This window comes from Scytonema sp. PCC 10023 (assembly GCF_963920835.1).
Taxonomy (GTDB): domain Bacteria; phylum Cyanobacteriota; class Cyanobacteriia; order Cyanobacteriales; family Nostocaceae; genus Kalymmatonema.
The window spans coordinates 1-49,558 of record NZ_CAWUDP010000073.1; the positions used below are offsets into that span (position 1 = coordinate 1).

The 49,558-nt window shown below is 43.1% G+C and carries 41 protein-coding genes and 3 pseudogenes; 30 read left to right on the forward strand and 14 right to left on the reverse strand.

Annotation, left to right across the window (positions count from 1 at the left end; all coding sequences use genetic code 11):
• Nucleotides 1-225: 225 nt before the first annotated feature.
• Entirely contained in the window at nucleotides 226-399 is a 174-nt protein-coding gene (locus ACM0OZ_RS33645) for a hypothetical protein (RefSeq protein ID WP_414587183.1), read from the reverse strand.
• Nucleotides 389-511: a hypothetical protein gene (locus tag ACM0OZ_RS33650; RefSeq protein ID WP_414587184.1), complete on the reverse strand. Its 123-nt coding sequence runs from the start codon at nucleotides 509-511 to the stop codon at nucleotides 389-391. The genes ACM0OZ_RS33645 and ACM0OZ_RS33650 overlap by 11 nt, the downstream gene beginning before the upstream one ends.
• Nucleotides 512-613: 102 nt before the next feature.
• Between ACM0OZ_RS33650 and ACM0OZ_RS33655 the strand changes: the two genes are divergently transcribed.
• The 12 genes from ACM0OZ_RS33655 to ggt all read left to right on the forward strand — a co-directional run bounded on the left by ACM0OZ_RS33655 (nucleotide 614) and on the right by ggt (nucleotide 12,737).
• Complete coding sequence (locus tag ACM0OZ_RS33655; RefSeq protein WP_414587185.1) at nucleotides 614-2,170, forward strand: glycoside hydrolase family 10 protein; 1,557 nt, start codon at nucleotides 614-616, stop codon at nucleotides 2,168-2,170.
• A gap of 229 nt (nucleotides 2,171-2,399) precedes the next feature.
• Nucleotides 2,400-3,149, forward strand: a complete 750-nt coding sequence (locus ACM0OZ_RS33660) for an ATP-binding cassette domain-containing protein (protein ID WP_414587186.1) — start codon at nucleotides 2,400-2,402, stop codon at nucleotides 3,147-3,149.
• On the forward strand, nucleotides 3,146-3,787 hold the full coding sequence (locus tag ACM0OZ_RS33665) for an ABC transporter permease (RefSeq protein ID WP_414587222.1): 642 nt from the start codon (nucleotides 3,146-3,148) through the stop codon (nucleotides 3,785-3,787). Before ACM0OZ_RS33660 ends, ACM0OZ_RS33665 begins: the two co-directional genes overlap by 4 nt.
• 190 nt (nucleotides 3,788-3,977) lie before the next feature.
• On the forward strand, nucleotides 3,978-4,880 hold the full coding sequence (locus ACM0OZ_RS33670; RefSeq protein ID WP_414587187.1) for a glycine betaine ABC transporter substrate-binding protein: 903 nt from the start codon (nucleotides 3,978-3,980) through the stop codon (nucleotides 4,878-4,880).
• A gap of 176 nt (nucleotides 4,881-5,056) precedes the next feature.
• Nucleotides 5,057-5,794 (forward strand): phytochelatin synthase family protein, encoded by a 738-nt coding sequence (locus ACM0OZ_RS33675; RefSeq protein WP_414587188.1) that lies wholly within the window; start codon nucleotides 5,057-5,059, stop codon nucleotides 5,792-5,794.
• Nucleotides 5,795-6,007: 213 nt separating this feature from the next.
• Entirely contained in the window at nucleotides 6,008-7,222 is a 1,215-nt protein-coding gene (locus ACM0OZ_RS33680; RefSeq protein WP_414587189.1) for an HlyD family efflux transporter periplasmic adaptor subunit, read from the forward strand.
• 60 nt (nucleotides 7,223-7,282) lie between these two features.
• The gene (gene devC / locus ACM0OZ_RS33685) at nucleotides 7,283-8,527 is read left to right on the forward strand and encodes an ABC transporter permease DevC (protein ID WP_414587190.1); all 1,245 of its coding nucleotides are present in this window, start codon (nucleotides 7,283-7,285) and stop codon (nucleotides 8,525-8,527) included.
• 24 nt (nucleotides 8,528-8,551) lie between these two features.
• Entirely contained in the window at nucleotides 8,552-9,229 is a 678-nt protein-coding gene (locus ACM0OZ_RS33690; protein WP_414587191.1) for a DevA family ABC transporter ATP-binding protein, read from the forward strand.
• A gap of 320 nt (nucleotides 9,230-9,549) precedes the next feature.
• Nucleotides 9,550-9,837 (forward strand): hypothetical protein, encoded by a 288-nt coding sequence (locus ACM0OZ_RS33695; RefSeq protein ID WP_414587192.1) that lies wholly within the window; start codon nucleotides 9,550-9,552, stop codon nucleotides 9,835-9,837.
• Nucleotides 9,834-10,046, forward strand: a complete 213-nt coding sequence (locus ACM0OZ_RS33700; protein ID WP_414587193.1) for a hypothetical protein — start codon at nucleotides 9,834-9,836, stop codon at nucleotides 10,044-10,046. The genes ACM0OZ_RS33695 and ACM0OZ_RS33700 overlap by 4 nt, the downstream gene beginning before the upstream one ends.
• 404 nt (nucleotides 10,047-10,450) lie before the next feature.
• Nucleotides 10,451-10,630 carry a hypothetical protein gene (locus tag ACM0OZ_RS33705; protein WP_073631461.1) on the forward strand — a complete coding sequence of 60 codons (180 nt, stop codon included), beginning with the start codon at nucleotides 10,451-10,453 and terminating at the stop codon, nucleotides 10,628-10,630.
• A 106-nt stretch (nucleotides 10,631-10,736) separates the two neighbouring features.
• A complete protein-coding gene (gene ggt / locus ACM0OZ_RS33710; protein ID WP_414587194.1) occupies nucleotides 10,737-12,737 on the forward strand; it encodes a gamma-glutamyltransferase in 2,001 nt (666 codons plus the stop codon).
• 99 nt (nucleotides 12,738-12,836) lie between these two features.
• Here ggt and ACM0OZ_RS33715 read toward each other — a convergent pair whose 3' ends face one another.
• Nucleotides 12,837-13,097: a hypothetical protein gene (locus ACM0OZ_RS33715; protein ID WP_414587195.1), complete on the reverse strand. Its 261-nt coding sequence runs from the start codon at nucleotides 13,095-13,097 to the stop codon at nucleotides 12,837-12,839.
• A gap of 239 nt (nucleotides 13,098-13,336) precedes the next feature.
• Nucleotides 13,337-13,933 carry a DUF1802 family protein gene (locus ACM0OZ_RS33720; RefSeq protein WP_414587196.1) on the reverse strand — a complete coding sequence of 199 codons (597 nt, stop codon included), beginning with the start codon at nucleotides 13,931-13,933 and terminating at the stop codon, nucleotides 13,337-13,339.
• A 96-nt stretch (nucleotides 13,934-14,029) separates the two neighbouring features.
• Between ACM0OZ_RS33720 and ACM0OZ_RS33725 the strand changes: the two are divergent.
• The 4 genes and pseudogenes from ACM0OZ_RS33725 to ACM0OZ_RS33740 form a co-directional block, all read left to right on the forward strand.
• Nucleotides 14,030-14,288: pseudogene (locus ACM0OZ_RS33725) on the forward strand (aldo/keto reductase); the annotation flags it as partial.
• Nucleotides 14,289-14,793: 505 nt separating this feature from the next.
• Nucleotides 14,794-15,366, forward strand: a complete 573-nt coding sequence (locus ACM0OZ_RS33730) for a hypothetical protein (RefSeq protein ID WP_414587197.1) — start codon at nucleotides 14,794-14,796, stop codon at nucleotides 15,364-15,366.
• A 325-nt stretch (nucleotides 15,367-15,691) separates the two neighbouring features.
• Nucleotides 15,692-16,252, forward strand: coding sequence for a L,D-transpeptidase (locus ACM0OZ_RS33735; RefSeq protein ID WP_414587198.1), 561 nt, complete (start codon nucleotides 15,692-15,694; stop codon nucleotides 16,250-16,252).
• 46 nt (nucleotides 16,253-16,298) lie between these two features.
• Nucleotides 16,299-16,796: pseudogene (locus ACM0OZ_RS33740) on the forward strand (aldo/keto reductase); the annotation flags it as partial.
• Between the two features lie 30 nt (nucleotides 16,797-16,826).
• Here ACM0OZ_RS33740 and ACM0OZ_RS33745 read toward each other — a convergent pair.
• Nucleotides 16,827-17,000 (reverse strand): hypothetical protein, encoded by a 174-nt coding sequence (locus ACM0OZ_RS33745; protein ID WP_414587199.1) that lies wholly within the window; start codon nucleotides 16,998-17,000, stop codon nucleotides 16,827-16,829.
• Between the two features lie 61 nt (nucleotides 17,001-17,061).
• Between ACM0OZ_RS33745 and ACM0OZ_RS33750 the strand changes: the two genes are divergently transcribed.
• The 4 genes and pseudogenes from ACM0OZ_RS33750 (at nucleotide 17,062) to ACM0OZ_RS33765 (ending at nucleotide 23,171) form a co-directional block, all read left to right on the forward strand.
• Nucleotides 17,062-18,333, forward strand: coding sequence for an RNA-guided endonuclease InsQ/TnpB family protein (locus ACM0OZ_RS33750; protein ID WP_414587200.1), 1,272 nt, complete (start codon nucleotides 17,062-17,064; stop codon nucleotides 18,331-18,333).
• A gap of 26 nt (nucleotides 18,334-18,359) precedes the next feature.
• Nucleotides 18,360-18,827 (forward strand): annotated as a pseudogene (locus ACM0OZ_RS33755) (aldo/keto reductase); the annotation flags it as partial.
• Between the two features lie 715 nt (nucleotides 18,828-19,542).
• Nucleotides 19,543-20,004, forward strand: coding sequence for a DUF4383 domain-containing protein (locus tag ACM0OZ_RS33760; RefSeq protein ID WP_414587201.1), 462 nt, complete (start codon nucleotides 19,543-19,545; stop codon nucleotides 20,002-20,004).
• Nucleotides 20,005-20,450: 446 nt separating this feature from the next.
• Entirely contained in the window at nucleotides 20,451-23,171 is a 2,721-nt protein-coding gene (locus ACM0OZ_RS33765) for a filamentous hemagglutinin N-terminal domain-containing protein (RefSeq protein ID WP_414587202.1), read from the forward strand.
• A 53-nt stretch (nucleotides 23,172-23,224) separates the two neighbouring features.
• Here the strand turns inward: ACM0OZ_RS33765 and ACM0OZ_RS33770 are convergent, their stop codons facing one another.
• Nucleotides 23,225-24,175 carry an alpha/beta fold hydrolase gene (locus ACM0OZ_RS33770; RefSeq protein WP_414587203.1) on the reverse strand — a complete coding sequence of 317 codons (951 nt, stop codon included), beginning with the start codon at nucleotides 24,173-24,175 and terminating at the stop codon, nucleotides 23,225-23,227.
• A gap of 231 nt (nucleotides 24,176-24,406) precedes the next feature.
• On the opposite strand from ACM0OZ_RS33770, the gene ACM0OZ_RS33775 reads away from it, so the two are divergent.
• Complete coding sequence (locus ACM0OZ_RS33775; protein WP_414587204.1) at nucleotides 24,407-25,279, forward strand: shikimate dehydrogenase; 873 nt, start codon at nucleotides 24,407-24,409, stop codon at nucleotides 25,277-25,279.
• Between the two features lie 145 nt (nucleotides 25,280-25,424).
• On the opposite strand, the gene ACM0OZ_RS33780 is transcribed toward ACM0OZ_RS33775, so the two are convergent.
• Complete coding sequence (locus ACM0OZ_RS33780) at nucleotides 25,425-26,027, reverse strand: hypothetical protein (protein WP_414587205.1); 603 nt, start codon at nucleotides 26,025-26,027, stop codon at nucleotides 25,425-25,427.
• A gap of 190 nt (nucleotides 26,028-26,217) precedes the next feature.
• Between ACM0OZ_RS33780 and ACM0OZ_RS33785 the strand changes: the two genes are divergently transcribed.
• A complete protein-coding gene (locus ACM0OZ_RS33785; protein ID WP_414587206.1) occupies nucleotides 26,218-26,730 on the forward strand; it encodes a biotin carboxylase in 513 nt (170 codons plus the stop codon).
• Between the two features lie 73 nt (nucleotides 26,731-26,803).
• Here ACM0OZ_RS33785 and ACM0OZ_RS33790 read toward each other — a convergent pair whose 3' ends face one another.
• The 4 genes from ACM0OZ_RS33790 to ACM0OZ_RS33805 all read right to left on the reverse strand — a co-directional run bounded on the left by ACM0OZ_RS33790 (nucleotide 26,804) and on the right by ACM0OZ_RS33805 (nucleotide 29,288).
• A complete protein-coding gene (locus tag ACM0OZ_RS33790) occupies nucleotides 26,804-27,076 on the reverse strand; it encodes a YggT family protein (RefSeq protein ID WP_414587207.1) in 273 nt (90 codons plus the stop codon).
• Nucleotides 27,077-27,244: 168 nt separating this feature from the next.
• Nucleotides 27,245-27,589, reverse strand: coding sequence for a hypothetical protein (locus ACM0OZ_RS33795; RefSeq protein WP_414587208.1), 345 nt, complete (start codon nucleotides 27,587-27,589; stop codon nucleotides 27,245-27,247).
• A gap of 77 nt (nucleotides 27,590-27,666) precedes the next feature.
• Nucleotides 27,667-28,317 (reverse strand): uracil phosphoribosyltransferase, encoded by a 651-nt coding sequence (gene upp, locus ACM0OZ_RS33800; protein WP_414587209.1) that lies wholly within the window; start codon nucleotides 28,315-28,317, stop codon nucleotides 27,667-27,669.
• An 803-nt stretch (nucleotides 28,318-29,120) separates the two neighbouring features.
• Nucleotides 29,121-29,288, reverse strand: coding sequence for a hypothetical protein (locus ACM0OZ_RS33805; RefSeq protein ID WP_414587210.1), 168 nt, complete (start codon nucleotides 29,286-29,288; stop codon nucleotides 29,121-29,123).
• 60 nt (nucleotides 29,289-29,348) lie between these two features.
• On the opposite strand from ACM0OZ_RS33805, the gene ACM0OZ_RS33810 reads away from it, so the two are divergent.
• Both ACM0OZ_RS33810 and crtH read left to right on the forward strand, forming a co-directional pair.
• The gene (locus ACM0OZ_RS33810; protein ID WP_414587211.1) at nucleotides 29,349-30,560 is read left to right on the forward strand and encodes an RNA-guided endonuclease InsQ/TnpB family protein; all 1,212 of its coding nucleotides are present in this window, start codon (nucleotides 29,349-29,351) and stop codon (nucleotides 30,558-30,560) included.
• An 85-nt stretch (nucleotides 30,561-30,645) separates the two neighbouring features.
• On the forward strand, nucleotides 30,646-32,154 hold the full coding sequence (gene crtH / locus ACM0OZ_RS33815) for a carotenoid isomerase (RefSeq protein ID WP_414587212.1): 1,509 nt from the start codon (nucleotides 30,646-30,648) through the stop codon (nucleotides 32,152-32,154).
• 71 nt (nucleotides 32,155-32,225) lie between these two features.
• On the opposite strand, the gene ACM0OZ_RS33820 is transcribed toward crtH, so the two are convergent.
• Nucleotides 32,226-32,960 (reverse strand): glycoside hydrolase family 75 protein, encoded by a 735-nt coding sequence (locus tag ACM0OZ_RS33820; protein ID WP_414587213.1) that lies wholly within the window; start codon nucleotides 32,958-32,960, stop codon nucleotides 32,226-32,228.
• A 236-nt stretch (nucleotides 32,961-33,196) separates the two neighbouring features.
• Between ACM0OZ_RS33820 and ACM0OZ_RS33825 the strand changes: the two genes are divergently transcribed.
• The 3 genes from ACM0OZ_RS33825 to ACM0OZ_RS33835 all read left to right on the forward strand — a co-directional run bounded on the left by ACM0OZ_RS33825 (nucleotide 33,197) and on the right by ACM0OZ_RS33835 (nucleotide 38,570).
• Nucleotides 33,197-34,666 carry a hypothetical protein gene (locus tag ACM0OZ_RS33825; protein ID WP_414587214.1) on the forward strand — a complete coding sequence of 490 codons (1,470 nt, stop codon included), beginning with the start codon at nucleotides 33,197-33,199 and terminating at the stop codon, nucleotides 34,664-34,666.
• A gap of 49 nt (nucleotides 34,667-34,715) precedes the next feature.
• Nucleotides 34,716-35,768: a DUF1822 family protein gene (locus ACM0OZ_RS33830; protein ID WP_414587215.1), complete on the forward strand. Its 1,053-nt coding sequence runs from the start codon at nucleotides 34,716-34,718 to the stop codon at nucleotides 35,766-35,768.
• 114 nt (nucleotides 35,769-35,882) lie between these two features.
• Nucleotides 35,883-38,570: a CHAT domain-containing protein gene (locus ACM0OZ_RS33835; RefSeq protein ID WP_414587216.1), complete on the forward strand. Its 2,688-nt coding sequence runs from the start codon at nucleotides 35,883-35,885 to the stop codon at nucleotides 38,568-38,570.
• A 223-nt stretch (nucleotides 38,571-38,793) separates the two neighbouring features.
• Here ACM0OZ_RS33835 and ACM0OZ_RS33840 read toward each other — a convergent pair whose 3' ends face one another.
• Both ACM0OZ_RS33840 and ACM0OZ_RS33845 read right to left on the reverse strand, forming a co-directional pair.
• The gene (locus ACM0OZ_RS33840) at nucleotides 38,794-39,597 is read right to left on the reverse strand and encodes a DUF928 domain-containing protein (RefSeq protein ID WP_414587217.1); all 804 of its coding nucleotides are present in this window, start codon (nucleotides 39,595-39,597) and stop codon (nucleotides 38,794-38,796) included.
• The gene (locus ACM0OZ_RS33845) at nucleotides 39,590-42,112 is read right to left on the reverse strand and encodes a CHASE2 domain-containing protein (RefSeq protein WP_414587218.1); all 2,523 of its coding nucleotides are present in this window, start codon (nucleotides 42,110-42,112) and stop codon (nucleotides 39,590-39,592) included. The genes ACM0OZ_RS33840 and ACM0OZ_RS33845 overlap by 8 nt, the downstream gene beginning before the upstream one ends.
• A 1,080-nt stretch (nucleotides 42,113-43,192) precedes the next feature.
• Here ACM0OZ_RS33845 and ACM0OZ_RS33850 point away from each other — a divergent pair.
• From ACM0OZ_RS33850 to ACM0OZ_RS33860, 3 genes are all read left to right on the forward strand, one after another.
• Nucleotides 43,193-43,789 carry an IS607 family transposase gene (locus ACM0OZ_RS33850; RefSeq protein ID WP_414587219.1) on the forward strand — a complete coding sequence of 199 codons (597 nt, stop codon included), beginning with the start codon at nucleotides 43,193-43,195 and terminating at the stop codon, nucleotides 43,787-43,789.
• Nucleotides 43,790-43,908: 119 nt separating this feature from the next.
• The gene (locus tag ACM0OZ_RS33855; RefSeq protein WP_414587220.1) at nucleotides 43,909-45,195 is read left to right on the forward strand and encodes an RNA-guided endonuclease InsQ/TnpB family protein; all 1,287 of its coding nucleotides are present in this window, start codon (nucleotides 43,909-43,911) and stop codon (nucleotides 45,193-45,195) included.
• 474 nt (nucleotides 45,196-45,669) lie between these two features.
• Nucleotides 45,670-49,558, forward strand: a 3,889-nt coding sequence (locus tag ACM0OZ_RS33860) for an eIF2A-related protein (RefSeq protein ID WP_414587221.1), incomplete at its 3' end; no start/stop codon positions are given.

A 49,558-nucleotide genomic window follows, 5' to 3' on the forward strand; every position in this document is an offset into this window, starting at 1 on the left:
ACTCAGACAACTTCTCTACTTCTGGTTATAGATGAAATTTACATCAGCTTATGCAGACACTCATTTTGCCATCTTCTAACGGGCTAACGATGTAGCTAACAAGCTGAATGCAAAGTTCAACCCAGCGTCAGCACCGCAACCACAATTCCTATGAGATGCGATCGCCCAAGCTGAAGTAACCGTCTTCTGTCACTCTCCGAAGAGTAAAATATCCCCTGGTAGCACTTATGCAAGACCCGTAGAATCATGAATTTTACCAGGATATTTGTAAGGATTGTCGTCTGGTGTTGCTCCACCAAGTCTTATAGTGAACCAAGGACACCAAAAGTAAAATCCTGGTATTAGTAAGTCCATACTGTATGCGATCGCTCTTAGCTTTTCTTGTCTGCTAATTTTCATTTTTTTCACTCGATTGGATTGGATAAAGTTGCATTGCTTTAGTTGCAGGAATCCATTCTTCCGACGCTAGCATGACACGATGCTCTCCATTAATAGCCGTAGATGCCAACACTAAATTAACTTCACGCTACTGGATAGGAACTGACTCTACACAAGTAAAGTCCACAACTGAGGGCAGTAGCCTCCAACAGTTGCGTTTCCAAAAATATCTCTCGTGAACCTTAAAGCGATTCTTCTCAGTTTATTGTTACTCGGAGCCAGTTCCCCTGTCCTATCTCAGGACATCCCACAAAAACCAGAAAATACCATCCCAACACCGCCCGCAAGAGAATTCAGAGGTGTGTGGATTGCTACCGTAGGCAACGTTGATTGGCCCTCTCGACCCGGCTTAACCAGCGAGCAGCAAAAGGCGGAACTCATTACGATACTTGACAGGGCGGTAGCATTAAAGCTCAACGCGGTCATCTTTCAAGTACGCCCAGCCTGTGATGCGTTATACCCATCTCCCTACGAACCTTGGTCAGAGTACTTAACTGGACAAATGGGCAAAGCGCCAGAACCTTATTATGACCCTTTAGCTTTTGCAGTGGAAGAAGCGCATAAACGGGGTTTGGAGTTTCACGCATGGTTTAATCCCTACCGTGCCCGTCAAGCGAACGCAAAATCCGAAATTGCGGCTAACCACATTAGCAGAACTCAACCACAGTTAGTCAAGCACTATGGCAAGGCTCTGTGGCTAGATCCTGGAGAAACGGCAGTTCAGGACTACTCTCTCAAAGTCATTATGGATGTTGTTAGCCGATATGACATAGATGGAGTTCACATTGACGACTACTTCTATCCTTACCCAGAACGCGACGGAGGGAAGCAGATTGACTTCCCTGACGAACTCAGTTGGCAGCAATATCTGCGTACTGGAGGGACACTCAGCCGCAGTGACTGGCGGCGCGAAAATATCAACACGTTTGTTCACCGTCTTTATCAAAGTGTCAAAACTCAAAAACCTTGGGTGAAAGTTGGCATTAGCCCGTTTGGAGTTTGGAAACCGGGCTACCCTCAAGCGACAGCAAATAAAACGTTCAACGCCTACGACCAAATATATGCTGATTCTCTAAAATGGTTGGTGAACGGCTGGCTAGATTACTTGTCCCCACAACTTTATTGGAAGATTTCACAAACTCATCAAAGTTATCCCGTTTTGCTAAAGTGGTGGCTAGAGCAAAACTCCTTGGGTAGGCATATTTGGTCTGGAATTTACACCAGTCGCGTAGGTAATGACACCTCGAAAACTTGGGATGCTCACGAAATATCCTATCAAATTCAGGGAACGCGGGGTTTTTCAGGAGCGGGCGGCAACATTCACTTCAGTATGAAATCTTTGATGCAAAATCGTGGCGGAATTTCTGACTTGTTAGCAAACGAGGTTTACACAAAACCTGCTTTGGTTCCAGCATCGCCGTGGTTGGATAACACACCACCAGCTAAACCCGAACTGACAATATATAAAGATGCAATTACAGGCAGAATTCAACTCAATTGGAAACCCACAGGGCAACAAAAAGTTTGGTGGTGGGTTGTCCAGACTAAAACAGGAAGTGAATGGACGACAAATATCTTACCCGTTGGGCAAACTTCCTACGTGTTAAATAATACTCAGGTTGAAAGTGCGGCTGTCTCCGCAGTGACTCGCTATGGTACTCAGGGAACAAGTGCTGTTATGGAAATAAAACAGAATCAGGCGAAAAAACCAGCACTTAATGTCGGTTCATAACTTAGTCGTGTTAGTTATTGACACGTGTGAGTGTATTTTACAGTAGACTTCTTGCATTCATTCCAAAAAAAAGAATAATTAACCACAGATGGACACAGATGGACACAGATGGAATAAAACAGATGCAAGAAGTCTAGTCATCAGTAGGTGGGCATTGCCCACCATTCGACTGAACTGGCAAAATCACCGCATAATGTGACATAAAGCTAGCTTTCACTGAAAGTCACTCATGGCGCAGGATAACCAAATCGCTGTCGAATTCCACAATGTTACCTTTAGCCGTAACAACCGCCCTCTGGTATCAAACCTCAATTTCTCTATCAATCGGGGAGAAGCACTGATATTACTAGGGCGCAGTGGAAGCGGCAAAACCACGACAATGAAATTAATCAATCGCCTATTTATACCCACACAAGGCGAGGTGTTATTTGATAGCATTTCCACAACTCAATGGGATGAAATTAAACTGCGGCGCAAGATTGGTTATGTTATTCAAGAAACGGGTTTATTTCCTCATTTCACTGTTGAACGCAATGTAGGTTTAGTTCCATCTTTAGAAGGTTGGAAACCCAAACAAATTAAAACGCGAGTTCATGAATTGCTGCATTTAGTGGGTTTAGATCCAGACAGATTTGCTCAAAGATATCCGCATGAACTTTCAGGAGGACAAAGGCAACGGGTAGGTGTGGCAAGGGCGCTTGCAGCCGATCCGCCAGTGTTGTTGATGGATGAACCGTTTGGCGCACTCGATCCCATTACGCGGTTGGAACTGCAACAAGAATTTAAACGGTTACAGCAGGAACTGGGCAAAACAGTTGTGTTTGTGACTCACGATATCCAAGAAGCATTTGTCTTGGCATCGAGAATTGGGTTAATGCATGGGGGAGAATTGGTAGTGTTAGGTACAACTGAGGAATTTTTGCACTCCCAACACCCAGAAGCCCTCGCATTTCTGCAATGTCTGAAGCCAGCCATATGAACATCAGTGACTTCTTCTTAATAAAATATGCCCCGGAAATTCTGGAACGCACTCTAGAACACTTGCTGCTTGTAGCGATTTCTATCGGGATTGCCACTCTCGTAGGTATTCCACTTGGTATATTAATTACCCGACAAAAGAATCTCCGTCAACCAATTCTCGGGATTGCGAATATTATGCAAACCGTTCCTAGTCTGGCACTGTTTGGTTTGCTTATCCCGGTGCCTGTTATTGGCGGAATTGGAGCAAACCCTGCAATTTTTGCCCTGATTTTGTATTCTCTATTGCCAATCATTCGTAACACTTACACGGGTATTACTGGTGTGGATTCAGCAATTATAGAAGCTGGGCGGGGCATGGGAATGACTGATAAAGAACTATTGCTTCAAGTGGAGATTCCCTTGGCGCTGAGTGTTATTCTGGCAGGAGTGCGGGTGGCGACGGTGATTGCGATTGGAATTGCAACTATTGCTGCAGCAATTGGTGCTGGTGGTTTAGGGGAGTTGATTTTTCGAGGTATTTCAGCGGTGAATAATCAGTTGATTTTAGCTGGTGCGATACCGGCGGCGGTTATTGCTTTGCTTGCTGATTTTGCTATTGGTTGGTTGGAAGGGAAATTTAAAATTACAAAAAAATAGGGTGCGTTGTAATTTATGAACCGCAGAGACGCAGAGGGCGCAGAGGAGGAAAAGAGAGAGAAATGATATCATGTCCGATTAAATAACCTTACTAAGTTTGTAGTGAGGACTTTAGTCCTCTTCCACAAAAACAAGGACTAAAGTCCTTACTACATATAAGTTTTATTATGGGTACTTTGCCGGACTTGATATGAAGAGATTTTTTGCCTTTTTCCTTTTAACTTTTGCCCTAGTGTTAGGAATTGCTAGTTGTAACCCCAGCACAAGTGGCGGTGGTAGTGGTGATATTGTTGTTGCTTCAAAAGGTTTTACTGAACAAGATATTTTAAGCGAACTTTTAGCACAGCAAATCGAAGCAACAACCAATTTAAAAGTTCAGCGTCTTCGCTTTACGAGTGCTTTAGTCACTCATCAAGCGATTACTGCTGGGAAAATTGATGCTTATGTTGAGTACACAGGTACAGCTTTTACTGTTATTTTAAAACAAAAAGCAATTAATGATCCAAAAGAGGTTTATCAGCGGTTAAAAGAAGCTTACGCTCAAGAATTCAATCTGGAAGTGATGGAATCGTTGGGTTTTGAAAATACTTTTGCAATGATTATACGCGGTGAAGATGCAAGTCGTTATAATATCAAAACTCTTTCGGAAGCTGCTAGATATACACCCGAATGGCGTGGTGGTTTTGGCTATGAATTTATAGAACGGGAAGATGGTTTTCCTGGATTGTCTAAAAGCTACGGTTTGCGCTTTGCGAAATCTCCTCGGATTATGGATTTGGGGTTGATATACCGGGCGATTCTGCAAAAGCAAGTAGACATGATAAATGGAAATTCTACTGATGGGCAAATTTCTCGCTTGGGTTTAGTTGTGCTAAAGGATGATAAGCAGTATTTTCCACCTTATCAAGCGACTCCAATTGTACGGAAAGAAACTTTGCAAAAGTATCCGGAAGTTAGGAAGGCGATCGCCCAACTTGGTGGAAGAATTTCGGCTTCGGAAATGCGCCAATTGAACTATTTGGTTGAGGGTGAGTTACGTGATATTAAACAGGTGGTGAGCGAGTTTCGCAAAGCTAAGGGTTTAGCCTCATGACGTCAGGGAACAAGGCAACTCTTTAGTTGAGGGCGAGTTATGCGATAGTGAAGAGGTGAAGAGCGAGTTTCGCCAAGCTAAGGGTTTAGCCTTACGCAAAAACGTAAAGTTTTTCTTAGGGTCTTGGCGTCTTTGTGTGAGATGATATTATCTAAATTTTTCTATACAGATAATTTATGAATAATAATTTACTCAAAACTATCAAAATACCTTTCAAGGCTTTAATAATAAGTACTATTGTTGCTGGTGGAAGTGTCTTTGCCCAAACATTAACTATACCACAAAATTTGATTGCTTTCAACTCTGATGAAGGTGAAAAACTATTTATTGAAAGTCAATCAAGGCAAGATTTCTTTCCACTCGGTATGCAGTTTGTTACGCAAAATAATCAGGCATATTGTGGTGTTGCTAGTATCGTTATGGTTCTGAATGGTTTGCAAATTCCTGCACCAGAAGCACAGCAGTATTCTCCCTATCGGGTATTTACTCAAGAAAACTTTTTTAATAACGAAGCTACTCGAAAAGTGTTAGCACCCGAAGTTGTTTCTCGTATGGGTATGACGCTAGAGCAGATAGGGCAATTATTGGCTAGTTATGGTGTTAAGGTCAAAGTTTACCACGCTGCTGACACTAGCCTAGAAGATTTTAGAAAATTGGTTTCAGAAAATTTGAAACAGCCAGCTAATTTCGTCTTAATTAATTTTTTACGTAAAGAAATTGGGCAAGAAAAAGGCGGGCATATCTCGCCCATAGCAGCATACAACGAGAAAACAGATAGGTTTTTAATCATGGATGTTGCTCGTTACAAGTACCCGCCAGTTTGGGTGAAAACAGCAGATTTATGGAAGGCTATGGCAACAGTTGATTCAGTTTCTGGTAAGACACGGGGATTTGTATTTGTCAGTCGAAATTAAAGAAGGCAGAAGTGCAATAGTCAATTCTGCCTTCCGACAGATGCACAATAAGTAATATTCCTTATGGGAACTTCAAAGATGCATTTTGAGTCTAACTTGTCTGTTCATAATCCTCCCAGTCCAAGGGTCCCTAATCCCCAATCCCCAGTTCAATAGATTATTCGTTTCTCCACATCCGAGTTATATTGTATTCAAACGAGAACCGCTATCATTATGGTTCAGCCCCAAAATGGACTTACCCGAGGTGTATCTTTCGGTTTTCGCCAGTGGGTGACTTACACAGTTATTATCAGCCTTCTCGGTTTGTCTGCTGCCTGCGGTGGTACAATCCAGGCACAGGATAATACTTCTGAAACTCCTTCTGCAGCAAATCCCAGTTCTACCACTCGGGTTGTTGCTCTTGGTAAGTTAATCCCAGAAGGAGACGTGATCAAGATTTCAGTAGCAAATGCGCAGGATAGCCGCGTTAACCAAATTTTGGTAAAAGAAGGCGATTTTGTCAAAGAAAATCAAATCATTGCCATCCTTCAGGGAAAAGATAGAGCTGAACAACAGCTGAGGGATGCTAGGGCAAATGTTGCCATAAAACGGGCGCAGTTGCTGAAAATCCAGCAGGGAGACGTAAAAGAAGGAGAAATTAGTGCCCAACGTGCGGGTATTGCTGAGTTAGAGGCTCGCATTCGTTCTGAAACGAAACAAAGAGAAGCAGCGATCGCCTCTTCTGAAGCAACTCTGCGCAATGCTCAGCTGAAATATCAGCGTAACCTTGCTTTGGTGAAGGAGGGAGCTATCAGTACATCTAACGTAGATAATACACAAGAAGAGTTTGACAAGGCTACAGCAATTCTTGCACAAAACAAAGCAGAGTTAGAAAACACTAAGACGACTTTACAGGCACAACTTGCTAAAGAACGAGCGAATTTGGCGAAATTGCAAGAAGTTCGCCCAGTCGATGTAGAAATTGCCAAAGCTGAATTAGAACAAGCCCTGATTCAGGTGGAACAGCGAAAGGCTGAATTGGACAACACCCAAGTGCGAGTACCGATTTCTGGACAAATTTTGAGAATCAACACCCGCGTTGGAGAACTGGTGAGTACCCAACAAGGAATAGCAGAACTGGGAAGGACAAACCAAATGTATGCGATCGCCGAAGTCTACGAAACCGATATTGTCAAAGTGCGCCCAGGACAGCAAGCTACTATTACGAGTGAATATGGCGGCTTTGGCGGCGAGATTCGGGGTAAAGTTGACGAAATTGGTTTACAAATTGGCAAAACGCGTCTTAATCAAGACCAGAGTAACCCAACTAATGATGTCAATGCTCGTGTTGTGGAAGTGAAAATCCGCCTTAACCCACAGGATAGTCCGAAAGTAGCCGCTTTAACAGGTATGCAGGTACGAGTCAAGATTGATACTGATTCTAAGTAAGGAGGAGATTTCAAAACATCAAAGAAATAATGAACCACAGATGGACACAGATGGACACAGATGCAATTTCCCTATTTGAAATCATTCCTCAAGAATTTTGACTTCGAGACTCCCCTTGCTTGGGCGCAATTGTCTCATCAAAAGGTTCGCCTTGCTGTCGCAACGACAGGCGTTTGCTTTGCCAACATCCTAATGTTTAGCCAGCTAGGACTTCTGGCTATGCTGACGGATGGATCAACCAAACTTCATGAAAGTTTGGCAGGTGATTTGCTGTTAGTATCGTCTTTCAGTCCAAGTTTACTGTTTAGGATATCTTTTCCACGTGCTTACCTTTATCAAGCTGCTGCTGTGGAAGGTGTCGCTTCTGCTAGCCCTGTATATATAGGTAGGGCGAATTGGGTGAATCCTAATCAATTATCTTCTTCTAGTGAAGGTAATCTTAGCAAAGAGAAACGCCCACGTTCGCGTCTTTTTGGTAACGAAGTCAGGATAATTGCCTTCAATCCTGCCCAACCTGCCGTACTGAATATGCCAGAAGTTAATCAGCAGTTGGCGAAATTGGCAATCCCAGATGGTGTATTGTTCGATCGCCTATCCCAATCATCTCTTGGAGACATTCCAGAAATGCTAGGCAAGCGCGAAGAGTTAGCAACGATCATGGACAATCACCGCACCTATGTTGTTGGGCTTTTCAATATGGGCAGCACCATGAATGATAAGGGTAATGTCATCATGAGTGACTGGAATTATGCTCAACGCAATGGGCAAAATAGCCTGCAACAAGTCAGGATAGGAGTTTTGACTCTAGAAAAAGGAGCAAACAAAGAAACAGTGCAAGCAAAGCTGCGCGATCGCCTTCCCAAAGATGTTGCGGTGCTGACTCGTGAGGAATTGATTCAACGAGAACAGCAATTCCATGCATCACAGCCGGAGGGAGTCATCCTGAAGTTTGGTACTATTGTAGGTTTTGTCGTCGGTGTCATCATCCTTTATCAAGTCCTTTACGCTGATATCAGCGACCATTTATCTGAGTATGCCACCCTTAAGGCAATGGGTTATTCAGATCGCTCACTGCTTATGGTGGTACTTCAGGAAGCCATCATTCTTGGTGTCATGGGGTTTGTCCCCGGCTTTATCGCTTCAGTGGGGATCTATCAATTGCTGGTTACACTCACAAGAATTCCTTTAACCATGAAGGTGAGTGTCGCCCTTCAGGTATTCATTCTTACTCTAGTTATGTGTGCGGTATCAGGTGCGATCGCCACAGGAAAACTTCGTTCCGCCGACCCAGCCGATGTATTTTAAATTAAGGAACTGGTGAGTGGAGCTATGGAACCTACTGTTGCTGTTCGCAATCTCAACCACGCTTTCGGTCAAGGGATGTTGCGTAAACCCGTGCTGAGTGATGTAAATTTGGATATTTACCCAGGAGAAATTGTTATCCTTACTGGTCCCTCTGGTAGTGGTAAGACAACATTATTGTCCTTAATTGGAGGATTGCGTTCTGTGCAGGAGGGTAATCTAAAAGTCCTTGGTAAAGAACTACGGGGTATCAGTAAAGGACAACTCACTAAAGTCCGGAACAAAATTGGTTTTATCTTCCAACACCACAACTTACTGAAATGCCTAACTGCTTATGGTAATGTCCGTATGTCGCTAAAACTGCACCAGGAAATTCCTAAACAAGAGTATCGACAACGAGCTGTCGCAACACTGCAAGCAGTAGGATTGAGTGATAAGGTGGACTGCTACCCCGCGAATTTGTCAGGAGGACAACAGCAACGAGTAGCAATAGCCCGCGCCTTAGTTGCTCAACCCAAATTGTTGCTTGCAGACGAACCCACTGCATCGCTGGACAGTAAAACCGGTCGAGATGTCGTTGATATTATCCAGCGCCTTGCAAAAGAAGAAGGCTGCTCTGTGCTACTTGTAACCCACGACAACCGTATCCTAGATATTGCCGATCGCATTGTTCATATGGAAGATGGTCGCATACAACGGCATTGAACAAAAAAGTTTTAACAGTTATCAGTTATCAGTTGTCAGTTATCAGTTGTCAGTTACCAGTTTTTTGGTCACTGTTCACTGTTCACTGTTCACTGTTTTAATGGCAATTTGGTACTCTAGATATGGGTTTAGCCCTCAATAAAAAGCTAAGATAATCCTTTGGAGCGATCCTGTCTAAATTTGCCCTGTGATCCAATTCTCGGCAAGAAAGGCTTATTTACGGGTGAGGTGATGAGTCCAGTCCTGTAAGCGCTGCCTTGCACGCAGATGATTGATTACGAAAGTGATGTACTATACAAATAAAATAACAAAAATTAACAATGGTAGAACGCCCAATCAAGAAATCTGACCGTCAGCCCAAAGCAGGTACTGACAACGATTTAGAAAATTCGGATTCTGTGCCTCCTATTGAATCCAATCGCAAAAGCTCAAAACAAAGTGATGAGCGCTCAAAGGGTAAAGGCAAAAGAGGATCCTTTGGGGATGAATCTAGGCAACCGGTTAATCCTGCTTTAGCGCGTGGACCGAAACCCGTTAAGCCGAAAGCCAACGTCAAAACTGAGCCGGAAACCGAATCGGAAGCTATCTCTGAAGAGTCTCAAGAGTGAAGTACCCATACTTAGCTATGCCTGACGGCACGCTGCGCGAACGCTTGAAGTATGGGCTAAGCGAAGACGGCGCACACTTCGCGAACGCGTCTCATTTGCCCTTCGGGTTCAGCAGTCGCCTGCACTGGCTTCTCCGTCTTCAGCGCTGCTTCACCGTTGCTCTGTTGGGTACACTCATTGTTGGGTGTCCGGAACTAAATCCGGTCTAAGTCTTACACAGCGTCTGGAGGTATTGCTACCTTTATCTCCCCGTGGAGAACCCGCGCAGCCATCCCACTTCCTGGGACAGTTATTATTTTTCGTACATTCCTGTATGGCTTATTTTTTACCGCTTTAGTAGTAGGCGAACCAGTGACCGAAATCTTTCCCCCTTTCTCTCGCTCTTAGAAGAGGGTTCGAGTATGACCTCTACTGTGACCGTTTGTTGTGAGTCGAGTGGGTGGGTCAGCCCCTAAGCCCTTCGGGCACGCTACGCGAACGGGGAAGTCAAAAGTCACGCATTCAAAAGTCAAAAGTAAGAACCCCATAAATAAATTTAGGGGCTTGTACCTTTTTCTTTCTGGTCAACAACCATCTATATACTATCATTTATGTAGATGTTGTGTAGATGTATATGAATAAAAAAGGATTGAACTTACGGATATCTGAACGTCGTTTAAATAAGCTTAGATTATATGCAGCAAGTAAAGAAAAAACGATGACTCAATTGGTAGAAGACTGGATTGACCGACTGCCGACACCAGAGATTGGCAACTCCTCAGCCATCCCCAGTCCTGTCAATCCTGCGGATTAAGTTGGTCGGGGATGTCTTCATGGTTGCCCGCAGTAATCCCCACTTTATGAGTACATTGAAGGTGGGGACTTCCGCGATACCGTTAAAAATAATTTGGAGATATAAAATGCGTGTTTTTGACCGATACACGCGGTTTTCAGGGTCTTTACTTTATCTGTGTTTCTCTGTATTGCTGTTTAGCAGCCACAAAGCAGCATTCGCCTTTGTTGTCTCACCGCTACGTACGAAAAAGGCGATGGTAGTCTCAGCGCATCCCCTAGCAAGTGAAGCGGGGATGGCGATGTTACGCAAGGGTGGTAATGCAGTTGATGCAGCAGTAGCGACCACCTTTGCAATTTCTGTGGTAGAACCTTTTTCAGCGGGAATTGGTGGCGGTGGGTTTTTGCTATTGCATCAGCCGAAAACTGGCGAAATCAAGGCGTTGGACTTTCGCGAACGCGCACCGCTAAAAGCTACAAAAAATATGTATTTGGATGCACAAGGCAAAGTGCGTCCAAATGCAAGTGTAAACGGTTATTTAGCTGCGGCGACACCAGGAACAGTGGCTGGATTGTATGAAGTCCATCGTCGTTATGGTAAGCTGCGTTGGCAAGAAGTGGTGCAACCTGCAATCGCTCTGGCTAAAGATGGTTTCATCGTCTCTCAACAGCAGACTTGGCGTTCTATAAAATTCTACGAGAATCGCAAGCAGGTGATTCTGGATAATCCAGCAGCACGAGCAATTTTTACTCGCAACGGTGAATTTTTTGGTCCAGGGGAAAGGTTGGTACAGAGTGATTTAGGACGAACTTTGGCAGAAATTGCTAAAAACCCCCAAAGTTTCTACACCGGAAATATTGCCCGGGCGATCGCCTCCGACATGACAAAAAACGGTGGTTTAATAACTCGTGACGATCTAAAATCTTACAAACCAGTCTGGCGCACTCCAATATGTGGTAATTTCCGCAAAGCTAAAATTTGCTCAATGCCACCACCTTCATCAGGAGGCGTTCACTTATTACAGATTTTAAATATTATTGGTGACACCGATTTAAAATCTTTAGGATGGCACCACCCAGACGCCTTGCACTTGATGGTGGAAGCTATGAAAATTGCTTACGCTGATCGTTCGCAACTTTTAGGGGATCCAGATTTTGTCAAAGTCCCCGTAGCAGAACTTATCAACCTTGCCTACGCTCAAAAACGGCGTCAACAAATCAATATCCAAAAAGCTACACCTTCAAGTGAGGTTAAGCCAGCAGATAAGGAGACGCTACAGCAGTTTACATCAAATTCGCTTCATTACCCTCAATTATTGCAGCACCTCACCTCCAAACCCTTCTTAGTAAGAGGTGGCTTAGCTTACTTTTCACGGGATCGCTCAACCTCGCTTCCATTCCTCTCTTTTGCAAGGAGAGAGGCTTTAAATTCTCCCCCTTCCCTTTTAGGGAAGGGGGCTGGGGGGTTAGGTTTCGCGTTGGTTTTTCCACATGAGGTGAAAAGTCAGGGTGGCTTAGGGGTGGGGTTGCGCGCCACTCGATATGAGTCGCCCGAAACCAGTCATCTTACGGTTGTCGATGAACAGCGCAATGCTGTGAGTTTAACTTTCACGGTAAACTACGGCTTTGGTTCTGGCGTTGTGGTGCCAGGAACTGGTATTCTACTTAATGATGAGATGGATGACTTTGCAGCAGCACCCGGAGTCCCAAATGCATTTGGACTTGTGGGGAATCAAGCGAACGCGATCGCACCGCGTAAAACTCCCTTATCTAGCATGACTCCTACAATTGTCACGGAAAATGGTCGCCTGCGGATGGCTGTGGGTGCGCCTGGTGGTGGTACCATTATCACTCAGGTGTTGCAAGTGATCTTAAATGTATTGGAATACAATATGGATGCAGGCGCGGCTGTTTCTGCACCCCGCATACATCATCAGTGGTTACCAGATGAGTTAAGAGTTGAACCTCTCGGTTTAGATGCTCTCACCCTTGCAGACTTGCAGCGTCGCGGACACAAAATTAACCAGACTGAACCTTGGGGTAATATTAACGCAATTGTCGTAACACCTGACGGATCATTAGAAGGCGCAGCTGATCCGCGTGGAGAAGGTTCCCCCAGAGGTTTCTAAAGAGTGAAAAGTGAAAACTCAAGAGTGAACAAAGTTTTTTATCTTGTATCTTGTATCTTCTCTCTTCTATCTTCTATCTTCTATCTTCTATCTTCTGTTCTATCTTTCTGATGACTGAACTGAAGTGCCTAATGGGGAAAACTCGTTTGCTCTTGCACTTGGTATCAAAGTCCAGCCTGCTTTTAACAATTTTTGGTAAGTCGCCCAACCTTTGGAACCGCCTGGTATTTGGTAATCTGGAACTGCATATTGCCGAAAAGTTGTGTAAGGACGCCAAGGTTCATTGGGTGCAGTTTGCAGATGTAAAATTTTTTCCGCATTTTCGCCAGACTTTGATAACCAGCACATTCGTCGATGCATGGCACGCTCCTTAGTATTTAGCTTCTAAATGCATAATCGCAGACAGATGTCAAGGGTAACCTCACCCTTTCGGGGTACTTTTTTATCGTTCACAACTGTTAACCTGAACACACGTAACAGAATTCAAAGCAAACGAAAGTGTACAAAAATAAACGCAGCAAGCCTCTACGTTTACTCAATGCTATCTGTGGTTCACAAAAATGTATGTATGTTTGAGTACTTTTTTAGATAGTTATGCCTTATATAGATGAGACATATACCTTATCGCTAACGATGTTGCGAATTTGGGCGACTAATTGAGTGTATGTTGAATCAGACAAAACTGGTTGTGCTCCTTGCCGTGAAATCGGTTGAGCCAAATCAATCCATGACTTACAGCCGCCATATTCGCGACAATAGGGAATTTCCTGCTCTCGGGGTAATTTGTAAGTCCGCAGCAGGAGAATATACAATGGCTGACGCGGTTTCCATTTGAGGCGATCGCTAATAAAGTACTCATTCCAGATATGGAACGGAAGTAGAGCATTCACTATTGACTCATCACTGACTGGGAAAATATCCGTAATTTCAGCCCAACTGCCGATACGGACTGTTTCTGGATGCCAGCCAGGTGTTACAGGAACGACGAGATTAGCATACTCGGGTTTGAGCAAGAAAGGTTGTTGATGTTCAAACGTTGGGTAAAGCAATATTTCCTTGTGGGCAACTTGGAAGTGTCCATTGCGTTCGTGAATACCACCTTTGCGAAGCAGCATAATTGTTTTACCTGTTTCCAAGGCGTTGATAGCAACAGCCCATTCTTTGAGTGCATGATTCGTCATAGTCTGTTCTTGCATAAGCATCTACTGTAACTCTGATTTAATTTGAAACCAAGACCGATACACTAGGTTACTGTCTGAGGAAATGAATTAAGGAACAGTTAAGGAGGAATTATAGAAAAGCGAAAGCTGGGTAGATTGAATGTGAGAATCACGCCTATTCTCATGGGGACATGACAAGCTGGTAAAAAACCATGAGTGGGAGTTGAGGACACTGACTCGATTAGCCATAGGAGCAGCATTTGAAGCTAGTATCACAACAATCGACACCGCTGGAGTTTATGGTGACGCGTACTTAAGGCGAATTGTTGCTGAAGCTTTATCTGATGTTTGCCATCAAGTGGAGTTTACCACGAAAGTTTTTGCCAACCATGCTACTGCTACTTACAACGGTTTTCTGTAAAGTGTTCTTTGCCTCACCAATATCTTAAATATCCATTAGATAAGCTTTTATAAGTAAGAGACACCCGAAGATTTGTAGCTTAATCATAAGAATAAGCGCTGTAACAATCGAAAATCAACAATATATCTAAATTTCACGCTTTTAATCTTATTTTTAAATAAAACCTATTGAATACCGAAATTGTTAGCATATTTTTTCTTAAAATCAACTGCTTTAAGTTAGTAAAAACAAAGCTGATTCCAAAAAAAATGTATTCTCAAGTACAAGCTTGTTGAATATGAGACTATGCTTTAGGCAGAGGAGTAAGAAAATTAACAGAGTTAACTTTTAAAGAGAAATATCAACATCAAGTTAAATACTTCAGATTGGCATAGTGAATTGATTTCGGTTCAGAACTGCCACAACATTTTGTCTGATTTTCAGCAAATAACTTAGCCCATTAAGAGTCTTTCAGTTTTAACCCCAGGAGATACAAATGAACAGAAACAACAGTAAAAAATTCTTCCAAACGCTTGCTAGCCTCGTAGGAGTTGCTAGTGCCAGTGCTTTACTTAGTGTGCCAGCATTTGCATTGCCCAATTCCAACTCTCGAAGCACCGTAATTAGTGAAGCCCCAGAAGGCACCTTATACTCCCAAGCCTCCCAAAGAGGGCGATCCTCGGGTGGTTCCACCGGCACAAGCGGGCAATATGGCGGCACCACTACCACCGAAACACAGCAATATCAAAATGGTGGCACCACTGGAACACAGCAATATCAAAATGATACCACCACCGGAACGCAAGAATATCAAAATGATGGTACTAATGAAAATAATAGTACTACCAGAACACAGCAATATCAAAATGATGGTACCACCAGAACGCAGCAATATCAAAATGATGGTACCACCAGAACGCAGCAATATTATCAATACAACAACACTACCGAAACACAGCAAAATCAAAATGGTGTTCGCACTCGAACCCAGCAAAATACTGGTGGAACCGGCACAACAGGCGGACAAAATACTGATGGAAGTGGTGGAGGCGTCAGAGCGCTGTGGTAAATTCCCTTGGAATTTCCTAACTCTACACAGACTGACAAGCTTGTTAACTGTGATGCCTCTGGTTGCTTAATGGCAAATGGTGGCTGCTAACAACAATAGCAGCGAAAAAGACCAAATGCGCTGTCCATCGGTTCGATTTTTACGGCAACAAACTTTGACAATTTTCTTAGAGAGACTACCGAAATTACTCCTGATAACTCGTGGTAAGCTTTTACTGCCTATTAGGAGTAATTTTTATAATAATTAGTCTCAAGATAGATGTTTAACAAAATACTAATGTATTTGGATACTAAATAATTGGTTGCAAATTATTTCTGAAACTAATATGAAAGTAAAGCAATCAGTCAGGCTAGCTCTTTTAATTTGTGCATTTAGTTTCTATTCAAATCCTCAAATATCGTTAGCTGGTGATAAAACTCTTGATGATAACAATTCCTTAAATAATTCCGTTACTGTACCGACGAATTATTATATCGATGATTTAATAACTCAACCGATTTACCTAAAGATAAGTCTTAGCCGCCGTGAAGTAACCCTCTATCGAGGAAAAACCCAAATTAAAAGTTATCCAATTGCCGTAGGTCGCCGAGACTGGGAAACCCCAATTGGCAATTTTCGAGTACGTGAAATGTTAGAAAATCCTACTTGGATACACCCTTTGAAAAAAGGTATAGCTATCCCAGGAGGAGACCCAGAAAATCCTCTTGGTCGCTACTGGATTGGATTTTGGACAAACGGTAAAAATTGGATTGGCTTTCATGGCACCCCTAATCCTGAGTCAGTAGGCAAAGCAGCCTCACACGGTTGTATTCGCATGTACAACAAGGATATTGAGGAATTATTCTCTCAGGTGAACATTGGGACATCAGTCACTATAGTGCGTTGAGATTAGTTCCATAGTATTTAAAAGGCATTACTTTCGGGATTTAAGCATGGAAAAGCGACGCTTGGGGACATCGGACGTACAAATCACGCCTATCCTTATGGGGACTTGGCAAGCTGGTAAAAAAATGTGGGTGGGGGTTGAGGACGCTGACTCGATTAAAGCAATACGAGCAGCATTTGAAGCTGGGATCACGACAATTGACACTGCTGAAGTCTATGGTGACGGACACTCGGAACGCATTGTTGCTGAAGCTTTATCTGATGTTCGCCATCAAGTGGAGTATGCGACGAAAGTGTTTGCTAACCATCTCAAGTACAATCAAGTGATTGAGGCTTGTGAACGCTCCCTCAAAAACCTCAAAACTGACCACATAGACCTTTACCAAATTCATTGGCCCTCTGGCTCCTTCAATTCTGAACTTGTCCCTATTGAAGAGACTATGAGCGCTCTTAACCACCTGAAAGAGCAAGGGAAAATTCGGGCTGTTGGTGTTTCCAATTTTTCCCGTGCCCAACTGGAAGAAGCATCTCAATACGGACGTGTTACTAAGTAGCGAAATTATTTAACAATTCGCTTATTTCTCTATATTCCGCTCCCATTCTTCTACCCATTGTTCCAGCTTTTCCCTTAAAAGCGACTGCCATCCAGGTATCGCTTTTATTCTTTCTCTTAACCCAGGTCTTACCTTCACCTGAAAAGGAATCTTGTCTAAAGCTTTATCTCCTTGAGGTTTAAACTTTATAGTCATTTTTATGTTTTATGTTTTTTCTCGTATACTAGAGTTAAACGAAATAAACCTAGTAAGGCAAATGTATTCCTTAAAGCTAGAATTAAAACTTAATAATAAAGAAAAAACTAGACTAGCGGCATGTGCAGGATTTGCTAGGTTTGTTTACAATTTTGGACTTTCTTTGCTTACTAGCTCTTGGGAGTTTGAAGGGATAAAAGCCGCAGACTCTAAGCGTTTAGCAGCTATCGAAAAGGTTTTTACAAACTATGTAAAAACAAATCCAGAATACCAATGGGTGCAACAGTACCCTTCAGCCATCTACTCGAATGCACTACGGAATTTAGCGAAAGCAGTCGATAAGTGGCGTAAAGGAGAGGCTGGATTCCCTCAGATGAAGAGCAAAAAGAAAGGTGATAGCTTTACTGTTCTCAAGAAATCAGGCGTCTATCCAGCGAAAGGACAGCCAATGTTGCCTTTCACAAATCGTCAGGTTTTGCATCCAGGAAAGCGAATCATCATTCCAGGCTTAGGTGAGTTCAGGCTTAAACAACCAATTCCTTTTCTGTGTTCTAGTCAAAGTTTTACTGTTTCTAGGACTGCTGATAAATGGTTTGTGTCTCTTGTTCTAGATGTCGAAAAAGTCCCTCCCTTAATTCATGAAGTTGAATCAGTTGGGATAGATCTTGGAGTAAAAACGTTTGCGACTTTGTCTGACGGTTCAACGATAGAAACGCCCACTAGTTTGAAGAAAGCGAAAACCAAGCTGAACAAACAACAATGGCGCAACCGTAACAAACAATTAGGAAACCGTCGCAAGGGTCTACTGGCATCCAAGAGAGCTAAACGCTACTTTGATCAAATAGCAAAAACTCACGCTCATATTGCTAATATCCGCAAAGATTTTCTTCAAAAAACGACAACCGACATTAGTCGAAAATATTACCGGATTCGGATAGAAGATCTTAACGTTTCTGGGATGATAGCAAATCACAAGCTCTCGGAAGCCATTTCTTCTTTGGGACTATACGAGTTTCGTCGAATGCTAAGTTACAAGGAAGCCTTTTACGGAACGAAGGTGGAAATAATTGATAGGTGGTTTGCAAGTTCTAAGATGTGTTCTAACTGCACAAACGTACAGCCAATGCCTTTGTCAGAGAGGATTTATGTATGTGGCGCAGGCTGTGGACACATTCAATGCCGTGATTTAAATGCGGCGATTAATCTAAATAATGCCCCTTTACAAAAAATACGTGCGGCAAGCGCGAAATTAACGCCTGTGGACAGGTTAGGAGCCGACTCCCCTGGAAGAAGCAGGAAGCAAACTTCAAATAGTTCGAGTTGTTTGGCTTGAGCGATTTGTGTAAGTTTTGTGTTGCACGTATTGATAGCTTACAACCTCCCTATTCTTTGTTCTGGCGGTCTGTAGAAAAGGATGCAATGCCTTATTGTATCGAAAACCAGATTACCATCATTGCTTATTCACCTCTAGCTCAGGGATTGTTGACAGGGAAATTCGAACCTGGTCACAAATTTGACCCACAAGATAATCGCGCCAAAAATAAGCTGTTTCAGGGAGAAAACTTTGAACGTGCCCAACAAGCTTTAGAAAAACTGCGCCCGATTAGCGATCGCCATCATTGTACCCTTGCTCAGTTAGCGCTAGCATGGCTCATTGCCCAACCACAGACGAGTGCGATCGCCGGTGCGCGTCATCCCGAACAAGCAACCGCAAATGCCCAAGCTGCTGCTGTTCAACTTTCTACTGAGGATCTTCAAGAAATCGATGCCATTGGGCGTATTGTGACTGACCATTTGGACGATGGTTCAGTTATGTGGAATTGGTGATTTGGAGAGGGCTGTAGAAAAATTCAAAGTTCAAAATTATATTTTGAATTTTGAATGGATTTACTCCCTCATATGCATCTTATTGAGAAGTTCTACAACTTATTAACTTAGGTTAACAACCGCTTGCAATTCCATATTCGGGTGATAACTTATAGATAGGACACCAAACAAGGCACAACCAAACTGAAAAGGGCAAATGACCCGGTGTCTCCTGTCAGTAGCCCAAGCAAAAGTCGGCATAAACATTATGATATGTGGCACAGCGCCCAGGTTGAAAGGCGAAGCCAAATCCCAAAGCGGAAAAACAAATGTATGCTGAGTTTGCTAGTGTTTTTGTCCACCCTAGTCGTTGACCGTTTACTTTTTTTAAAGATAAAAGCAGTTTGATCACTACGAACCTTTTAAAAAACCTGGTCACCGTTGACCAGGTTTTCGCCTTTTCTGGGGCTTTTGCGTTATTCTGCTTTGTGTTCTCTTAACCATGAAACCAAAAAATTGAATATCTCGATATCCTGTCCCAATCTCTCGTTATTCGATATCGAAGTTATAAATTCAAGATTATCTTCAACTGTAATATGATTAAGCGGGCAAAGACATCTGAAATTGAAGAAATACCCAAAGTGAGTTTTTAATTGCAACAAACAGAGTAAGTTGATGAAGCGATAAGTAATCCCGTTGGTTTCCTAAAATCTCTAATCAATACGGAGTCATAGTTATGAAAGCGCGCTACTTTGCCTTGATTAGCGGTATTGTGTTTGTATTATTTGGCATTTTTGGTTTTATACCAGGTATGGTTGCAACACCTGGTACTGGTGGACCTCCAGTTACTTTTAAGGCTGGATATGGCTACCTGCTAGAAGCATTTCCCATCAATGTTTTCGATAACATTGTGTATATAGCTGTTGGTATTTGGGGATTGGTTTCTTACCGCAGCTACATGAGAGCGCGAAGTTATGCACGTAGTTTGGCAATCTTTTATGGAGTCCTGGCAATTATGGGATTGTTGCCAGTTCTTAATACGGTATTTGGACTTATGCCGGTCTTTGGTAACGACGTTTTGCTCCATGCGATAACAGCAGTGATTGCCGCTTATTTTGGATTCAAAACACCTAGTCCTGCAGAACTGCGAGAACACGAACGCAATCTGTTGGGTAGTCGCTCACGTAACCGCTTCTAATAAGCTCAATGCAAGAGAAACGGGGCTTGTTACCTTAGTTTAATGTTTTCTTATTAACTTAGATTAACAACTGCTTGCAATTCCATATTCGGGTGATAACTTATAGATAGGACACCAAACAAGGCACAACCAAACAAAAAAGGGCAAATGACCCGGTGTCTCCCGTCAGTAGCCCGAGCAAACATCGGCATAAGTATGATAGTAAGTGGCACAGCGCTCTGGTTGCGAGGCGAAGCCAAATCCCAAAGCGGAAAAACAAACGTATGCTGAGTTTGTTAGTGTTTTTGTCCACCCTAGTTATTCACCGTTCACATTTTTTAACGATAAAAGCAGTTTGATCACTACGAACCTTTTTAAAAAACCTGGTCACCGTTGACCAGGTTTTCGCGTTTTATATAGCGTTTGAGTTAAGTAAATATGCTTAACTAAACAGTGATGCAACTGCTATGCAGCTAGGGGGTACAATGTCGGGTTTAGGTCGTATTCGTTGCGGTTGGTTCTTAGGTATTGCGATAGGGAGTGTCAGCGTTTGCAGTGCAAATTGTGCAATTGCTCAAATTACCCCCGATGCCACTCTACCTAATAATTCCAGTGTCACAAGAGAAAGTAATATTTTCAATATCACTGGTGGAACCCAAGCAGGAAGCAATCTGTTCCACAGTTTTGAGCAGTTTTCCGTACCTACTGGGAGTACGGCTTACTTTAATAATGCTGTTGACATTCACAACATTATTAGTCGGGTGACGGGTAAGTCTATTTCTAATATTGATGGTTTGATTCAAGCCAATGGTAGAGCCAACCTGTTTCTAATGAATCCGAATGGAATTATCTTTAGACCGAATGCCAGTTTAAATATTGGCGGCTCATTTTTGGCAACGACTGCAAGCAGTTTCAAGTTTGCTGATGGTAGCTTTTTCAGTGCGGTACCATCATCACAAAACCAACCCCTGTTGACGATAACAGCGCCTGTGGGATTGGGTATGGGGAGCAATCCGGGAACGATTCAGGTACAAGGATCAGGACACGATATTGACTATCAAGACCTAACCAAGCCAGGACCCCGTGGCAGAATTGACACGAGTTTTACGGGATTGCGAGTGGAACCCGGAAAAACCTTAGCACTCGTAGGAGGGAATGTCTCGCTTGAGGGTGGCGTACTCACCTCAAAAGCAGGACGTGTTGAAATCGGCAGTGTAGCGAGCAATCAGGTTGTGAATCTTGTCCCATTACAAGAAGGTTGGAAGCTGGGTTATGAAGGGACTCCCAGTTTTAGAGACATCCAGTTTTCTGATAAAGCATTCGTGAATACCACAGGAGATGGCAGTGGTTCTATTGCAGTTGCAGGTAGGAATATCAATTTCATAGAGCAATCAATTCTATTAGCTGATACGCTTGGTGATAAAAATGGCGGAGAAATTAGCATTGTCGGTAACTCTATAGTTTTCAATCAGTCCAACATCAGCTCTAACACCTTCAGTTCGGGGAATGCCGGACAAATTAAACTAGATGCCAACAACATCAAATTTGAGAATCGGTCTAGTGCGAGCATTCAGACAGGGAACAGCGGTGACGCGGGAAATATCAACATTCGTACAAATTCTTTGGCAATTGAAGGCTCGGCGCTCGCTAGCATAACGCAAGCAGATAGCACAGGTAAAGCCGGAGACATCAACATTATTGTCAAAGGTCCATTGATGATTGTCGGTGCAGGTATAGTTACCGACACCTTTGGCACGGGTAACGCGGGTAAAATCAGCATTAATGCAAATTCTTTGCGAATTGAAGACTCGTTTGTCTCTAGCGGTGTGGTGAAGGCAGCAGGTCAAGCCGGAGAAATCAACCTTAATGTCGCCGGTTCTGTTGCAATCAAAGGTACAGATATAACTACCGGCACCTCAGGCACGGGTGACGCTGGCAAAATCAGCATTAATGCAAATTCTTTTCAGTTTGAAGATGGAGGTGTCCAGAGCAACACGGAGGAAAATAGCACAGGTAAGGCTGGAGAAATCAACATTAATGTTGCTCTTTCTTTGGAATTACCGAACAAGGCAGGTATACGTACAAACAGTCTTAGTCAAGGTGACGCTGGAAAAATCGACATTCGTGCAAATTCTTTTCTACTGGAAAACTCAGGGGTTGGTAGCAATACGGTGGGAAGTAGCACAGGTAAGGCTGGAGAAATGAACATTACTGTCGCAGATCAATTTACGATCAAAAGGGGAGGTGCGCAGACCAACACCCTTAACGATGTCACTGCTGGAGACTTGAAGGTGCGAGCAAAAACCCTAGTTCTTGACAATGGAGGGGGATTGGAAGTTAGAAGTACTGGTAGTGGTGATGCTGGTAATTTGACGATTGTGGCTGATACTATTAAGCTTGAGCATGACAGTGCGATCCGTGCAACCACTACCTCTGGTAATGGCGGCAACCTTCAACTAAACGTTGCTAAGTTACTGCTACTACGTGATGGTAGCAGCATTTCTGCTACTGCAGGTACTGAGAATGCTGGTGGCAATGGTGGCAACATCACCATTGATGTTCCAAAGGGCTTTATTGTTACTGTCAGGGGTGAAAATAGCGACATTACCGCTAATGCGTTCAATGGCAAGGGTGGGAATGTCATAATCAACGCTACTGGTATTTTTGGCATCGCTCCACTGAGTCGGCAAGACCTTGAGAAGTTAAACCCTGATATAGAACCGCGTCAAATTTCGACGAATGACATAACGGCAATTTCCCAGACAAGTCCTACTTTAAACGGTCAGGTAACTATCAACACACCCAATGTTGACCTCAATCGGGGATTAGTCCAACTGCCAACAAATCTAGTTGATGCCTCACAGCAAATTGACACAAGCTGCAATCCCAACAGCAGGCAAAGAGCTAGTTCGTTTGTGATGACAGGACGTGGCGGATTACCTCCGAACCCGATAAATGAACTCCTTGAAAGTGATGCGGTGCTGGTTGATTGGATATCGCTTAAACCAAGCACAGAAAAACGCTCTACTGCATCTGTGACAACCAAAGCATCTACACCTATACCAGAACCGATAGTAGAAGCGACTGGGTGGGTGATAAATAAAAACGGAGAAGTGGTTCTTACAGCGAATCCGCCTACCACCACGCCTCATAGTCCTTGGCTAACCCCAGCATCTTGCAGAGCTTAGAAGCCCAAAGGGAGTAATATCAAGCCTGGTACATACCAAGCTTGATATAAGTCCTAACTCATAACTGTGGACAAAACCCAATCACCTAACAGACGATTTACCTCATCTGGTACTTCATCATGGGGACAATGACCAGCCCGTAAGAAGTGTTCTGTCAGTTCAGGATAGTATTGCTGAAATTTGTTTGAACGTTCTCTAGCATTCACCCAAGGATCAGCTTCTCCCCACAATAGCAACAGAGGACAAGTTAATTGCTTTAGTAGCACATCAACTTTTTCCCCTTGAGGAGTGCTAAACACAGACGTAAACACATCCAATGCACCTGAGTCGCACGCAGGGCGATAAATTTCTTCTACTAATTGGTCTGTAATCGCGCTTTTGTCAAGATAAACCTTCTCCAAAGTTTGGCGAATGACCCAAGGTTGTTTTATGTATTGGAATAAGAGAAACTGGGCTAAAGGTTGTTGAAAAATCCACTTGACAACATCACCAAGTAGCTTTTGCAGCTGTTCGTTTGCCTTCAAAGGAGGAGGAGGCTCAATTTCAGTTTGTAAAGCTTCTGGTTCTGCTGAAGGCTGGTTTTCGCTAAAAGGACCAGCACTGTTAAGCAATACCAAACCTGCTGCTGCATCAGGGCGTTGTGCTGCAACACACAAACTGGCATACCCTCCTAGGGAATTGCCTGCTAACACTGCCTTTTGACCAATCACTTGCGTGATAAAGTCGTAAAGTTGGTCGCGCCACAAGTCGCCACTGTATTCCAATTTAGGTTTTGCGGAACGCCCAAATCCTAAAAGGTCAATGGCGAAGACTTCAAAATCGTTACACAGTCCGCTGAGATTCTTGCGCCAGTGGTCTGTGGATGCACCAAACCCATGTACCAATAACAAGGGAGGACGCTGTAAGTGCTTTTCTCCTGCTTGTACGTAATAAATCCTATGCCCTCGCCACTGCCAATATTTACCTGGAATTGGGGTTGTAGAGGGGGCTATTGTTCCCTGCATGATCCAAACAAATGTTAAGTACCTTTTAATAATTTTAACGAAGTCATGAGAGTCATTTGTGGTTCGTATCAGTGAATAATGACTAATAGACCTCTTGCAAAAGTCAATTTTTTGAAGATGAAACCACGGTTATACACAGATACATAGAAAAAAAATATCTGCGTAAATCTGCGGTTTCAAATACCCTGAAACTGGATTTTTACAAGAAATCTATTGAGTCATGATAAACGAATGATTACAGGTAAAACCAAACTGCTTGGAGTGATTGGGTATCCGGTAGAACATTCCCTCTCACCAGTGATGCATAATGCAGCACTTGCCCATTTAGGATTAAATTACGTCTATGTCCCTTGGACGGTAGAACCACAGAATTTAGAAGTCGCTATTCAAGGCTTTGGCGCTGTCGGTGTTGTTGGCTTTAACGCCACAATCCCCCACAAAGAGGCAATTTTAGCTTTGCTATCAGAAATTTCACCCATTGCCAAAGCCGTGGGGGCAGTGAATACTCTTAGTCGTAAAGATAACAAATGGATTGGCACCAATACTGACGTAGAAGGATTTCTCGCCCCTTTACGAACAACCTATAACCGAGATTGGAGTCAGACGGTAGCCGTGATTTTAGGCAATGGTGGTGCAGCCAGGGCAGTTGTCGCAGGTTGTGCCCAATTGGGCTGTGGCAAGATTTTGGTCATTGGACGCAATGCCCAAAAGTTAGAAGAATTTCGCAAGAGTTGGGACAATTCACTCGAATCGAAAAATTTGCACATCCATCAATGGGATGAACTGCCAAAATTAATTCCGCAAGCAAACCTGCTAGTAAATACAACTCCTATTGGGATGTATCCTAAGGTTGAAGAATCACCTTTAAGTGCAGAGGAAATGGCGAATTTGCCACAGCAAGCGATCGCCTACGATTTGATTTACACCCCTAACCCAACAAAATTTCTCCAACAGGCGCTGCAAGTGGGTGTCATTGCGATTGATGGACTGGAAATGCTCGTTCAACAAGGCGCAGCAGCGTTAAAAATCTGGTTGCAACGGGACACTGTTCCCACAGATGTGATGCGCCAAGCTTTGCGGAAGCATTTGGGTTTGGAGGAGTAGGAGAATGGGGGAGGGAGGGAGGGAGAGAATGAGGGAAGGAGGGAGGGAGAGAATGAGGGAAGGAGGGAAAATTTATAGGCTGTTGATTTTTTAGCTTGCCACACTCCCTCACTCCCTCACTCCCACACTCCCTCTTATCCTCTTCTCACTGCGGTCTTCGCCAATTAAAGCGATTCCATTCGTACATACCTTGAATTTCAAACTCTGAACCGTTGTTGAAGCGGATGATGCAGTTGGTTGAGGAGTCATCACCATTGCTTATTTCATCAACCTTTATGACGATGCAGGAATACCATTCCGGGGGACAAGGACTATTCTCTTGTACCCATTCCCAAAGAGCATTGCAAACTTCAATGCGATCGCCCACCTTTAGCTTGAGGACATCCTTAGCAGAATACTTCTCAAAATGATATGGCTCAATCCGATTCAACCACTGCAATCCATAGCGATCGCGAATAAATTGTACTGCTCCAGAATCATTTTCTTGCAGCCAGTCGTTTAGTAACTGCGCTTTCCACGAGCGGTTTTCTTCTTCTTGTGCTTTGACGAACTCAAAAAATGCTTGCAATTCCTCTGGCGTCAGTTCGTCTAAAGGATTAGCAAGGTCAGACACAGTAGGATGAGATCCCTTCATTTGCTCTAAGACTTGCAGTAATATCTCTTTCTGCGTATCAGAGAGAGGGCAGCTTGCGACATCACAACGATAAAACGCTGTTTGCAAGGCTACTTTAATCTCATCTGGACTCATAAGTGACGTAGCAATTTAGGGTTTAATATTTAATAATTATTACAAAAGTTAAAAAGAACTTGCCAATACCTTAAGAGTGAATTTCGCTTAACTTGAGGTTGAAAATACTGCTTAGAAGCTTTTCGCTTGTGCTGAGTTAGCCGCAGCCCTTCTGTTGTTACAAATCTCGTTATTTCTTGTTATTTGAGATATGGAAAAGAAAAATCGCCTACTATCGTTGTTAAATCTCCTGCCTTTAGCTATTAAAAACTTCTTAGAACTCACTACTCAGTACTCAGGACTACTTAAGGTTATTTTCATTTCCTGTGTTATTGGGGTTCTATCGTGGGTGTTGACTCCAAGCGCTGTAGCGCTGACACAGATTAAACTATCTAACCTTTCCTATCATGAATGCCCACAAGAACTGGCGAAAGGAGCCGTTACGAGTGGTGGTAGTTCGATGGCAGCCAATTGCTTTATTGTTACAGGTAAAGCTCAAAATGGCACTAACAAAACCGTCTACGATGCAGATATTTTTGGGCGCATTTATGATGCCAACAATGACTCAGTGATGCAAAATCGTACCCGTCTTGGTTCTATCGAGGAAATTCCACCAGGCGACAGCGATTTTGAATTAAGGATTTCTGTCCCTGCAAATCAGCCCTTACCCTTGAAGTTGAAGCAGTTCAAGGCGGCTGGATTTGGCGCTCAAGTTCGTAAGTAGTTGGACAAAATAAATTTGTAGAGACGTTTTCCACAAGCGTCTCTACAAAGGTTGCTATATCTTTGGTCTAGACTTAACCAACTAATGGAATGGTACTTAGCGAGGCGAGCAAAGAACTCAATAAGTTGAGTAACAGAAACGCCAAGATTGGGGAAAAATCAATGCCGCCCAACGGGGGAATGATGGAACGGAACAGATTGAGGTAGGGGTCGGTAATCTGGCTCAAAGCAGCAAATGGTTGGTTGTACCAGTTGATACTAGGGAACCATGTCAGGAGGACTCTAATAATCAGTAGAGTGCTATAAATCTGTATGAAAGTACTTAGTGTGGTAATCAGTAGACTCATGGATTGGTTGATTTCCTGTTAAGTGTCAAATGCGGTCTTATCATTAATTTTAAATTAGCCTCTGTTATGCCGGATGCAAGTTATTATGCATCTGTTCATAATTGCCACTCTCACGTTTATCGTTGGCATTTGCCACCAGTCCCAAGGTATATCTGTTAGCGTCACTCGTCACTGCTTTGAGGAACGGTCCTGAATGACTTGCTCCGAATTGCCATTCACATTCCCCAGTTGTTGCCGCACTTCATCAATTGTGGCATTGAGCTGGGCAATTTTATCTTCAAGCGATCGCCGCGCCGTTTCCATTTCCATGTTCTCCTGATCCGAAGCTTTCATTTGACGCCTTTTTGCGGCTTTTTTAGCTTCTACTGAGTTGGTACTCATTTGAGGTTCTTCCTCTGCTGCTTGTTCTGAATCGCGTTTCGTCGTCACAAGCGCACCAACAATACCACCAACGACACTACCGAAAATTGCTCCGGCGAAAAAACCGCTCGCGAAACCATCTTTTTGACTCATATCTTTACCGCCTTGAAGAAACGCTGCACCTCTTGGGTTGTTTTTGCACACCAATGCTGTCTTAGCTGCATACTAACTTATGTCCCAAAGATGCGATCGCCCGCATCTCCTAATCCCGGTACAATAAATCCCTGACTGTTGACCGTTTCGTCAATTGTAGCAGTGTAAACTATTAAACCTGGATAAGCATCATTCAGTTTTTGTAAAGCTGCCGGAGATGCTACCACACATACAATCCGCGTCAAGGCTGCCTCAACACCCCGTTGTGTCAATTCTGCCATTGCGTTCATGATCGATCCTCCTGTCGCTAACATCGGATCGGTGACTAACACTCGCGTTTGTGGTTGAAATTTTTCTGGCAATTTGTTGAGGTAACAAGAGGGTTGCAGTGTTTTTTCATCTCGCACCAAGCCAAAATGGTAAATTGACGCCAGAGGTAACACTGTTTGCGCTCCTTCTAGTAATCCCAGCCCAGCCCGTAAAATCGGCACCACCGCCACTGGAACTGTTGGATCTATTAAAGTTGCGCTGCTGTAATCCAAAGGGGTTTGCACTGTTGTCTCTTGAGTTGGCAACCACTCTCTAGCTGCTTCATAAGTCAACCACCGTCCCAACTCAGTCATCGCACTGCGGAATAAAACCGAAGGTGTAGCAGCATCACGGGCAACTGCCAACCAATGCTTAATTAGGGGATGGGGTGGGACATAAACACGCAATTGTAGCGTCATAGCCGCAAATAGGCTTTTCCATATCGTATAACAACTGAAACATAATAATACTTTTTCTTGGATGCGGCTGACCCACAATTACTCAAACATTCAAAAAAACATTTTGAATTTTGAATTTATATTGCGTGAGTTGTAAAGGGGACTAGTACAGCTGCTTTGGAAGTCAAAAGTGAAGGTAACAAGTCAAAAGGCTGATTCTGTGGGCTTTTCGCGCTATGAGTGAATGGTGAACCAGCGCTCTTTAAAGGGTTTCCCTCACTAGGCGACTGGTGAACCCGAAGGGTAGCTTTATTTCCAGAGTCGTGTACTGGGGATTGGGGATTAGGGACAAATCAATTCAAAAGTCAAAAGCCAAAAGTCAAAAGTAAAATTCTTTTTTTTGAATTTTGCATGAGCGAATTTTGACTTCCCCGAAGGGGTAGTCCCCAGTTCCCAGTACCCAGCTTTCAACTGCGGCATTCCTCCCCCACCATACGTACTCGTTGGTGGGGAGGACAGTGACCTCACCAGTTGAAACTTTATTGAAAAATAATTGCATTAGTATTTGACATTTATTCTCAAGCGACGTTATATTGTAATTCAGTGTTCTCCTCTCTTTAAGGATCGGCAGACGGGATTGGCCAGCGGTAGCGGGCTTGTCCCTCTTTTTTGTAATGAGTCATTAGTCATTAGTCATTAGTCATTAGTCATTAGTCATTAGCTGAAAGCAGAAGAAGCCCCACACTGTACCTGTACTCAGGGAGCGTGTTGGGATGAATTCTGGGCTGCGGAGGAATTGACCAACGAGCGATATTGAACACAGTTCAATCAGCAATGTTGGTCGATGACGAATTGCCTCTCTCTATGGTTGGTAACGAGTCAATAAGCTCTTCAAGGACTTGGGTTAAAGTTTTGTCAGCATGAGCAGCATACAGACGGATTTTATTGAGTCTACGTTCACTTATTCTCATTTTTAACTGTTTATTTTTCATTTTGTTATCCCAATGAGTACACAGTTATGTTAGCATAGGTGTACAAAGGAGGTGATTAAAGTGTTGAAAGCAGTTAAGGTCAGGCTATACCCAACAACCGAACAACAAGAAAGTCTAGCCAAATCGTTTGGTTGTGCAAGGTGGTATTGGAACTATGCACTCAATGCTTGCATTCAACACTATGAAGAAACTGGAAAGTCGTTAAACCTAAGTGTATACAAGGCTTATCTTCCTCAATTAAAAGTAGAGCATTCTTGGTTAAAAGAAGATTGTTATTCTGCTGTTTTACAGTGCGTAGCAATCAACTTGAACAAGGCTTATACTAACTTTTTTGAGGGTAGGGCTAAGTTTCCTAGGTTCAAGTCAAAGCACCATAAACAATCAATCCAATATCCTCAAAACGTTAAGGTTGTAGGAGATTGTCTAGATGTCCCTAAAATTGGTGTTGTGAAAGCTGTCTTTCATAGACCAATTGAAGGAAAAATCAAGACTGTCACTATCAGCAAGACTCCTACAGACAAGTACTTTGCATCGGTATTGTGTGAGGTTGAGGATAGCACAAATCAACCAAGTGGAGATAAAATTCTTGGAATAGACTTGGGTTTAAAAGATTTCGCTATTGTTCATGATGGCAAAGAAGTTACCAAGTATTCCAATCCAAAACACCTCAAACGTCATGAAAGGAATCTGACTAGAAAGCAGAAAAAGCTTGCCCGTAAAGTTAAAGGAAGTAAGTCAAGAAACAAATACAGAAAAGTCGTAGCTAAGGAACACGAAAAAGTATCAAATTCCCGTCAGGATTTCTTGCACAAGTTATCAAGAAAGCTGGTAGATGATAGTCAAGTCATCGTTGTAGAAAATCTCAACGTTAAGGGGATGATACGAAACCGAAAGCTATCAAAATCAATATCCGATGTTGGTTGGGGGATGTTTGTTAACTTTCTTGACTACAAGTTGAAACGAAAAGATGGACAACTTGTAGAAATAGGAAGATTCTTCCCTAGTTCCAAAATGTGTTCTTGCTGTGGTCATGTCATTGATGAGTTGCAACTAGATGTCAGAGAGTGGTCATGTCCTAGTTGCAATGCGTTTCATGACAGAGACGGCAACGCCAGTCTGAACATAAGAAACGAAGGTATTCGGATATTATCCAATGGCGGAGGGAACCCCGTTATTGCCGAGCCGAGGCGGAGTAAGACCAATAAGCCGAAAGGTAGAAAGGCATCTGTCAATGACGCCGGAAGCCTACACTGTACCGTCAGGTCAGTGTAGGTAGTTCACTATTAGACAAAGGACCCTTTGGGTTCTCCAGTCGCCGTAACAGCTGGAAACACTCCTTGGCTGCGCTATCTCACAAATGACAAAAAACAAAATGCAGGATACTGATGTCATCGTCATTGGATCTGGTATTGGCGGCTTGATAACCGCGACTCAGTTAGCGGCAAAAGGTGCTAAAGTACTTGTCTTGGAACGTTATCTGATTCCAGGGGGTAGTGCGGGTTACTTTGAACGGCAAGGCTATCGCTTCGATGTTGGGGCGTCGATGATTTTTGGTTTCGGTCAGAACGGTACCACCAACTTACTCACTCGTGCTTTGCAAGCCGTCAACGTAAGTTTAGATGTGATTCCCGATCCAGTGCAGATTCATTATCATCTGCCCAATGCCTTAGACCTGAAAGTTGAGCGAGTATATGAAAAATTTTTGCAAAATCTGACTGCCTATTTCCCCAATCAAAGCCAAGGGATTCGTCGCTTTTATGACGAGTGTTGGAAAGTATTTCATTGTCTCAACAGCATGGACTTGCTGTCGCTTGAAGAACCCCGATATTTAGTGCGTGTATTTTTTCAGCATCCTTTAGCGTGTCTTGGTTTAGTGAAGTATCTGCCTCAAAATGCCGGAGATATGGCGCGGCGTTATATTCAAGACCCCCAGTTGTTGAAATTTATTGATATGGAGTGTTATTGCTGGTCGGTGGTACCAGCTGACATGACGCCAATGATTAATGCTGGAATGGTATTTTCCGACAGGCACTATGGAGGAGTCAACTATCCTAAAGGTGGTGTGGGACAAATAGCCCAAAAATTGGTAGAGGGGCTTGTCAAAGCAGGCAGTCAAATCCAGTATCAAGCTAGGGTAACAAAAATTATCATAGAAAATAGACGAGCCGTAGGTGTGCAACTGGCTAATGGTCAAATCTACCGTGCCAAGCGCATCGTTTCCAATGCTACACGCTGGGATACCTTTGGGAAATTACTTAGTCAACAACAAATTCCTGTTGCTGAGAAACAATGGCAGCAACGCTATCACAAGTCACCCAGTTTTCTGAGTTTGCACATGGGAGTGAAGGCAGAAGTTTTGCCCCAAGGGACAGAATGCCATCACATTGTGCTAGAAGATTGGGAGAAGATGGCCGCCCCAGAAGGGACTTTATTCGTGTCTATCCCGACGTTGCTTGATCCAGAGTTAGCGCCTAGCGGGTACCATATTATTCACGCCTTCACACCTCATTGGATTGATGATTGGCAAGGACTGTCTGGGCGGGAGTACGAGGAAAAGAAGGAAGAGGCGGCTAGGCGAATTGTTGACCGTTTGGAGAAGATTTTTCCTGGTTTAAATGCAGCATTGGATTATCTGGAGGTGGGAACACCACGAACCCATCGCCGCTTTTTAGGTCGTGAGGATGGTACTTACGGACCAATTCCCCGCCACAAATTGCGGGGGTTGTTGGGGATGCCGTTTAACAGAACGGCAATTCCAGGGCTTTATTGTGTGGGAGATAGTACATTTCCAGGTCAGGGGTTGAATGCAGTGGCGTTTTCCGGGTTTGCTTGCGCTCATCGCATTGCGGTTGATTTGGGGTTGTAGAAATGGGGATGGACTGTAGGAGGATTTTCAGGCAAGCATGTCTGTTTTTTGTCTCACTGTTACGTAACTACTTACACCTCGTCGAACAAATCCTTAGCGTGCTTTATTCCGCCCCACTCCTCGAAAAGTTTCTTTGCTTTATTGTTGATATCTGTGATTGACCTAGGCTTACGATTTCCAGAGCCTGGAAATACTATGTAGAGTAGATCTTTTTTAGTCGTTCCTCCGTTCCTAGGATTAGAGGGAATGTCTAGAGCTTCTGCAAGAGCTATGGAACCCTCACCGAATCTGTATTCTTCTACATTACCTGCGAAAAATAGACCTGTATCAGCGAAGATGGCAAAGGAAAGCTTGCCGTTCTTTGCGTTATAAACAGCAGCGAAATCGCCTTCTTCAACATCCGCTTTCTTCAGAAACTCCCGATCATTATTTTCAGGCAGAACTATGTAGGGAATTTTTGTTGCATCAACGTATCTTCGCGGATTCGGTCTGTTGATGTCTGGATCGTAAAGCGCTGTCATAGAGATGTAATAGCCTGGAGCGGGATCGTCATCTCCTTGAATAACAGGCTTGCCATTAGGTTTACCATTGTGTGTTTCAATTGCCCACCAATTTCCTGGTTCACCAGCATGTTCGAGGTCATCTAAACCTTTATTCTCAGGATGGTAAGCTTTAGGTGAGCCATCAGCATCCACAGCCATTGCTGCTCTAAAAAAGAAGGTTTTTTGCTCTGGAGATTTCCAAATAGTATACTTGTCTCCAGATTGATTCTTGGCTTCAAAGAGTTTTTCTTTATGAGCGGGCATGATTTGAACTCCTTAATTTTGTAAGTGTCTTTTGCTTGCTCTGTCTTAAAGTAGATGTAAGCTAAATTAACTTATGCACTTTTTAGAAACGCGGCATCATGTCAGCAGCACTCGTGTCGCTTGTGGTTGCCACCTCAAACAAGCAGAGTGGGAGAACTGCATAAGTTGAAAACCCTGGCATTTACATATTTAATGCAAGTATATGAGATTGGTTATTCTGGGGCGAGGCAGTCACTATGGATGTATCACCGAGATACTGGAAAATTTGCCGAATCAGTGCCAGTCAAAGAATAGGATACGAATACAGTTCCGTTCCTGTGGCACACGAGTTCTTAAACAAACAAATTCGCCATCTTGCTCCTAAAGACACGCAAGCTGTTCTGTTATCGTATTTTCTCGCTAAAAATTCTGCTGTTGATGCCACAACTCGCGCTCATGCGGGACTTTGTTTGCGGTGCTATGTTTCTGAACCCATCCTGAGAGCTTGTCAAAAAATTGACAACTTATTCAGTGGTGAAAAGCAGTTTACCTACCAGGATTTGCTGCGTTATGTCCTCAATGACGATGGGCAAACTCTCGTTACCATAGACCGGGATGGGAAAACTCAACTCATTGTGGATAACAATGGTGAAACTAAGACAACCGCTTACAAATTCTTTTCTGTCAAAATTTTGCAAACATTTAATGCCGATTCTGACTCTAGCATGAGCTTAGACAATTGGGCATACTTGCAAACGAAACAAAATCCCGAACTCAAAGATTATTTATCAGAATTTGGATTTAAGCATCTTAGCGACTGGGCGCTTCTCAACAGAGTTAGACCAAAACAACTCGAACGCTTATCAAAGCGCGATCGCCTGCTTGTAGAAGTATTTCATGCTGTGTATCGCCGTGACAGAATTCAACAAAATTCCAAGGGAGGAAGAAGATGTCCGGATCCATCAAGCCCTCAACTGCAAGAAATGCTTAACGGCTTGCGAAAAACAGATGTCATTATCAACTCTACAGTGGAGTTGATGAATCAACTCAAACAGGTAGCCACACAGGTGAGACACTATGATATCTGGAGTTATAGAGAATCTTTGGAAATCCAAGATGCTGAGACTGGAGGTTATAGCCTGAGAGCAGATTTACCTGCTGACAACCTGGCGGAGGTTGATGTAGAACAGCAGGAGATGTTAGATTTCTTACATGAGCAACTTAGCTTAGCTTTGACTAGTGCGATAGAGCAAGAAATACGCGATCGCATTACTGCTTTGACAAAAAGCAAAAAGTATGCATGTTTGGCTCAACAATTTATTCCTGGTTTGCAGCTCTACTACTGCGAGAATTTATCTCTTAAGGATATTGCTCCTAAGTTGGGAATGACAAGTTGGGATCAAGCTAGACGGATCTTGAATCCTGGCGAGTTACTCAGCAAGGTACGCACTTTAACCGTCCAACAAATTCTTGACAAGGTTCTTAACAAGGCTGTTGAAAAGGGTTTGACCAAAATGCCCCCAGAACCAGACTATCTTAAAACATTAGCTGAATATATAGAAGCTTTTGCTGATGACGAAATCTTTCAAGAAGCAGCAGAAGAAATCAGAGCTGGAAAGAGCCGTTCAATGGACAGTGCATATGCTCAACAACTTCGCAAATATTTAGAATCACAGACACACGACAAACACATATCTCCCCAAACCCTGCTTTTAAAGCGAGGCTAAAGGAATCTTAGACAGAAAACCCATAGATATAAATATAAGGAGTACAATAATGCACCGTTCCTCGGTTAATTCGTCAGACATAAGACTCTTGCTTCCAGAAGTGATTTGGCTAGAACCAGAGGACTTCCATCAAGCAAGAGGTTATAGTCAACTGGTGATGAGTGAAGCACAACAGTGGCAAACCTATCTAAATACATTGGCAACACTTGGCTGTGAAAAATGGTTAAGTACACGCATACTAGATCAACCCATCCATCGAGATACCAATGTTATGGAAACTGGTTGTCATCTCAAGGTAGGTGAGTTTAAAATTTGTCCAATTGCTATAGAACATATACTTGATGAAATAGTAAGCATCCCAACAGATGCCATTGATCAACCAGAATTGGCAGCTCATTTTTATGTTGTCGTTGAGGTGTTAGAAGAAGAAGAACAAGTGATTCTCAGAGGCTTTCTACGTCACGACCAACTGGTGAATTACCGAAGCCAATTCAATTTACAAATTCTGGAGGATAGTTCTTATCAGCTACCGCTGTCTTTATTTGATGCAGAACTCAATCACTTGTTGTTCTACCACCATTTCTTAGAACCCTCAGCTATCCCTTTACCTGTAGCCTCAACCCAGTCTGCCACCGTATCACTTCAAACATATTTGCATAATACCAAAACCAAGTTGAGTCAATGGTTAGAGGGAGTCTTTGAAGAAGGTTGGCAGACGATCGACACGCTGATAAATCCAGAAGCCAATCTCGCTTTAAGTACTAGAATTACACACAAAGGTCCCAAAAAAGCCAAACTCATTGACTTGGGAGTGCAACTGGGTCATCAAACTGTGGCGCTGCTGGTTAATATCACAGAGGAAACTGAGGATAAATTGGGTGTTTTGATCCAGTTACATCCTACAGGTGGAGAAAGATATTTACCGCCTTATCTGAATTTAACTTTGCTGTCTAAAGCAGGAAAAAGTCTTCAGCAAGTCACTTCCAGAAGTCAAGATAACTACATTCAACTCAAACCTTTTAAGGGGGAATCAGGAAAACGTTTCAGTGTTGAGGTCAGTTTAGGAGAGGATCTAAAGGTGAAAGAAGACTTTGAACTGTAGTAAAGGGGAAAGAGCGTGGCGAGAAAAAAGCCTGTATTTTTCCGTATTCTAAAATCCATTTTTCAATCCAAATACTCCGGTAGGGGTTGGATAGGTCAACCCTTACTTGCAGTAATGGTTGCATTGGTCTGCGTAATTCTACCAGCCGTGTTGGCAAAACCTGCAGCTGTCAATTCTGCTGCACAAAACTTAGCAATCAGCCGCTTTAAAACACAAGACCTTGTGCAACAGGGTAAAAAACTCTATGAGGCTGGACAGTTCACTCTTGCGGTTAAAACCTTGCAACAGGCTGCTGCTGATTGTAGAACTGATGGGGATAGTTTACGGGAAGCTATGACTTTGAGCAATCTCTCCTTAGCTTTTCAGCAACTGGGTTTATGGACTGAAGCAGAAAAAGCGATCGCTCAAAGCCTTAATCTACTGAAAAATTTAAATAACTCTCAAGAGCGTTCTAAAATTTTGGCACAAGCCCTCGATGTGCGAGGACAGTTACAGTTATCACAAGGACAAGCTGACGCAGCAGTGACGACTTGGCAACAAGCTGCTGAGATTTATCAGCAAATAAAAGATAGTACTGCATTAACTCGTAACCGTATTAACTCGGCTCAAGCCATGCAAGCTTTGGGGCGATACCGTCAGGCAAATAAGATTTTAACTGAGATTTCGCAAGCTCTTAAAAACGAACCAGATTCACCAACGAAAGCCGCAGCACTGCTGAGTCTTGGTAACATTCGGCAAGTGGTTGGTGATTTAAAGGAATCGCAGCAAGTTTTAGAGCAAAGTTTAGCACTAGCAAAAGCCACGTCATTGAATCAAGTTGTCAGTGAGGTTCACTTCAACCTGGGAAATACAGCCCGCCTCCAGCATGACACGAAAACCGCGCTACATTACTACCAGCAAGCTGCCAGTGCATCTGTTGACCCCACCATACGGATTCAAGCATATCTCAATCAACTGAGCCTACTTATTGAGACAAAGCGACTTGCGGATGCATTAACATTATCCTCCAAAATCCACTCTGAAATCAACAACTTGCCCCCAAGCCGGATGGCAGTTGACGCCAAAATTAACTTTGCCCAAAGTTTGATGAAACTAGTAAGCAAAGATAGGGGAGATGAAGGAGTACTAAAAGCAACATCCCCCTCATCTCCCTCATCTCCCTCATCCCCCTCATCCCCCTCATCCCCTTCCCTCCAAATCTCAGCCCAGATACTGGCTACTGCAGTCCAGCAGGCGCAAAGCTTGCAAGACAAGCGAGCAGAATCTTATGCCCTTGGAACTCTTGGGAATCTGTATGAAATCAATCAGCAGTTTAGTGATGCCCAAAAGGTGACAGAGAAAGCTTTGTTTCTAGCCCAAAGTATTCATGCATCAGATATTGTTTATCAATGGCAATGGCAACTAGGACGTATCCGCAAACAGCAGGGAGATATCAAAGGGGCTGTCCTCTACTATTCTGAAGCCTTCAACACTCTGCGGACTCTACGTAGCGATTTAGTTGCGATCAATCCAGACATTCAGTTTTCCTTTCGGGAAACTGTGGAACCTGTGTATCGGGAGTTAGTGGCATTGCTTTTGCAAACAGAGAATGGGGAACACAGAACAGCAAAAGGAAATTCCAATGTCCAATACCCAGACCAAAAGCCAGAAAGCCAAAAGAATATACAGCAAGCTCGTTTTGTGATGGAATCGCTGCAATTAGCAGAACTGGACAACTTTTTTCGCTCAGCCTGTTTAACTGCTAAGCAGGAACTCGACCCAGTGATTGATAAAAAAGACCAACAAGCAGCAGTTTTGTATCCGATTATTTTACCAGACCGTCTAGATGTTATTCTCAAGTTGCCTAACCAGGATTTACGCCACTACAAAACTGTAATTGCCGAAGATAAAGTAGAACGTGTTGTAGAAGACCTCAGAGAATATTTACGGGATGTCACCAGGACTGCTCAGGTGAAGCAGCTATCCCAACAGGTATACGACTGGTTAATCCAACCCGCTGAAGCAGAGTTAAGCAAAAGTGGCATCAAAACTCTAGTCTTTGTCCTAGATGGGACGTTGCGGAATTTACCAATGTCCGTTCTGTATGACAAACAACAGCAGAAATATTTGATTGAAAAGTATGCGATCGCCGTCGCCCCTGGTTTGCAACTCCTTGATCCCCAACCGTTGCAAAAGGTACGCTTAAACACCTTAACTGCTGGAGTCGCGGCAGAACGCTCTATCGAAAACCGCAAGTTTCCCCCACTCGATAACGTGCCACGGGAATTGCAACAAATCAAGTCTGAGGTACCTAAGAGTCAAGAACTGTTAAATCAGCAGTTTACCGAAACCAACCTGCAAAAACGGTTGCAATCTGCTTCCTTTTCAGTAGTTCATCTAGCAACTCACGGCGAATTTAGTTCCGATCCAGAAAAAACCTTTATTGTCACCTGGGATGAGCTCCTGAAGGTGAAGGAATTTGATAAATTACTGCGGGTCAGCGACACGCCTAAGTCTAACAATTCTAACACTAACAATATAGAATTACTTGTTCTGAGTGCTTGCAAAACTGCTGTTGGAGACAAGCGAGCAGCTTTAGGACTAGCTGGAGTTGCTGTGCGGGCGGGCGCACGCAGTACACTGGCAACATTGTGGTCTGTAGACGATGAGTCTACCGCCAATTTGATGAGTAAGTTTTACCAAGAGTTAAAAGCTGGAGTCAATAAAGCCGAAGCACTCCAGCATGCCCAACTGGCTGTTTTTACTCAACAGAAAAATCCATATTTCTGGGCACCGTTTGTGTTAGTCGGGAATTGGCTTTAAAGGGCAATACGGTTCAGTTAAGGATTTTTAGTGGGATTTGCTTATTTGTAGAGACGCTTCAAACAGCGCGTCTCTACATTGTGTTCCTGATAAGGGTTCTGGTCTTATTGCTCTGGACATCTGTAGTATGACTCTCTACGTCTGAGTCCAACGCCACCCAATGTACATGAACTGGGTTACTCCAGAAACTCAGTTGCTTTGAAAAACCGGGTTTCCAAGAGCGTTACTTTTGCGGATTGTAACGTTGGACAATCGGTGCTTCGGCTAGTTCTTCCAAGCCCACAGCTTTAAACAAGTTAGTCCACTCTTGTGCCAACACGTGCTCATTTGGATTGCTGCTGCGGAGGTTAGCTAAATTTGTTACAGCATCGTACCAAAGATTATTAGCAACATAGACGGTATACTCCCGTGATTGTGCAGTCTTCAACTGTTGCTGAAGATCGGGAGTGAGCGCCACCCGTTGCAGCCATGCGTCCACAAAAAGATACTCAGGTTTGTTTTGTGGATTACCACAATAAACTCGGAAGAACCAGTGATACTTTAAGTTTTGCTTGAGAGCATATTGTGAACTTGAGGGTAGGCTAATGCCTATGATGCCTGCCTTTCCAGACAATGTCAGAGAAGTTCGGTATACATCATTACCCTGTTCATCCTGCAACACAAACTCTCCAAAACGTGAATTTGTGGGTAATTCAGGAACATAAACCCAAAAGGTTGGATACTCAGCCACTGTGGATGCGAAGAAAGATTTATTGTTACTTTCCTCACCAGGTACTAAAGCAGTAATAGGTGTTTTCAGTTCTGGACATCCATCACGACGGCTTGTCCCTCCTCGGCGGCGTCCCTTGGGGTCACCGTTATCAGGAAATTTCTGAGCAAGAAGGTTTGATGTGTGAGTGACTCTGTTGCCCAATGATTGTACTGGATTTGCCTGCACTTTTATTGGATCACTCACAAGCCCAACCACTAGCAAAGGGATAGCGCAAGCTAGTTTATGGTATCTTTGAGGCAACTTATTTTTACTCATTTTGAGAGTTCCAACGTTTTTTGCTGTTGCTTGCATGGTGCTTTGGTAGTATCTTCAACACAACCGCACAAGATACCAATGCCAATGTTGGGGGAACGAGTGGAATCCACCCTGCTTGTGTAAATATACCAAAGCAGATGGTAAAAAGTATCAATAGCGCTGTTACAATAGCTAATCCTATATGAAGTGGCTGTAGAATTCGCCAAGTTAGAATTCCTCCCACCAATGCCCAACCCCATATCCACAGCGCTTCCACCCATCCAGACCACCACCACATCAAAGGTCTACCATCCAAAACAGCACTCAGAATATGACTCACCATCTGCGCTTGTAGAAACACGCCTGAAATTTGCTTTTCTTCATCCGGTGCTTTTGCAGTGTATGGAGTTTCCCAATCATCAGGAGAACTGGGGGCGGTCACGCCAATGAGGACGATTCGGTTTTTCACCGACTTCTGCAATAACTCAGGAACAATCTCGTCATTGAGAATTTCTTTAAGAGAGACTGTTTGAGCAATATTGGCAAGAGAGGGTACAGAACGATAATTGAGCAGAATTTGATATCCTGATGCATCCACTCCCTGGTAGCCGCTTGTATGGGATTGTAAGCGCTTAAAAACAGTGTTGCCAATTTGCAAGTTTTTCTCTTGATTAATGTCCCATTTTATACCACTATTTTTCAGGTATTGCTGTGCTAGCTGAAAGCTGAAAGCATATTCTGCGGCACAGGGAGATTGCACAGGAGGAGTTAATTGCACAGCTTGGCGACGAAGAACACGGTCTGCGTCAGCGACAAAATCACTAAAAGCTAGACGTTCTTTTGAGACTTCAGGAGGGGGAGGAACACCATCAGGTGCGCCATCATTAGGAGCAGAAACTTTGCACACTGTAAATATTCGCTTGTCTTGCAGCAAGACTTCGCCTAACTGTGGATAATTGGGATCAACAGGGAAATCACGATAAATATCTAAACCAATAATTGCGGGTTGGTACTTTTCCAATTTTTGCAAGAGTTGACTCAGTGCTTGGTCTGATAACGACCAACGCATATTCATCTTCTTCTGGATCTGATACTGAATATCCGCTTCATTAATCGTGACTATTAATAAACGCGCGTCTGGCTTTTCATCTGCTGCTCGCAGTTGCATTAAATGATCATAAGAATGCAGTTCCCAAGGTTGTAGCATCCCTAAATGGCGCACTCCCATGAGACTAGCAGCTACCAACACACTAGTTGCTAGCAGTATTGGGAGACGACGGGTGGCGGCGACGCGGAAGCGATGTCTAACGAATTGGTTTTGCTTTGCTGTTCTCGAAAGAGTATCGTTTCCAAAGTAACGAGCAGTGGGTTGTTTCGTTACGGAACCCGCCACTAAAGAGCCTACCTTGTATACAGGTTCAGTCCGTCGCTCTGTATGCCAGACCATCGGCAATTCCCCAGGATTTTGGCAAATCACTGGTAACCAAGTAGCACAAGGGTATTCTCCCTCCAATCCTTGCAGTCTTTCTCGTGCAGAACGTAATGCAGTGTATAAAGACTGTCCCTGAGAAAATTCGGCGAGAAAATGCTTTAAAAATTCTTGGGCGACTACGTTCGGTACTGGCTCACGCATGACAATGACTTGCCCAATGTGCAACTCCTGGAGCTGCTGCGCCAATCCCAAGCCATCACAAGAGTTGAAAATTGCCAAACGTAATCCACGGCTGATAGCTTGCTTGAGACCATACTTTAGTTGGTCAAGGGTAATTGTGTCTTTTTGATTGAGTTGCAGCCTACCTTTTTCTTGAGTGCAGCTATGACCAGCAAAAAAGAGAATATCCCAACTTTGTTGCCAAAGCTGGTCATTGAGATTCTCTAGCTTCGGCTCTACTAAAAACTGAATTTCTGCATCAGTTGATAATTGTTCTAAAAAAATTCTATCTTGGCTAATATCAATTTCTTCACTATTTCCCAATATTGCTAGTATTCTTTTACTTTTTTTAAGTTTAGGAAATTTATGTGGTTGTTTATACTCTGACGCACTTAACCCGACTTCTGCATGAGGATAATCATCAAAGAAACTCCACAAATGCCAAGGTAATCGCCGCAACAAATTGTCGTTGGTTTCAATAATGAAGCGAATTTCTTCAGATGGTTTTAAATGTGTACGTAATTGCTGCTCAATTTTGCGAAATTCTGCCGAATTCAGCCACAAATTTATCGAGTCGTAAAGTTGCTCGCATAAATCCTTAAGGTCTACTTCAGAAACATTAGTGACATAAGCGTCTTCAATTTCAAAAGTATCGTCACTTTCTTCAGTTTCTTCTACACCAACACGTAAACATGGACGATGAAAAAAAGCCGAATAAAGTGACTGCCAATTGCGGTAGAGTTCCGGAATCTCTGGTGCAGACGGTAAGCTAGCAGTAAATTTCGTTTGATAGGGATTTTCTGCTGACCCAATATATGCTGTTACACCAGGAAAGCCTTCGTGTAGATTTCCCTGACCCAAGCTTAAAACTATCAACCTATTCATAAGCGTCTTAGGTGTCTGATTCAAAGAGTGGTCAGATAATAAATTTCTTAAAGTTAATTCATTAAAATTCATCTTAAGGCTTTAGTATGCGTTAATCCAAAACGCATCACCCAAAATTAATTTTTACTTTCTAAATGATGACCTCTTTTCGCAAAATATCAAAATATTCTACAACAGATTTAACAAGAGCGCGATGCACCCACATACTAAAGAATAGAGGCTCTTGTTACAGAAATGGCTCTGTTGAGACCTAAGTATAAACCATGGAAAGTATCGTCGCCAAAATCACCTATAAAAAAGTCAGAATATTGGTAGTTTTGGGCAATAGCCAAGAAGCTAATTTGGAGATAAAAACCAACTTTTTCAATAGCTGATCATAAGTAGTTGATATTGTCAAGGGAGACTATTATGAATTCAACACGCAGCTTTGGAAGCCGGTACGCTGGGATACTCTGTTTTTGGCTAGTCATAGTCAAACTTCTTAGGACTTACGCACTGTACAAATAGAGGATTATATGGATTAACTAAACTGCAAACTTCACGGGTTTTTGTTCAAAAAATTTACAAAACCCTCTCCACTTCCTCACTTTTTATACATATTCTTAAGAGAAAGATTCTAATTGAGATGAAGTCATGCATCTGAACAATAGTTAAAAGTCAAGATTTGGCTCAATTCACATAATCATTTTTTGACATTGCGTAAGTTCTACTTCTGTCGTTTCCGATACCTATTAAATAGGACTCAATACGGTTACGGGAGAACTGCATAAGCGATTTCCAAGAAATAAATTATCCTCAATTGTGGGGTGGGCATCCTGCCCGTCCTGAATAGTGGGACGGGTGGGGACACGCATCCCACAAGAAAATTTGGGATATTTTTTATTTGGAAGTCCCTAATACCGTTTCCATATGAAGATGCTCCCGAAAGAACCCCACCGCCTGCGGCACCTCCCCGATGCGTTGGGGAGGTTAGGAGAGGTAAAAATAATATGCAGCTTCACAGAGAATTGGTATGAAAAAACTTTCCACAAAATATAGTCTAATATAGTCAGGTATAATCCTTTCAAGGATGAACCTGACATGAAGCTAGCAGACTATGCAAAAGAATTAGGTATTTCTTACCAGACCGCTTGGAGACATTTTAAGGCAGGTAAAATTCCTTACCCAACTAAACAACTTGACTCAGGTACTGTCATTGTAGAATACGAGCGATTAACTGCTAGAAACGCAGTCAAGAAAGCTGCAATTTATGCCAGAGTTTCAAGTGCAGAAAATAAAGATAATTTAGACAGGCAAGCCGAACGTTTAACCCAATATGCTACAGCAAGAGGTTATCAAGTTCAGCATATTGTAAAAGAAGTAGGAAGCGGATTAAACGACAACCGCAAAAAGCTAGAGAAGCTTTTAAAACAAGATGATTATCAATTTCTAGTAGTTGAACATAAAGACCGTTTAGGGCGGTTTGGGACGCACTATATAGACGTTTTACTAAGTCGGTGTGGTGTGACTTTGGAGATTGTAAATTTAGCTGAAAACGGACGCGACGAATTGATGCAAGATTTAGTAGCAATTATTACTAGTATTGCCGCACGCTTGTATGGTCAACGTCGTGCTAAAAGAAAAACTGAGAAAATCATCGCAACTTTACAAAGCAAAGAAGACGAGAAAGATGGATGATTTTCTATTTAAATATAGTCAAATATATTATACTGTGTTTAAGGTCGTTTGCGTATGCCTGCGGCAGGCTTTGGGCGAACACGTCTGGCAAGGAGAGAAAACATTCGTAGTAATCTTTGATGCAACATGTAGAGAAACACATAATTAAATCAGGTCACGAGTGGTTTGCATATTGTGCTTACATTACGCGTATCTCTAGCAAACTCTACAATACGGCTCAATTCACACAGCGTCAAGGCTTTTTCTATGGTTGGGGCACCACAGTCCAAGCAAAATTAGACACAATGTTTAAACTAGATAGTAATTATCGTGCGATGCCACGAAAGGTTGCTCAACTGGTTTTAAAGCAGAATGCTGATGCATGGTCGGCTTATTTCAAAGCAATAGATGCCTACAACTTAGAACCAAAAAAATTCACTAGTAAGCCGAAACCACCGAATTATCTTGACGGAAAAAATCTCGTAAAGTTCAATTATCAAGCTGTCAGTACTCGGGAATTTAAAAAAGGTTTTATCGTTCCTTCGATGTCACCGATTAAAATTCCAGTTAAACCTGGTTTGAAATTTGATGACTTATGTGAAGTGCGAATTGTCCCCAAAATAGGCTGTTTCGTAATTGAAATAGTTTCGGAAATACCAGAGCCTTCCGATTTTTTTTGTAGCCTTAATCCGGAATTGGCTGCGTCTATTGATCTTGGATTAGACAATCTTGCAACGATTGTTTTTACTGACCCGACAATTCAACCAATTGCTGTTAATGGTAAACCTTTAAAATCAGTCAACCAGTTTTATAACAAGCAGTTGGCAAGGTTTCGAGGGTTTTTACCTCACGGTAGAGGCAGTTCGCGACGCATACAAAACATTGTTTGCAATCGTAATAATTTTGTTGATAGTTACTTACATCAATCCACCTTCATGATTGTTAAAGAATTGGTGGCTAAAGGTGTAACACAAGTTGCAATAGGAAAAAACGAACAATGGAAAACAAACCTCAATCTAGGTAAGCGAAATAACCAAGCTTTTACACAGATACCACACCTGTTATTTATCGAGATGTTAACTGACAAGCTAGAAAAAGTTGGCATCAACGTTAAGGTTGGTGAGGAATCTTACACTAGTAAGGCTTCACTAATTGATTGGGATACAATCCCAACATTTGACCCTAACAATAAGGTAAAACAAACTTTTTCAGGAAAGCGTGTACAACGTGCCTGGTATATCAGTAAAGATGGTACAAAAATTCATGCCGATGTCAATGCAGCGTTCAACATCGGCAGAAAAGTAATTCCAAATGCTTTTGGTTGTCTCGAATCAATTGTACAAAGGAATAGGGGATGCCTGGTAGTGCATCCAAGGCGGATAACACCTTTATTCAGGCGTGACCATGCTGAAATTGGTGTTGCTTAAACCCGTGTGTAGTAGTCTGCCTATACTTGACTATGTAAAACGGAACTATAACGTTCCATCACTTTGTTGACAGAAAAATCAAAGCCAAAATCTAAAACCCAGACACTGTTAGGGATTTGGACTTTAATTTCTCACACAAAGCCTGAAACATTGATTTTTGCGTAAAGCCTTTCGCTGTAAGGATTTCAGAAGATACTCTGGAGAGAGTGATGAAAGAGCGCTAAGCTCGTGCAGAGTGGCAACTATTTACCTTAACGAATTCTATTCTTGTCAGAGTGTGTCTTTATGAGGGTGCCTTTCAACAGGAGTGATAGGCTATTAAAGATATTCTTATTAAAGACAATAGGCTGGGTTGTGATTCCGAAACTAAACCAACTCTTTTACAAATCTTATTTTTGATGTAAAGATACGAAAAAGAAGAAACTGACTTTGTAGAAAAGAGCATGCTTGCCAAAATAAAAAAGTGTCTTCTCTATGAGTAAATCAGTTGTTATTAGCCTAGGAAGTGGGGATTTAAACAACGGATTTCCAAATGTTACTGCTAGGTTATGGTCATCAGGAAACTCTTTTCCACAGCAATTTATTGGTAGCTTACCTGCAGCACCATCTTTAGTTGAACTCTGTCAAAATTGGCAGTTAAATTACAAAAATGTTTGTGGTCGCCAACATTTGCGTTCTCTATTGATGGAAGATGATGATGAACTGGAAATTGACGAAGGTGGCATAACGAATGTCTCTGTTGTCGGTTTTTATGATGTGTGCCAAAAACTACAAGAAAATATCAATAATTGGCTCAAATCTTTTGAGTTTCTTAACATAGAACGACAACTGCGATCGCAACTAAATCCAGCCGAAGAAATTCGAGTCATTATTGAAACCAACAATGACTTGCTACGGCGATTACCTTGGCATCGTTGGGACTTCTTCAATGATTATCCCCAGGCAGAAATGGCACTTTCCCAACCAGAGTATAAACGCCGGGAACCAAACAAGTCAAAATTACCTAGAAAGAAAGTGAGAATCTTAGCGGTTCTGGGTAATAGCCAAGGGATTGATTTGGAGAGAGAAATCAGATTTCTTGATAGTTTATTAGATGCAGAAATAGTTTTTCTTGTCAACCCCTCTCGTCAGGAATTTAACACTCTTCTTTGGCAAAACCCCGGCTGGGATATGTTCTTTTTTGCCGGTCATAGTCAAACCGAGGGTGAAACAGGCAGAATTTATATTAATGATCATAAGACCAACAATAGTTTAACAATTGGACAGTTAGAAGAAGCTCTCAAAGCAGCAATTGATAATGGTTTACAACTAGCAATTTTCAACTCCTGTGATGGACTGGGATTGGCGAGTGCGCTGGAAAAATTAAATATTCCGACAGTGATTGTGATGCGCGAGCCAGTACCGAACCTGGTGGCACAGGAATTTTTTAAGCATTTTTTAGCAGCTTTTGCCGTAGAACGGCGTTCTTTATACCTTGCCGTACAGCAAGCACGCAGAAAGTTACAAGGTTTGGAAGATGACTTTCCGGGTGCATCTTGGTTGCCTGTCATTTGTCAAAATCCGGCAGTAGAACCGCCGAGTTGGCTAAAGTTAGGCGGAGTCCCTCCATGCCCGTATCGCGGTTTATTTGCGTTTGGTGAGGAAGATGCTGACCTATTTTTTGGGCGGGAGCAGTTCACACAGGACTTGGTGACGGCGACCAAAAGAAAGCCGTTGGTAGCGGTGGTCGGTCCAAGTGGAAGTGGGAAGTCGAGTGTGGTCTTTGCTGGGTTGGTTCCTCAGTTGCGCCAAGATCCAAATCTTAAGTGGCAGATTGTCTCGTTTCGTCCGGGTAATAATCCCTTTCAGGCGTTGGCAGCTGCGTTAACTTCTAGTATTGGCGAAGCTTTATCCGTTCCGTCTCGCCAAGGAGACAACCTAAATAAATATATAAATAAAAATTTCAATCAAAATTTGAATCAAAATTCAAAATTAAATGCTCGCCGCCTGATTGAATTAGAACTGGAAATCGCACTGCGACAAGATAATAAAGCGTTATACAAAATTATCGAAAGCTTTGTCCACTCATACCCCAAAACTCGTCTGGTCATAATAGCTGACCAATTTGAAGAACTCTACACTCTTTGTCCAGAAGAAGAACGCCAAGGTGTCTTAGATGCATTATTGAACGCAGCCAGATTAGCTCCGGCATTTACTCTAGTCCTGACTCTGCGAGCGGACTTTTACGGACATGCCCTTTCTTACCGCCCCTTTAGCGATGCATTGCAAGGAGCAGTCCTGAATCTCGGACCAATGAGCCGTCAGGAATTGCAAGCAGCTATTGAACAGCCTGCAACACAAATGCAGGTGAGACTAGAGAAAGAGTTGACAAATAAACTGATTAATGCAGGTGATGGTCAGTCAGGACGTTTACCGTTGCTGGAGTTTGCCTTAACACAACTTTGGTCAAAACAGACAGATGGATGGCTAACTCATGCGGGCTACGAGGAGATTGGCGGCGTTGAGGAGGCTTTGGCTATCCACGCCGAAGCACTGTATGCCCAGCTTTCTGAGGTAGACCGAAGTCGGGCGCAGCGAGTGTTTATGCAGTTAGTGCGTTTAGGGGAAGGAGTGGAGGCTACCCGGAGGTTGGCGACTCGTGATGAGGTGAAGTCAGAAAACTGGGATTTGGTGATGCGCTTAGCTGATGCACGTCTTGTGGTGACTAACCGCAACGAGTCATCAGGTGAAGAAACAGTGGAAATCGTGCATGAGGCGCTCATTAGAAGCTGGGGACGGCTAGAGCAGTGGATACAAGTTGATGGTGAATTTCGCTATTGGCAAGAGCAGTTGCGATCGGCAATTCGTCAATGGGAAAGTAGTGGTAAGGATGAAGGAGCATTGTTGCGAGGAAAGCCCCTTTCGGATGCGGAATATTGGCAGCACAAACGCATAGATGAACTGAGTTTGGGTGAGAGGCATTTCATTGAGCTTTCTTTAGCATTGCGGGATAATGAGCTGAAAAAGCACAAGCGTAGGCGGCAATTGACTATATCTGGACTCACTGGTGGCTTGATGCTAGCTTTGAGTCTGGCTGGGGTTGCTTGGTGGAAATCTTTGGAATCAGCAAGGAACGAAGTCAAAGCTACCAGTGAATATTCAGCAGCACTCTTTGCCTCGAATAAAGAGTTAGATTCGCTGAAAGTAGCAATACAGGCTGGGCAAAAACTACAAAAATTAGGTCTTGCTCCTCCAGAGACCCAGATGCAAGTTAAATTAGTGTTAAGGCAGGCAGTTTATCAAGTCAAAGAACGCAACCGCTTGTCAAAGCATCTTGGTGATGTTTATTGTGTCAGTTTTAGCGCTGACGGTAAAACTATTGCCTCTGCTAGTGAAGACAAAACTATTAAACTTTGGAATTTAGATGGTCAGGTACTTCACACCTTAAAAGGGCATAGTAGCGCTGTCAGGAGTGTCAGTTTCAGCCCTGACGGCAAAATTGTTGCTTCTGGTAGTCAAGATGGAACCATCAAACTCTGGAATCTAGATGGTCAATTGCTTCAGACTTTAAAAGGGCATACTGGTGCTGTCAACAGCGTCAGTTTCAGTCCTGACGGTAAAAGCCTTGCCTCTGGTAGTGAGGACAAAACTATCAAACTCTGGAATCTAAACGGGCAATTGCTTCACACTGTCAAAGGACACAGTGGTGGTGTCAGGAGTGTCAGTTTCAGTCCTGACGGTCAAACCCTCGCTTCTGGTAGTCAAGACAAAACTATCAAACTCTGGAATCTAGATGGTGAACTGCTTGATAGTTTCATTGGACACGGTGATGCTATTAACAGTGTCAGTTTCAGCCCTGACGGCAAAACCCTTGCCTCCGGTAGTGATGACTACAACGTTAAACTCTGGAGTTGGAATCATCGAAGTGTTAAAACCTTCCCTGTGCTGCATAAAGGTCCTGTTACAAGCGTGACTTTTAGCCGCGACGGCAAAACCATTGCCTCTGCAAGTTGGGACGGAACCATCCAAGTGTGGAGTTGGGATGGTCTATTTCTTCAAGACTACCATGCACATAGCGATACAGTTTACAGTATCAGTTTCAGCCGCGACGGCAAGACCCTTATCTCTGGGAGTGGGGACAATACCATTAAAATCTGGAATCGGAGTGGTCAGGAACCGCCAACTTTAAATGGGCATAAAGATGCAGTCACGAGTGTGTCTTTTAGCCCCAACGGCAAAACCATTGCCTCTGGAAGTAAGGACCGTACTATTAAAATCTGGAATTGGGATGGTCAACTGCTTCATACCTTGACTGGGCATGAAGCTGCTGTCACGAGTGTGTCTTTTAGCCCCAACGGCAAAACCATTGCCTCTGGAAGTAAGG

Bases quoted from the DNA above. Each gene is read 5' to 3' on its own strand.
- ACM0OZ_RS33645 (WP_414587183.1), bottom strand. From the start codon at position 399: ATGAAAATTAGCAGACAAGAAAAGCTAAGAGCGATCGCATACAGTATG.
- ACM0OZ_RS33660 (WP_414587186.1), top strand. From the start codon at position 2,400: ATGGCGCAGGATAACCAAATCGCTGTCGAATTCCACAATGTTACCTTT.
- ACM0OZ_RS33665 (WP_414587222.1), top strand. From the start codon at position 3,146: ATGAACATCAGTGACTTCTTCTTAATAAAATATGCCCCGGAAATTCTG.
- ACM0OZ_RS33670 (WP_414587187.1), top strand. From the start codon at position 3,978: ATGAAGAGATTTTTTGCCTTTTTCCTTTTAACTTTTGCCCTAGTGTTA.
- ACM0OZ_RS33675 (WP_414587188.1), top strand. From the start codon at position 5,057: ATGAATAATAATTTACTCAAAACTATCAAAATACCTTTCAAGGCTTTA.
- ACM0OZ_RS33680 (WP_414587189.1), top strand. From the start codon at position 6,008: ATGGTTCAGCCCCAAAATGGACTTACCCGAGGTGTATCTTTCGGTTTT.
- devC (WP_414587190.1), top strand. From the start codon at position 7,283: ATGCAATTTCCCTATTTGAAATCATTCCTCAAGAATTTTGACTTCGAG.
- ACM0OZ_RS33690 (WP_414587191.1), top strand. From the start codon at position 8,552: ATGGAACCTACTGTTGCTGTTCGCAATCTCAACCACGCTTTCGGTCAA.
- ACM0OZ_RS33695 (WP_414587192.1), top strand. From the start codon at position 9,550: ATGGTAGAACGCCCAATCAAGAAATCTGACCGTCAGCCCAAAGCAGGT.
- ACM0OZ_RS33705 (WP_073631461.1), top strand. From the start codon at position 10,451: ATGAATAAAAAAGGATTGAACTTACGGATATCTGAACGTCGTTTAAAT.
- ggt (WP_414587194.1), top strand. From the start codon at position 10,737: ATGCGTGTTTTTGACCGATACACGCGGTTTTCAGGGTCTTTACTTTAT.
- ACM0OZ_RS33715 (WP_414587195.1), bottom strand. From the start codon at position 13,097: ATGCATCGACGAATGTGCTGGTTATCAAAGTCTGGCGAAAATGCGGAA.
- ACM0OZ_RS33720 (WP_414587196.1), bottom strand. From the start codon at position 13,933: ATGCAAGAACAGACTATGACGAATCATGCACTCAAAGAATGGGCTGTT.
- ACM0OZ_RS33730 (WP_414587197.1), top strand. From the start codon at position 14,794: ATGAACAGAAACAACAGTAAAAAATTCTTCCAAACGCTTGCTAGCCTC.
- ACM0OZ_RS33735 (WP_414587198.1), top strand. From the start codon at position 15,692: ATGAAAGTAAAGCAATCAGTCAGGCTAGCTCTTTTAATTTGTGCATTT.
- ACM0OZ_RS33745 (WP_414587199.1), bottom strand. From the start codon at position 17,000: ATGACTATAAAGTTTAAACCTCAAGGAGATAAAGCTTTAGACAAGATT.
- ACM0OZ_RS33750 (WP_414587200.1), top strand. From the start codon at position 17,062: ATGTATTCCTTAAAGCTAGAATTAAAACTTAATAATAAAGAAAAAACT.
- ACM0OZ_RS33760 (WP_414587201.1), top strand. From the start codon at position 19,543: ATGAAAGCGCGCTACTTTGCCTTGATTAGCGGTATTGTGTTTGTATTA.
- ACM0OZ_RS33765 (WP_414587202.1), top strand. From the start codon at position 20,451: ATGCAGCTAGGGGGTACAATGTCGGGTTTAGGTCGTATTCGTTGCGGT.
- ACM0OZ_RS33770 (WP_414587203.1), bottom strand. From the start codon at position 24,175: ATGCAGGGAACAATAGCCCCCTCTACAACCCCAATTCCAGGTAAATAT.
- ACM0OZ_RS33775 (WP_414587204.1), top strand. From the start codon at position 24,407: ATGATTACAGGTAAAACCAAACTGCTTGGAGTGATTGGGTATCCGGTA.
- ACM0OZ_RS33780 (WP_414587205.1), bottom strand. From the start codon at position 26,027: ATGAGTCCAGATGAGATTAAAGTAGCCTTGCAAACAGCGTTTTATCGT.
- ACM0OZ_RS33785 (WP_414587206.1), top strand. From the start codon at position 26,218: ATGGAAAAGAAAAATCGCCTACTATCGTTGTTAAATCTCCTGCCTTTA.
- ACM0OZ_RS33790 (WP_414587207.1), bottom strand. From the start codon at position 27,076: ATGAGTCTACTGATTACCACACTAAGTACTTTCATACAGATTTATAGC.
- ACM0OZ_RS33795 (WP_414587208.1), bottom strand. From the start codon at position 27,589: ATGAGTCAAAAAGATGGTTTCGCGAGCGGTTTTTTCGCCGGAGCAATT.
- upp (WP_414587209.1), bottom strand. From the start codon at position 28,317: ATGACGCTACAATTGCGTGTTTATGTCCCACCCCATCCCCTAATTAAG.
- ACM0OZ_RS33805 (WP_414587210.1), bottom strand. From the start codon at position 29,288: ATGAAAAATAAACAGTTAAAAATGAGAATAAGTGAACGTAGACTCAAT.
- crtH (WP_414587212.1), top strand. From the start codon at position 30,646: ATGACAAAAAACAAAATGCAGGATACTGATGTCATCGTCATTGGATCT.
- ACM0OZ_RS33820 (WP_414587213.1), bottom strand. From the start codon at position 32,960: ATGCCCGCTCATAAAGAAAAACTCTTTGAAGCCAAGAATCAATCTGGA.
- ACM0OZ_RS33825 (WP_414587214.1), top strand. From the start codon at position 33,197: ATGGATGTATCACCGAGATACTGGAAAATTTGCCGAATCAGTGCCAGT.
- ACM0OZ_RS33830 (WP_414587215.1), top strand. From the start codon at position 34,716: ATGCACCGTTCCTCGGTTAATTCGTCAGACATAAGACTCTTGCTTCCA.
- ACM0OZ_RS33835 (WP_414587216.1), top strand. From the start codon at position 35,883: ATGGTTGCATTGGTCTGCGTAATTCTACCAGCCGTGTTGGCAAAACCT.
- ACM0OZ_RS33840 (WP_414587217.1), bottom strand. From the start codon at position 39,597: ATGAGTAAAAATAAGTTGCCTCAAAGATACCATAAACTAGCTTGCGCT.
- ACM0OZ_RS33845 (WP_414587218.1), bottom strand. From the start codon at position 42,112: ATGAATAGGTTGATAGTTTTAAGCTTGGGTCAGGGAAATCTACACGAA.
- ACM0OZ_RS33850 (WP_414587219.1), top strand. From the start codon at position 43,193: ATGAAGCTAGCAGACTATGCAAAAGAATTAGGTATTTCTTACCAGACC.
- ACM0OZ_RS33855 (WP_414587220.1), top strand. From the start codon at position 43,909: ATGCAACATGTAGAGAAACACATAATTAAATCAGGTCACGAGTGGTTT.